This is a genomic window from Bacteroides sp. AM16-24, assembly GCF_003471885.1.
Taxonomy (GTDB): Bacteria; Bacteroidota; Bacteroidia; order Bacteroidales; family Bacteroidaceae; genus Bacteroides.
This window is the reverse complement of sequence record NZ_QRKI01000003.1, coordinates 346,030-403,094: the sequence shown is the minus strand read 5'-3', so window position 1 is coordinate 403,094 and position 57,065 is coordinate 346,030. Positions and strand designations below refer to the sequence as shown.

65 protein-coding genes and 4 tRNA genes (2 of these 69 only partly in view) are annotated in these 57,065 nt (G+C 42.1%); 3 read left to right on the top strand and 66 right to left on the bottom strand.

The genetic code is table 11. The features are described from left to right. The 12 genes from DW182_RS06085 to DW182_RS06030 form a co-directional block, all read right to left on the bottom strand. Positions 1 to 591 carry the start of an SGNH/GDSL hydrolase family protein gene (locus tag DW182_RS06085; protein WP_118294996.1) on the bottom strand. It extends 783 nt beyond the left edge of the window, so only the first 591 of its 1,374 coding nucleotides appear in the window; its start codon is at positions 589 to 591; the stop codon falls past the left edge of the window. 92 nt (positions 592 to 683) lie between these two features. Further along, positions 684 to 977, bottom strand: coding sequence for a PG0541 family transporter-associated protein (locus tag DW182_RS06080; RefSeq protein WP_007662202.1), 294 nt, complete (start codon positions 975 to 977; stop codon positions 684 to 686). A gap of 11 nt (positions 978 to 988) precedes the next feature. Further along, positions 989 to 4,159 (bottom strand): efflux RND transporter permease subunit, encoded by a 3,171-nt coding sequence (locus tag DW182_RS06075; protein WP_118294962.1) that lies wholly within the window; start codon positions 4,157 to 4,159, stop codon positions 989 to 991. A gap of 20 nt (positions 4,160 to 4,179) precedes the next feature. Then, positions 4,180 to 5,199, bottom strand: a complete 1,020-nt coding sequence (locus DW182_RS06070; protein ID WP_007662199.1) for an efflux RND transporter periplasmic adaptor subunit — start codon at positions 5,197 to 5,199, stop codon at positions 4,180 to 4,182. A gap of 22 nt (positions 5,200 to 5,221) precedes the next feature. Further along, positions 5,222 to 6,574, bottom strand: coding sequence for a TolC family protein (locus DW182_RS06065; RefSeq protein ID WP_118294961.1), 1,353 nt, complete (start codon positions 6,572 to 6,574; stop codon positions 5,222 to 5,224). A 34-nt stretch (positions 6,575 to 6,608) separates the two neighbouring features. Then, a complete protein-coding gene (locus DW182_RS06060) occupies positions 6,609 to 7,268 on the bottom strand; it encodes a TetR/AcrR family transcriptional regulator (RefSeq protein WP_118294960.1) in 660 nt (219 codons plus the stop codon). 168 nt (positions 7,269 to 7,436) lie between these two features. Further along, a complete protein-coding gene (gene hutH / locus DW182_RS06055) occupies positions 7,437 to 8,933 on the bottom strand; it encodes a histidine ammonia-lyase (protein ID WP_007662193.1) in 1,497 nt (498 codons plus the stop codon). Continuing rightward, entirely contained in the window at positions 8,930 to 9,559 is a 630-nt protein-coding gene (locus DW182_RS06050; protein WP_117694006.1) for a cyclodeaminase/cyclohydrolase family protein, read from the bottom strand. The genes hutH and DW182_RS06050 overlap by 4 nt, the downstream gene beginning before the upstream one ends. A gap of 20 nt (positions 9,560 to 9,579) precedes the next feature. Continuing rightward, positions 9,580 to 10,833: an imidazolonepropionase gene (gene hutI, locus DW182_RS06045; protein WP_118294959.1), complete on the bottom strand. Its 1,254-nt coding sequence runs from the start codon at positions 10,831 to 10,833 to the stop codon at positions 9,580 to 9,582. Between the two features lie 44 nt (positions 10,834 to 10,877). Beyond that, the gene (ftcD, locus tag DW182_RS06040; protein ID WP_118294958.1) at positions 10,878 to 11,777 is read right to left on the bottom strand and encodes a glutamate formimidoyltransferase; all 900 of its coding nucleotides are present in this window, start codon (positions 11,775 to 11,777) and stop codon (positions 10,878 to 10,880) included. Between the two features lie 94 nt (positions 11,778 to 11,871). Continuing rightward, positions 11,872 to 13,848, bottom strand: coding sequence for a urocanate hydratase (locus DW182_RS06035; RefSeq protein WP_117694012.1), 1,977 nt, complete (start codon positions 13,846 to 13,848; stop codon positions 11,872 to 11,874). 113 nt (positions 13,849 to 13,961) lie between these two features. Next, entirely contained in the window at positions 13,962 to 14,588 is a 627-nt protein-coding gene (locus DW182_RS06030) for a DUF6563 family protein (RefSeq protein ID WP_118294957.1), read from the bottom strand. 650 nt (positions 14,589 to 15,238) lie between these two features. Here DW182_RS06030 and DW182_RS06025 point away from each other — a divergent pair. After that, positions 15,239 to 17,050: a MutS family DNA mismatch repair protein gene (locus DW182_RS06025; RefSeq protein ID WP_118294956.1), complete on the top strand. Its 1,812-nt coding sequence runs from the start codon at positions 15,239 to 15,241 to the stop codon at positions 17,048 to 17,050. A gap of 39 nt (positions 17,051 to 17,089) precedes the next feature. Here the strand turns inward: DW182_RS06025 and DW182_RS06020 are convergent, their stop codons facing one another. The 52 genes from DW182_RS06020 to rpsU form a co-directional block, all read right to left on the bottom strand. Further along, complete coding sequence (locus DW182_RS06020) at positions 17,090 to 17,629, bottom strand: hypothetical protein (protein ID WP_118294955.1); 540 nt, start codon at positions 17,627 to 17,629, stop codon at positions 17,090 to 17,092. Between the two features lie 109 nt (positions 17,630 to 17,738). After that, a complete protein-coding gene (locus DW182_RS06015; protein ID WP_118294954.1) occupies positions 17,739 to 18,173 on the bottom strand; it encodes a hypothetical protein in 435 nt (144 codons plus the stop codon). 172 nt (positions 18,174 to 18,345) lie between these two features. Then, positions 18,346 to 18,840 (bottom strand): 50S ribosomal protein L17, encoded by a 495-nt coding sequence (gene rplQ / locus DW182_RS06010; RefSeq protein ID WP_007662173.1) that lies wholly within the window; start codon positions 18,838 to 18,840, stop codon positions 18,346 to 18,348. Between the two features lie 3 nt (positions 18,841 to 18,843). After that, complete coding sequence (locus tag DW182_RS06005) at positions 18,844 to 19,836, bottom strand: DNA-directed RNA polymerase subunit alpha (protein ID WP_007212090.1); 993 nt, start codon at positions 19,834 to 19,836, stop codon at positions 18,844 to 18,846. A 13-nt stretch (positions 19,837 to 19,849) separates the two neighbouring features. Next, on the bottom strand, positions 19,850 to 20,455 hold the full coding sequence (gene rpsD, locus DW182_RS06000) for a 30S ribosomal protein S4 (RefSeq protein ID WP_007212089.1): 606 nt from the start codon (positions 20,453 to 20,455) through the stop codon (positions 19,850 to 19,852). Positions 20,456 to 20,572: 117 nt separating this feature from the next. After that, positions 20,573 to 20,962, bottom strand: a complete 390-nt coding sequence (rpsK, locus tag DW182_RS05995; protein ID WP_005675443.1) for a 30S ribosomal protein S11 — start codon at positions 20,960 to 20,962, stop codon at positions 20,573 to 20,575. 11 nt (positions 20,963 to 20,973) lie between these two features. Then, positions 20,974 to 21,354, bottom strand: coding sequence for a 30S ribosomal protein S13 (rpsM, locus tag DW182_RS05990; protein ID WP_007212087.1), 381 nt, complete (start codon positions 21,352 to 21,354; stop codon positions 20,974 to 20,976). Positions 21,355 to 21,388: 34 nt separating this feature from the next. Beyond that, positions 21,389 to 21,505, bottom strand: coding sequence for a type B 50S ribosomal protein L36 (ykgO, locus tag DW182_RS05985; protein ID WP_002558051.1), 117 nt, complete (start codon positions 21,503 to 21,505; stop codon positions 21,389 to 21,391). Positions 21,506 to 21,514: 9 nt separating this feature from the next. Then, a complete protein-coding gene (gene infA, locus DW182_RS05980; protein ID WP_002558052.1) occupies positions 21,515 to 21,733 on the bottom strand; it encodes a translation initiation factor IF-1 in 219 nt (72 codons plus the stop codon). 9 nt (positions 21,734 to 21,742) lie between these two features. Further along, a complete protein-coding gene (gene map, locus DW182_RS05975; RefSeq protein WP_118294953.1) occupies positions 21,743 to 22,540 on the bottom strand; it encodes a type I methionyl aminopeptidase in 798 nt (265 codons plus the stop codon). A gap of 12 nt (positions 22,541 to 22,552) precedes the next feature. Continuing rightward, positions 22,553 to 23,893: a preprotein translocase subunit SecY gene (gene secY / locus DW182_RS05970; protein WP_118294952.1), complete on the bottom strand. Its 1,341-nt coding sequence runs from the start codon at positions 23,891 to 23,893 to the stop codon at positions 22,553 to 22,555. Positions 23,894 to 23,897: 4 nt separating this feature from the next. Then, on the bottom strand, positions 23,898 to 24,344 hold the full coding sequence (gene rplO / locus DW182_RS05965) for a 50S ribosomal protein L15 (protein WP_007662167.1): 447 nt from the start codon (positions 24,342 to 24,344) through the stop codon (positions 23,898 to 23,900). A gap of 30 nt (positions 24,345 to 24,374) precedes the next feature. Further along, positions 24,375 to 24,551, bottom strand: a complete 177-nt coding sequence (rpmD, locus tag DW182_RS05960) for a 50S ribosomal protein L30 (RefSeq protein WP_007662165.1) — start codon at positions 24,549 to 24,551, stop codon at positions 24,375 to 24,377. A gap of 9 nt (positions 24,552 to 24,560) precedes the next feature. Continuing rightward, complete coding sequence (rpsE, locus tag DW182_RS05955; RefSeq protein WP_007662163.1) at positions 24,561 to 25,076, bottom strand: 30S ribosomal protein S5; 516 nt, start codon at positions 25,074 to 25,076, stop codon at positions 24,561 to 24,563. A 5-nt stretch (positions 25,077 to 25,081) separates the two neighbouring features. Beyond that, a complete protein-coding gene (gene rplR / locus DW182_RS05950) occupies positions 25,082 to 25,426 on the bottom strand; it encodes a 50S ribosomal protein L18 (protein WP_007662161.1) in 345 nt (114 codons plus the stop codon). Positions 25,427 to 25,447: 21 nt separating this feature from the next. Beyond that, positions 25,448 to 26,017, bottom strand: coding sequence for a 50S ribosomal protein L6 (gene rplF / locus DW182_RS05945; protein WP_118294951.1), 570 nt, complete (start codon positions 26,015 to 26,017; stop codon positions 25,448 to 25,450). Positions 26,018 to 26,032: 15 nt separating this feature from the next. Then, entirely contained in the window at positions 26,033 to 26,428 is a 396-nt protein-coding gene (rpsH, locus tag DW182_RS05940; RefSeq protein WP_004291226.1) for a 30S ribosomal protein S8, read from the bottom strand. Positions 26,429 to 26,481: 53 nt separating this feature from the next. Then, a complete protein-coding gene (rpsN, locus tag DW182_RS05935; protein WP_007212079.1) occupies positions 26,482 to 26,781 on the bottom strand; it encodes a 30S ribosomal protein S14 in 300 nt (99 codons plus the stop codon). Positions 26,782 to 26,785: 4 nt separating this feature from the next. Continuing rightward, complete coding sequence (gene rplE, locus DW182_RS05930; protein ID WP_044263536.1) at positions 26,786 to 27,343, bottom strand: 50S ribosomal protein L5; 558 nt, start codon at positions 27,341 to 27,343, stop codon at positions 26,786 to 26,788. Continuing rightward, a complete protein-coding gene (gene rplX, locus DW182_RS05925) occupies positions 27,343 to 27,675 on the bottom strand; it encodes a 50S ribosomal protein L24 (RefSeq protein WP_118294950.1) in 333 nt (110 codons plus the stop codon). Before rplX ends, rplE begins: the two co-directional genes overlap by 1 nt. Positions 27,676 to 27,695: 20 nt before the next feature. Further along, on the bottom strand, positions 27,696 to 28,061 hold the full coding sequence (gene rplN, locus DW182_RS05920) for a 50S ribosomal protein L14 (protein WP_007212076.1): 366 nt from the start codon (positions 28,059 to 28,061) through the stop codon (positions 27,696 to 27,698). A 2-nt stretch (positions 28,062 to 28,063) separates the two neighbouring features. Then, the gene (gene rpsQ / locus DW182_RS05915; RefSeq protein WP_007662150.1) at positions 28,064 to 28,333 is read right to left on the bottom strand and encodes a 30S ribosomal protein S17; all 270 of its coding nucleotides are present in this window, start codon (positions 28,331 to 28,333) and stop codon (positions 28,064 to 28,066) included. Then, positions 28,330 to 28,527 carry a 50S ribosomal protein L29 gene (rpmC, locus tag DW182_RS05910; RefSeq protein ID WP_007212074.1) on the bottom strand — a complete coding sequence of 66 codons (198 nt, stop codon included), beginning with the start codon at positions 28,525 to 28,527 and terminating at the stop codon, positions 28,330 to 28,332. The genes rpsQ and rpmC overlap by 4 nt, the downstream gene beginning before the upstream one ends. A gap of 5 nt (positions 28,528 to 28,532) precedes the next feature. Continuing rightward, positions 28,533 to 28,967: a 50S ribosomal protein L16 gene (rplP, locus tag DW182_RS05905; protein ID WP_007212073.1), complete on the bottom strand. Its 435-nt coding sequence runs from the start codon at positions 28,965 to 28,967 to the stop codon at positions 28,533 to 28,535. 23 nt (positions 28,968 to 28,990) lie between these two features. Beyond that, positions 28,991 to 29,722, bottom strand: a complete 732-nt coding sequence (gene rpsC / locus DW182_RS05900) for a 30S ribosomal protein S3 (protein WP_007212072.1) — start codon at positions 29,720 to 29,722, stop codon at positions 28,991 to 28,993. A gap of 5 nt (positions 29,723 to 29,727) precedes the next feature. Beyond that, positions 29,728 to 30,138, bottom strand: a complete 411-nt coding sequence (rplV, locus tag DW182_RS05895; RefSeq protein WP_004291236.1) for a 50S ribosomal protein L22 — start codon at positions 30,136 to 30,138, stop codon at positions 29,728 to 29,730. Positions 30,139 to 30,172: 34 nt separating this feature from the next. Next, positions 30,173 to 30,442, bottom strand: a complete 270-nt coding sequence (gene rpsS, locus DW182_RS05890) for a 30S ribosomal protein S19 (RefSeq protein WP_002558070.1) — start codon at positions 30,440 to 30,442, stop codon at positions 30,173 to 30,175. Positions 30,443 to 30,462: 20 nt separating this feature from the next. Further along, positions 30,463 to 31,287 carry a 50S ribosomal protein L2 gene (gene rplB, locus DW182_RS05885; RefSeq protein WP_007662143.1) on the bottom strand — a complete coding sequence of 275 codons (825 nt, stop codon included), beginning with the start codon at positions 31,285 to 31,287 and terminating at the stop codon, positions 30,463 to 30,465. 5 nt (positions 31,288 to 31,292) lie between these two features. Next, positions 31,293 to 31,586 (bottom strand): 50S ribosomal protein L23, encoded by a 294-nt coding sequence (gene rplW / locus DW182_RS05880; RefSeq protein WP_118294949.1) that lies wholly within the window; start codon positions 31,584 to 31,586, stop codon positions 31,293 to 31,295. A 16-nt stretch (positions 31,587 to 31,602) separates the two neighbouring features. Then, positions 31,603 to 32,229, bottom strand: coding sequence for a 50S ribosomal protein L4 (gene rplD, locus DW182_RS05875; RefSeq protein WP_118223679.1), 627 nt, complete (start codon positions 32,227 to 32,229; stop codon positions 31,603 to 31,605). After that, positions 32,229 to 32,846, bottom strand: a complete 618-nt coding sequence (rplC, locus tag DW182_RS05870) for a 50S ribosomal protein L3 (protein ID WP_007662140.1) — start codon at positions 32,844 to 32,846, stop codon at positions 32,229 to 32,231. The genes rplD and rplC overlap by 1 nt, the downstream gene beginning before the upstream one ends. Positions 32,847 to 32,865: 19 nt before the next feature. After that, on the bottom strand, positions 32,866 to 33,171 hold the full coding sequence (gene rpsJ, locus DW182_RS05865) for a 30S ribosomal protein S10 (protein WP_002558075.1): 306 nt from the start codon (positions 33,169 to 33,171) through the stop codon (positions 32,866 to 32,868). Positions 33,172 to 33,255: 84 nt separating this feature from the next. Further along, positions 33,256 to 35,373: an elongation factor G gene (fusA, locus tag DW182_RS05860; RefSeq protein WP_117705902.1), complete on the bottom strand. Its 2,118-nt coding sequence runs from the start codon at positions 35,371 to 35,373 to the stop codon at positions 33,256 to 33,258. A gap of 53 nt (positions 35,374 to 35,426) precedes the next feature. Further along, the gene (gene rpsG, locus DW182_RS05855) at positions 35,427 to 35,903 is read right to left on the bottom strand and encodes a 30S ribosomal protein S7 (RefSeq protein WP_007662138.1); all 477 of its coding nucleotides are present in this window, start codon (positions 35,901 to 35,903) and stop codon (positions 35,427 to 35,429) included. Positions 35,904 to 36,058: 155 nt separating this feature from the next. Beyond that, positions 36,059 to 36,463, bottom strand: a complete 405-nt coding sequence (rpsL, locus tag DW182_RS05850) for a 30S ribosomal protein S12 (protein WP_117705905.1) — start codon at positions 36,461 to 36,463, stop codon at positions 36,059 to 36,061. Between the two features lie 117 nt (positions 36,464 to 36,580). Continuing rightward, positions 36,581 to 36,889, bottom strand: coding sequence for a DUF3467 domain-containing protein (locus tag DW182_RS05845; RefSeq protein ID WP_118294948.1), 309 nt, complete (start codon positions 36,887 to 36,889; stop codon positions 36,581 to 36,583). Positions 36,890 to 37,023: 134 nt separating this feature from the next. Continuing rightward, complete coding sequence (gene rpoC / locus DW182_RS05840; protein ID WP_007662133.1) at positions 37,024 to 41,316, bottom strand: DNA-directed RNA polymerase subunit beta'; 4,293 nt, start codon at positions 41,314 to 41,316, stop codon at positions 37,024 to 37,026. 94 nt (positions 41,317 to 41,410) lie between these two features. Beyond that, on the bottom strand, positions 41,411 to 45,223 hold the full coding sequence (gene rpoB / locus DW182_RS05835) for a DNA-directed RNA polymerase subunit beta (protein WP_117705910.1): 3,813 nt from the start codon (positions 45,221 to 45,223) through the stop codon (positions 41,411 to 41,413). Positions 45,224 to 45,327: 104 nt separating this feature from the next. Beyond that, on the bottom strand, positions 45,328 to 45,705 hold the full coding sequence (gene rplL / locus DW182_RS05830) for a 50S ribosomal protein L7/L12 (protein ID WP_007662129.1): 378 nt from the start codon (positions 45,703 to 45,705) through the stop codon (positions 45,328 to 45,330). 47 nt (positions 45,706 to 45,752) lie between these two features. After that, complete coding sequence (rplJ, locus tag DW182_RS05825) at positions 45,753 to 46,271, bottom strand: 50S ribosomal protein L10 (protein WP_007662127.1); 519 nt, start codon at positions 46,269 to 46,271, stop codon at positions 45,753 to 45,755. 15 nt (positions 46,272 to 46,286) lie between these two features. Continuing rightward, positions 46,287 to 46,985, bottom strand: coding sequence for a 50S ribosomal protein L1 (gene rplA, locus DW182_RS05820; protein ID WP_007662125.1), 699 nt, complete (start codon positions 46,983 to 46,985; stop codon positions 46,287 to 46,289). Positions 46,986 to 47,000: 15 nt separating this feature from the next. Then, positions 47,001 to 47,444: a 50S ribosomal protein L11 gene (gene rplK / locus DW182_RS05815; protein ID WP_117691259.1), complete on the bottom strand. Its 444-nt coding sequence runs from the start codon at positions 47,442 to 47,444 to the stop codon at positions 47,001 to 47,003. Positions 47,445 to 47,503: 59 nt separating this feature from the next. Next, positions 47,504 to 48,046, bottom strand: coding sequence for a transcription termination/antitermination protein NusG (gene nusG / locus DW182_RS05810; protein WP_007662121.1), 543 nt, complete (start codon positions 48,044 to 48,046; stop codon positions 47,504 to 47,506). A gap of 12 nt (positions 48,047 to 48,058) precedes the next feature. Then, positions 48,059 to 48,250 (bottom strand): preprotein translocase subunit SecE, encoded by a 192-nt coding sequence (gene secE / locus DW182_RS05805; protein WP_007662120.1) that lies wholly within the window; start codon positions 48,248 to 48,250, stop codon positions 48,059 to 48,061. Between the two features lie 14 nt (positions 48,251 to 48,264). Next, positions 48,265 to 48,337 (bottom strand) — tRNA-Trp (locus DW182_RS05800). A 54-nt stretch (positions 48,338 to 48,391) separates the two neighbouring features. Then, positions 48,392 to 49,576, bottom strand: a complete 1,185-nt coding sequence (gene tuf, locus DW182_RS05795) for an elongation factor Tu (protein ID WP_073314903.1) — start codon at positions 49,574 to 49,576, stop codon at positions 48,392 to 48,394. A 50-nt stretch (positions 49,577 to 49,626) separates the two neighbouring features. Beyond that, positions 49,627 to 49,698 (bottom strand) — tRNA-Thr (locus DW182_RS05790). Between the two features lie 17 nt (positions 49,699 to 49,715). Further along, positions 49,716 to 49,798 (bottom strand) — tRNA-Tyr (locus DW182_RS05785). Positions 49,799 to 49,842: 44 nt separating this feature from the next. After that, positions 49,843 to 49,916 (bottom strand) — tRNA-Thr (locus DW182_RS05780). Between the two features lie 95 nt (positions 49,917 to 50,011). Continuing rightward, entirely contained in the window at positions 50,012 to 50,311 is a 300-nt protein-coding gene (gene hpf / locus DW182_RS05775; protein ID WP_117691258.1) for a ribosome hibernation-promoting factor, HPF/YfiA family, read from the bottom strand. Between the two features lie 16 nt (positions 50,312 to 50,327). Continuing rightward, positions 50,328 to 51,212: a tyrosine recombinase XerC gene (xerC, locus tag DW182_RS05770; RefSeq protein ID WP_118294947.1), complete on the bottom strand. Its 885-nt coding sequence runs from the start codon at positions 51,210 to 51,212 to the stop codon at positions 50,328 to 50,330. A 72-nt stretch (positions 51,213 to 51,284) separates the two neighbouring features. Then, entirely contained in the window at positions 51,285 to 51,476 is a 192-nt protein-coding gene (gene rpsU / locus DW182_RS05765) for a 30S ribosomal protein S21 (protein ID WP_007662115.1), read from the bottom strand. A gap of 437 nt (positions 51,477 to 51,913) precedes the next feature. Between rpsU and DW182_RS05760 the strand changes: the two genes are divergently transcribed. Together DW182_RS05760 and DW182_RS05755 are read left to right on the top strand one after the other, a co-directional pair. Continuing rightward, entirely contained in the window at positions 51,914 to 53,695 is a 1,782-nt protein-coding gene (locus DW182_RS05760) for an aminopeptidase P family protein (protein ID WP_118294946.1), read from the top strand. A gap of 26 nt (positions 53,696 to 53,721) precedes the next feature. Next, positions 53,722 to 54,237: a gamma carbonic anhydrase family protein gene (locus DW182_RS05755; RefSeq protein ID WP_007662112.1), complete on the top strand. Its 516-nt coding sequence runs from the start codon at positions 53,722 to 53,724 to the stop codon at positions 54,235 to 54,237. 76 nt (positions 54,238 to 54,313) lie between these two features. Here DW182_RS05755 and DW182_RS05750 read toward each other — a convergent pair whose 3' ends face one another. Next, positions 54,314 to 55,534, bottom strand: a complete 1,221-nt coding sequence (locus DW182_RS05750) for a 3-deoxy-D-manno-octulosonic acid transferase (protein ID WP_117691253.1) — start codon at positions 55,532 to 55,534, stop codon at positions 54,314 to 54,316. Positions 55,535 to 55,559: 25 nt separating this feature from the next. Then, positions 55,560 to 57,065 carry the 3' portion of a glutamate--tRNA ligase gene (gltX, locus tag DW182_RS05745; protein WP_117691252.1) on the bottom strand. 12 nt of this gene lie beyond the right edge of the window, so the window shows 1,506 of its 1,518 coding nt (coding positions 13-1,518); its start codon lies off the right edge, out of view; the stop codon is at positions 55,560 to 55,562.

Here is a 57,065-nt window from a genome sequence, read left to right as displayed (position 1 = left end):
CTTCAATTCCACATAAGCACCAGGACGGGGAACAAAGTAATGTCCGGAAATACCTTGCTTCTTGCGGTCAAAGAAAGTAGAGTCCATTACAGAATGGCTTTGCCAACCACCAAACGAATGGCGCACAGTAGGGCGGAATCCACTGGTCATGGAAGTAATGGTTACAAAACCTACTCCGCAACCACCATATTTATCCTGCAACATATTGCGCAAATCCGCAGTAAGAATATCCGCTTCAATGAAGGAATCTCCGAAAACGGCAATACGTACCCGGCGGGGGCGTTGCGCCAATTCATCCAAAGCCCGGTAAAAAGGTGTCATGCCACGCAGAGTAGAGTCGCTGTAGTCTTCAATGCACGTCATACCCGCACGGCAGGTATCCACAAAAGCAGGTTTCACCTTCGGCGGGGGCGGAAGCAAACTGTCCGGTTCTTCCGCAATATCTTTCTGAGTACGCACGTCACCCAGCAAGTCGACACGCCTCATCACGTGTTCACCTACCGTAAAACTGGGCAGGAAGTACATCAGTAACAATCCCGCCAATATAATCAATGCCCAAATGCAAGTATATTTCAGATAATTCTTTTCCATGTTGCCCATAAAGGAGCTGCAAAGATAGGGAAAAGACATAAAAAGAAAGGGAAATCTTCACGTTTTGTAAGATTTCCCTTTCTTCCTCACAACTATATCGTCTTCTCAATGTTCCAGACAAATGCCCGGAGACCGAGTTGCTGGGTCTCCTCGTCTATCCGGTGAAGTGCATCGAGCAACGGGTCTACTTTAGCTTCGTCTACAATAGTAATAATAGCAGAGCACATACTGGGCCATGCATGACTCCCATAGTGCGGCTCGCCCGTCTTACTGCCACGTCCCTGCACTTGCTGCCAATAGCTGAATCCACGGCACCCCTGGCGATCAAGTAACGCCATGATGCGCTCGAAGAACGCCTGGTCAAATGTTATAAATACGGATTTCATATCTTTTTGATTTATTGTTTTTTGGGTTTTGTCATCTTCTCCTTATGAGCCTGATAGTAATCATTCAGTTCACGGTCTTTCTTGATCTTGCGACGATTACGCCTGATACCAACACCGGCAAACGAACAATAAAGCACGGGAACCAGGATCAGCGTCAAAATGGTAGATACCGTCAGACCACCGATTACAGCCACACCCAGCGGACGCCACATCTCGGCACCTTCACCTTGCCCTACAGCCATCGGCACCATACCGAGAATAGTAGTCAGCGTAGTCATTAATACCGGACGCAGACGGCTACGGCCTGCCGTAACCACAGAGTGAAGTACTGCCATACCACGCTCACGACAGAGGGTGATGTAGTCAATCAACACGATACCGTTCTTCACCACAATACCAATCAACATGATGCCACCCAGCAAACTCATTACGTTCAAGTTGGTGCCCGTGAAGAAGAGGGCCATCAACACACCACTGAATGCAAACGGGATGGAGAACATAATAATGAACGGATAACTCAAAGACTCAAACTGAGCAGCCATTACAATAAATACCAGAATGATAATCAGCACAGCCAGTGTACCCAAATCGGAGAACGAATCCTGCTGGTCCTCATATGAACCCGAGATCTGGATAGAAATACCGCTCGGCAAGTCCATCTTATCAATAATGGCATTACCATCAGCTACCACATCACCCAACGGAACTCCGGAAATAACGGCAGATACCGTCACAATACGTTCACGGTCCTTACGCTCGATAGTAGGAGGAGCCGAACGCTCAACCACTTTACCTAGGTCCTTCACACGGATACCTTCACCGGAAGGTGTATAAATAAGGATGTTCTCCAAATCTTCAATCTTTGTACGGAACTCAGGAGCATAACGTACACGGATATCGTATTCATCACCATCCTCACGATAATAGGAAGCCAAGGCTCCGTTCACGCGATTACGCAGATAACCGGAAGCAGTTGACAGATTCAGTCCATGTAATGCCAGTTTCTCACGGTCAAAGTCTACCTGATATTCAGGCTGGTAATCCTGACGGCTGATGTTTACCTCACTCACACCTTTTACATTCAGTAGTTTCTCTTTCAATTCGGCCGAAACTTTATCCGTAGCGGTAAAATCATAACCATATACCTCGAAGTCGGCACTAGCCTGGGCACTCATACCACCGGTACTACCACCAAGGATTACCTGCGCCTTGTCCAATTCGGGATAGGCCTTCAAGTCTTCACGCATCTCATCACAGACCGTTTCCAACTTGACTTTACGTTCTCCCGGACTCACCAAACTGATGTTAAAACTAATAATATGGCTACCATTGTCCTGCATGGAAGCAAAAGTATTATCCGAATCAGCCTGTCCTACAGTATAGTTACAAACTTTCATTACACCTTCGTAGCGTTTCATCCACTTATCTGTCAGTTCCGAAGCCAATGCTTGGGCACGCTCTACACGGGCACCGATAGGAAGTTGCAGCTTCACACCAATACGGCTATTATCAGCCGCCGGGAAGAATTCCGTACCAATATACTTGGCGCAGAACAAACTTGCCACAAAGAAAGCAGCACAACCAACCATGATAGTTATACGATGACGTACAGCCCAGTCCAAACGATTTTGATACCATACATCGAGAGCATCAAGCGCACGCTGAATCGGTGTATAAAGAGCGATGAACATCTTGCTCTGCTTCTTCTGCAAGCGCAAGAGCTGTGCACACATCATCGGTGTAAATGACAAAGCCGAAATGGTAGAAACAGTCATGATCACACACATCATCCAACCCAACTGGCGGAACAGCACACCGGACATACCGCTCACCATAGTCAACGGGAAGAATACCGCAATCATAGTCAGCGTAGAGGCTATAACGGAAATAGCCACCTCGTTCGTGGCATGAACTGCTGCTTGCTTCGGCTCAGACCCTCGTTCAATATGGGTCGTCACATTCTCAAGTACTACAATGGCATCATCCACCACATTACCGATAGCAATGGAGAGACAAGAGAGCGAAATAATATTCAGCGAACCACCGTCTATAATACCCAGATAGATGAATGAAGCTACCAATGACATCGGGATGGTGATACAGATAATAACCGTAGCCCGCCAACGTCCCAAGAATACAAACACTACCAGGATTACGAACAACATGGCGTACATGATAGTCTCCTCCAAACTGTCAATGGTATTCAGAATGTTATCGGAAGTATTGACAATGATACCCAGTTTCACGTCACTCGGCAATGATTTCTGCAACTGCGGCAGCATATCGATAACCTTTTGTGAAATAGCCACAGAGTTGGCACCGGATTGTTTCTGTACCACAATCATAGCACCTTGCACACCATTACTGTACGTCTTCTGCGCACGCTCTTCCACTGAGTCCACTATCTTTGCCACATCGCGCAGATAAACGGAAGCTCCGTTGTGCGTGCCCACCACAATGTTCGCCATCTCCTTGGGGTCCTTGAACTCTCCCTCCACACGGAGTGAATAGGTATTGTTTCCCACATCGAAGGTACCACCCGGAGTATTTCGGTTTTCAGCACTGATGATGGAACTGATGGTTTCCACTGAAAGGTTATAAGCATCCAGTTTGTTAGGGTCGCAATAGACATTCACCTCACGCTTGGGTGCACCGGAAATAGACACCGTACCCACACCCGGCACACGTGCCAGCGGATTCACGATGTTGTCATCCAATATTTTATAAAGTGCCGGCTGACTTTCTTCCGCCTGAACGGAGAGCAGCAGGATAGGAATCATGTCCGTACTGAACTTAAAGATAATAGGCGTCTCCACCTCATCAGGAAGCTGAGAACTTACCATATCCAGTTTATCGCGTACATCATTCGTCAACACATCTATATCATATCCATATTCAAACTCCAGTGTAATCACAGAAATGTTTTCTGAAGATCTGGAAGTAATATGTTTCAGGTTGCTGACAGAGTTCAGCGTATTTTCTAACGGACGGGTCACATTGTTCTCAATATCCGACGCACTGGCTCCCGCATAGGAAGTCATCACCATGATGGTATTGGTCTCGATATCCGGATAAAGGTCTACCGGCAATTTTGACAAAGAGAACAGACCAAATATCGCTACTGCCAAAAAGCAGAGCGAGGTCATAATCGGTTTTTTAACCGCTCCTTCGTATAAACTCATGTTGTCTTTTTAATTAAGAATTATTTCTCTACTTCCACTTCTACCCCGTCAGCCAACTTGGACTGTCCTGCAATGACTACCTGCGAGTTGTTATCCACACCGGAAATCAACTCATATTCCGTATCCATACGACGTCCCAGTTCCACTTTGTTATAAGAAACTTTCCCGTCCTTATATACATAAACATAGCGGTCGCCGGAACCGGCACGTTTTACGATAGCCAAATCGGGCACAACTACGTGATCCTGCGTTCCGAAGTTCAGCGTTACACGGGCAAACATACCCGGACGGACTTTCTGGTCGCGGTTAGTCAAACGCACTTCAACAGGGAAAGTACGGGTATTCGGATCAATGGTCGGATAAACCAGATTTATCGTTCCTTCAAACTCTTCGTCACCATACACATCTACTTTAACAGCTACGGGAGCCCCCTTCTTTACTTTCGCAAAGTAGCCTTCGGAAACGTTGATCATCAGTTTCACCGGAGTGATCTGTTCCACTACCAATACCGGTTCACCGCCACTGTACATATCACCATTATCGTAATTACGCGCCGTTACCACACCATTAATGGGGCTGAGTAATGCGGTATTTTCCAACAGATTCTTATACGTAGTCTTCTGTACGTCCAATGCCATCTTGGCTGCATCCCATTCGGATTTGGAAGTACCGCCTACCTTATATAATTCGTCGGTACGCTTGAACTCTATTTCCTGATTATCCAGACGGAACTTAGCTTGCTTCAGGTTGGCAGCGTCCATCTGTACCAATTTCTGCCCCTTAGATACACGGTCACCCACTTCCACAAATATCTGGTCAATACGCACCGGGGAAGAAGGAGCAATATTGTTTTTCACTTCTGCCTGAACAGTAGCGGTATATTCCTGAATCTGGTCTACGGGACGTGCGGTCACAGAAGCCAGTTTAACTCTCGGTTTTTCATCTACCTTCTCGGCTGTAGCCTTGTCTTTCTCTCCACCACTGCATGAGCCCAGCAGAGCAACTGCCACCAAGGCAATTAATTGAATACTTTTTTTCATATCGTTGTGATTTTTCTTTTTTTTACTTATTAATTAAATAGTCGCGACCCAAAACCTGGTCAAGGTCAGCCTTAGATACCAGATAATCGTAAATAGCTTGGTTATACGTCAGTTCAGCCTGAGTTAATGATACTTGTGAACTGTTCAGTTCCAACACTGTACCATTACCTACTTCATAGCGTTTACCGGCTATTTCCACAGCCTTCTGGGCCTGCATTACATTCTCTTTATTACTTACCACTTGCTCTGAACTTGCTGCCATATTATTCTGGTAGCTGGTAATCTGCATGTTCAGTTTACGCTCCGTATCCGTGCGGTTTTCCTTTAACTGATTGATTTGAATTCGTGCGGTCTTCAGTTTCGTAAAGTTACTGGCTTTATAAAGAGGAATATTCAGGGTAAATACCAAAGCAGAACTCCCACCCCAACTATAGTCGAACACATTCCAGTTATTATTATACAATGACTGGTATTGATAAGAATAGTTCATTCCCAGTGTCGGCATGAAGTTTGTCTTCAGGGACTTCAGATTCTGATTGAGCATCTTCATGTTCAGGTCGAATTGCTTCATTGTGGTATTGTTTACCAAACCTTCATTCAGTTCATTCAACTGGTTAGCAAACAAATCGGTCTCATAATTAGCCAGATTATCGGCAATCTTGAGATCGAAGTCTTCCGTTATTCCCATCAGCACTTTCAGCTGAAGTTTGGATAAGGTAACGGCATTTCCCGCTGAAATGACATTCGGCTTTACACTACGCATCTGTACTTCAGCGCTAATCTTATCAAATTCGCTGACGGCTCCCTGCTGGTATTTTGCATTAACCACATTATAATTGTCTTCCGCCAATTTATAACTCTTCTGCAAAACCTCATAAGAATCTTGTGCCAGCATCAACTGATAATACGCTTTAGTAACCTGGTTCACCAGATCCTGCTTAGAAGCACGTGATTTTTCTACCGCCAATTCTATGTCAGTTTTCGTCATAGACATTGCTTTGTAGACCGAAGGGGCAAATAACGGTAAGCTGATATTCAAAGTTCCACTTACTGTATTCGAATCGTCTTGACCCATTTTGAAAGACTGACCGCCGAGGTTCATCTGGGCTGCCGTAATCGTATGGTTCCATGTTCCGCCAATACTGGCTTCTGGCAACAAACTTTGCCAAGTCTCCTTGTTAGCCACTTTTTTCAGGGCTATTTCCTCTTCGGCAACCTTTATGGTCGGATTATCGCTAAGTGCAATTTCCAGTGCTTTGTCGAGGGTCAAGGTTAGGGTTTCTTTTGTTTCCTGTGCATGCACGGAGCCTACAGCCCACGCCAAAACCACAGTCAACATCATCTTTTTGCCTACTAAAATTAGTTGTCTGTCCATAAAAAATCAATCTATATGTTTAAAGATTATTGGGTCATTCCGAACTGGTCTGTCGCTTCTGCCGGTACTCCTGAATGAATTCCTCCAGTTTTCGGGCTCCTTTCTCTGTCGAAATTCCCCGAAGGTAGGTGAACATGATGGACTCATACACTTCAAGAAAAGAATATTCTTTGCAAAGATCTGTATTCATCAGCAAGTCGAGCTGTTCGCGCACCAACAGGTTTACAATAGAAAAATTAACATCATCGCGGAAGTAGCCTTGCTTTATGCCTAATTTAAAGAAAGCAATTGTCTCTTCAGAGTCACGGTTACGACGTTTTATCAACATATCATATACCTTGGGGTATTTCTTGATATCTTCAAAGAACTTTTTATTCGTATTATGGAACTTCTCAATGCTCCTTTGATAGAGCTTTAACAAAACTTCCAGTACATTAGAGGCTTTTTCGTAGACTTCCTTCACATACGCATCCCCCTCGTCCTGAGCCTTTCGAAGGCACTCCATCAGTAAGGTTTCTTTATCAACAAAGACTTCATATAAAGTACGTTTGGAGATGCCCAGTGCTGCCGCAATGTCATCCATCGTAATACTTTTGATACCGTGGGTAACAAAAGATTGCAGAGCAGTATCAACGATACGCTCCCGTAACTCCAACCTCAAAGGGTGCTCTTTCATGTTGTCGCCCGTTTTCATTCTATTGTTTCTTTAGATTTTTAGATTTCAAGCAGAGGAATGTCCTCTTTCGGAATAAAACTGGGCAAATATAGAAAGAAAACTCAATCTATAGATTGAGTTTTCTCATTAGGTTCACTATATTAATATTTATTAAAGATATAGCATATTTATTGGCAAGAATAACGATTAGTAATCGAACTTTGTGCGGTTCAGGAAGGCAACTGTTTTATGAATCTCTTTGTACATGACAATATCGTCTTTAATAAAAGGGACCTCCTTGCGATATTCATTCAGGAAGCGTTCCAAAGCAGGAGAGGTCTTTAACGGGCGACGGAATTCGATCCCCTGTGCGGCATTCATCAATTCAATGGAGAGAATATGTTCCAGATTGTCCATGATGCGATACAATTTGGTAGCTGCATTAGCTCCCATGCTGACATGGTCTTCCTGTCCGTTGGAGGAAACAATGGAATCACTGCTGGCAGCATAACAATACATTTTATTCTGGCTGACCATGGAGGCAGCAGCATATTGCGGTATCATAAAACCGGAGTTCAGACCGGGATTGGCCACCAGAAATTCGGGCAAACCACGCAGTCCCATAATGAGCTGTGCCACCCGTCGCTCGGAAATGTTACCTAATTCAGCAAGGGCAATACCCAGGAAGTCATAAGAAATGGCAAGCGGCTGACCGTGGAAATTTCCACCGGAGATGATGCGGTCTTCATCAGGGAAGATGGTTGGATTATCCGTTACGGAATTGATTTCAGTCAGTAAGACAGAAGAGACATAACGGATGGCATCTTTCGTTGCACCATGCACTTGGGGGATGCAGCGGAAAGAATACGGATCTTGCACATGGGCTTTGTATTGAGCAATGATTTCACTGCCTTCCAGGAGTTTACGGAAATTATCGCCTGTCTCGATTTGTCCCCGGTGCGGACGGATTTGCTGGATGCAATCCATGAAAGGATCGATACGCCCATCGAAAGCTTCAAGGGAAAGAGCAGCAATAAGGTCGGCTTTCTTGGAAAGACGGAAGGCTTTCAGAATGGCAAACACACCATTGGCGCTCATAAACTGCGTACCATTGAGCAGGGCAAGGCCTTCCTTACTCATAAGCTTCACCGGCTCCCAACCAAACTCATCGAGGACACTGATGGCCTCACGCTTCTTACCTTTATAATAAACATCGCCCACACCAATAAGCGGCAGGAAGAGATTGGCAAGGGGAGCCAGATCACCGGATGCACCGAGCGAACCACGGTCGTAGACAATGGGCATCACATCGTTATTGAAGAAATCGAGGATACGCTGCACGGTAATGACTTGTACGCCACTATGTCCCAGAGAAAGGGCATGGGCCTTGAGCAGCATCATTAATTTGATGATGACGGGACGTATCTCTTCACCGACACTGCAAGCATGACTCTTAATCAGGTTTTCCTGCAAAGTACCCAATTCGTCAGGAGATATATTTTTGCTGCACAAGGAGCCGAAGCCTGTGGTGATGCCGTACAAAGGTTCTTCGGACTCGGCTATCTTATGATCGAGGTAGTCGCGGCATTTTTGTATCCGTTCTTTAGCTTCGGAAGCCAGTTCCAGTTTCAGATTCTCGTTGATAATTCGTTCGATGATGTCGAATGTGAGTTCACCGGACCCTACATGATAGACATTTTTCATACTCGCAATTCTTGGTTAACAACATCCAATACTTCTTTTTCACGGTCACAAGCCAAGCGTTCCAATACATCGGCTTCTCTTTGAAGTTCATCCGCAAAGGTTTTATCTTTGATGGAACCCAGGTTGATGCGGACATTCAGCAGTGCGCCCAGCACAGCATTGCGGGCGGACATCATGGCTACACAAGCATCAGTCACTGCATTACGATTTCCTAAACGGGCAACGTCTGCAATCACCGACATCAGTTCGTAAGCATTACGAGCTACTTGCATGGGTACGAGGGCGGCATGCTTAGTGGCTTCCTGGATGGCTGCGCTGCGGGCAGCTTTTTCTTCATCGGTAGCCTTAGGCATCTTGAAGCAGGCAAATACGGCATCATAGGCTTCCGAGTCACGATCTATATCAGCTACGAATACGTCTTTCTCTCTCAGTGCGAGAGAAGCAATATGGCTCATAAGTTCCTCGTGTTCTTCATAATTCTTCTTGCCGATGGTGAGGTTAGCAACCATAGCGGCAAGCGCCGAGGCTACGGCACCGTTCAAGGCAGCAATGCTTCCGCCACCGGGGACGGGATCACTGCCCGCCACTTTACTCAAGAATTCTTTCACTGTCAAATCAACTAACATGGTATTTTTCTTTAAAGGTTTTACAATACAGGATAAATCACTCCTTCTTTAATGGTGGTATTTACACAATTCATACCGACATAATAAGGCAGGAAATGGCAATTATCGGAATTCAGCACTACAAAATCTCCTTTCTTGCCTACTTCGATGCTACCAATACTGTCCGCCCGGTTCAAGGCAGCAGCCCCGTTCAGGGTAAGGGCAGTGATAGCTTCTTCAATAGTAAGACGCATATAGATGCATGCCAAGGCAAAAGTCAACGGAATGGATCCGGAGAAACAACTGCCCGGATTGAGATCCGTGGCAAGGGCTACGGCACAACCGGAATCAATCATTTCACGGCCGCGTGCATAAGATTCTTTCAGGGCAAAAGCTGTAAGAGGAAGCAAAGTTGCAACAGTTCCGGCATCCCGCATTGCACGAATACCTGCATCAGATGCATGCAACAGATGATCCGCGGAAACAGCAGAAAGCTCGGCAGCCAGTTCGGCACCACCCAGCGGAACGATTTCATCGGCATGGAGTTTCAAGCCCAGACCATATTCCTTGGCAGCCTGCAACAGACGGCGGGATTGCTCGACAGAAAAAACGCCTTGTTCGCAGAAAACATCGCAAAACTCCGCCAGTTCGTCCTTGGCAACGCAAGGCAAGACGTCACCAATAATGAAATCGAGGTATTCGTCCGTGCGTCCCTTATATTCCTCGGGTACAGCGTGCGCCCCCAGAAAAGTGGATACAATATCCACCCGCTTATGCTCGTCGTTATTCAAGCTACGCATGACTTTAAGTTGCAGAAGCTCCGTTTCCTTATCCAGTCCGTAGCCGCTCTTGCCTTCTACGGTAGTAACACCCATACTGCTCATTTGCTTCAAAAAACCTTCGGCTTTAGAGCGAAGTTGAATAAAACTACATTCGCGGGTGGCTTTCACAGTGCTTACAATGCCACCACCACGCTCCATAATAGACATATAGCTTTCTCCTTTCAGCCGCCAGGAAAATTCTTCGGCACGTTCGCCACCAAATACAAAGTGGGTATGCGAATCTACGAAACCGGGCAACAGGCATTTGCCACGGGCATTGTAGTGCCAATAGCGTTGATAATATCCGTCACGCATCTCGCCCCGGGAAGGGCCGACATAGGAAATGATACCGTCGGTTACTTCTATTGTAGCATTATCAATGATGCACAGTTCCCCCATCTCTTTGCCGCAACGGGCGGAAAAGCCGATGGGGGTTACAACGCGGGCATTGAAAATTATCAGGTTCTCGGTCATACTAAAACTTTATTTGTGTAATCTGCATAAATTGGTGTCTTGCCTTATTCTTCCATAATCCTCGCCTCAAGCACTTGTTGCATAGAGAAATTCTCTAAACCAAGATAATAAGAAGCTGCATCAATGAGCGCCTCCATCGGAACAAGGCCGATAATCTCACTCCCCACAATGCTGACTCCATAACGGCGTGCCTCCACACGGGTCAGTTCAAAAGCACGGTAAAGGGCAGTACGGGTATAGTCTGTCATATTGATAGAGACCTGAGTAATACCCCGGTCTTTCAACTCTACTCCCATTGCTTTGCAATAACGCAGGCCACCGCCAATGAAACGAATCTTCTTGGCAATATCATGTGCGATATCCAGGTTAGGTGTATTCAGGTTGATATTGTAGGCTACCAACGGCATACGGGCACCGATAGCAACGGTTCCGGCAGTGGCATGGCGTTCGGCAGGACCAAAGTCGGGCTGCCATTCGGGTAGCTTTATCTTTTCTGCCATACCTTCGAACTCACCTTTGCGCACGGCAGCAAGATTTTCGCGATGCGGAGCGGATGCGGATTTCTCATAGAGAAAGACAGGAAGATTATAGCGTCTGCCTACCTCTGCACCTACTTCTTTGGAAAGGGCAATAGCTTCTTCCATTGTCACATTCTTAATGGGGATGAAGGGAACTACATCTACGGCACCCATACGGGGATGTTGCCCGGTGTGATGGTTAAGGTCAATAAGCTTTACAGCAATACCGATGGCTTCGAGCACGGCATCACGAAGGGGTTCCGGTTCGCCTACTACAGTTACCACCAGCCGGTTGTGGTCTTCGTCATTACTGTAGTCCAGGAGTTTTACACCTTGTTTACCACGGAAAGGGGATATAATTTGATCTATTTTCTGTAAATCACGTCCCTCACTGAAATTGGGGACACATTCGATGATTTTATTCATGATCTTTTTTTAATTAAGAATGAAGAATTACCTTGCAGTGCAACTCGCATAGCGCAGCTTAATTCTTCATTCTTCATTCATAATTCTTCATTTATTACACATATTTATTTACTAATTCGTCATCGGCCACATAGGGCATCGTGATATGATAACCATCGGCATGTGTCCGGTTAAACTCTTCACTCGTCTCCATAGCATGCCTATTGCGTGCCCATGAACGTCGGGCCACACCGCCCATCACGTCCCACAACATAGCCGAACGAAGTATCTCATCCACCCGCTCGCTACCATCGCATACCATACCGAAACCGCCATTTATAGCTTTTCCGATCCCCACACCACCACCATTGTGCAGTGCTACGAGACTCATTCCACGAGCACAGTTTCCGGCAAAACATTGTACGGCCATATCCGCCATGACATTGCTTCCATCTTTTATATTAGAAGTTTCTCGGAAAGGAGAGTCCGTACCGCTCACATCGTGATGATCGCGTCCCAACATAATAGGTCCCACCTCACCATTGCGCACCATTTCGTTGAACTTCAACGCTATCTTCATACGCCCCACCGCATCTTGATAAAGAATACGCGCCTGAGTACCTACCACAAGATTATTCTTCTCCGCATCGCGTATCCAATTATAGTTATCCAGATCTTGACCGCGACGGTTCGGATCAATGCATTCCATCGCCGCATGATCGGTCTTTATCAAATCTTCATGTTTACCACTGAGACATACCCAACGGAAGGGGCCGTAGCCGTAATCAAAAAGTTCCGGTCCCATAATATCTTCTACATAACTGGGGAATATAAACCCATTCTTATCGTCTTCTTCTTTGGCAATCTCACGAACTCCGGCATCATAAACAGCTTTCATAAAGGAGTTTCCATAATCGAAGAAATAGGTGCCCCGCCCTACAAGAGCCTTTATAGCCCGGAAGTGGCGTGCCAACGATTCATTCACCAGTCCACAGAATTTCTGCGGGTTTTCGTGCAACAGACTTGTACGTTCGGAGAAAGTAATTCCCACCGGACAATATCCGCCTTCGTAAACGGCATGGCAGGAAGTCTGGTCAGAAAGCAGGTCTATATGTATATTCCGGTCTACAGCATATTCCAGTAGGTCAACGATATTCCCATGATAAGCAATGGATATCGGTTTCTTGCCGTCCATCGCCTCATGCGCCAGCGAGAATGCTTCGGGAATAGAGTCCGTGACGTGCCCCACCCAACCTTGGCGATGCCGGGTTTCAATGCGTGACATATCCACCTCAGCTATGATAGAAGCTGCACCCGACATTTCTGCGGCCTTAGGCTGAGCACCGCTCATACCGCCCAAACCGGAAGATATAAACAGATGTCCGCGCAAATCACCGTTCTGAGGAATACCAAGTTTCATACGTCCGGCATTCAGCAGAGTATTGAAGGTGCCATGCACAATTCCCTGAGGACCAATGTACATCCAGCCTCCGGCAGTCATCTGTCCATAGTTGGCCACTCCCATTTGCATAGCCACGTGCCAATCCTTCTGGTTGTCGTAAAGACCTACCATCATGGCATTCGTAATAATCACGCGTGGTGCATCGGGCTTAGAACGGAACAATCCCAGTGGATGTCCACTTTCAATGACAAGTGTCTGATCTTGAGTCAGTACTTCAAGATATTGCTTAATGAGACGATACTGCATCCAGTTTTGACAGACCTGCCCCGTTTCGCCATAAGTGACGAGTTCATAAGGATAGAGAGCAATGTCGAAGCAGAGATTATTGTCAATCATCACCTGGAAAGCTTTACCTTCAATACAATTTCCTTTGTAGGCATCGATAGGCTTCGCCTTGAGGTCTCCTTGCGGACGATATCGGTAACCGTAAATGCGTCCACGGGTGCGAAGTTCCTCCATAAACTCCGGTGCAAGCGTTTCGTGCAGTTCTTTGGGAACGTAGCGCAATGCATTCTTTAACGCCGTGGCAGTCTGCGCAGGAGTAAGAGTATAGCCACGGTCGGGTGCCCTCCGGATACCCTCTACGAAAGTTGGATAAGGGGGCAATGTGTTACTTAAGGTTATTTCCATAACATGCAGGATGAAAGGTTACAAAATGTCATCAGTTTACTTCCGTAAGCTGCCGCAATATAGAAATAAATCCCGATATCAACAAGTGATATCGGGATTTATTTATCATTTAGTCATTTTAAGCGTAGTAAGTATTTACCTGTAACTTCCGCGCTTTCACTGCTTTCCTGTAAGAAGGCATTCAGAAGTTCCGGCTCATTTTTTAGTAACTGCAACATTTTGTCTTTTCCTACAAACTCTACTTTACCCGTTTCCGGATTCAGTTCATAATAAACCCGCGCATTGACCAGCCCCGAAGCGGCAATGGCTGTACCTACATCTCCACCCAGTTTCGTAGCGTCGGCAGGCTGCGTGGTACTTGCCGCCACAGAACCTACAGGCTGTGCATAGAAATAAATTTTCCCCCGTATCCAAGTGGCAGGTGCATACCAGCCACCAAATCGGAAACGTTTATAACGCACTTTCTTACAGTTGACGTATAACGCCGAGTCAGCCCTCACCGCATAACAACGGGATTTCAAATATCGGCAAAGACCGGGATTGTCATCTACCGAGACGCGATAGTCAGCACCTCCCATCAGTAAAATCTGATTCTTGGAGCGCTTCTCTATCTTCAATGTGGAGAGTGTGTCGCCACGATCTTCCACCAGTTCCTTCAAATTGGCATATATCACTTGCTGGGCGCTCCCATGCAAAGCAACCAATAATCCGAATATGCCTAATAACCACCACCTTCTCATACCCCAAGCTTTTCTTTCTAAAACAGTTTTATCTGAGCGAAAGTTACATTATTTATCCAAGAAGAGCAAATTATTGAAAAGAAAAATGCAATTACGGCAGATTTATGTTCATGCATATTTATACTTTGAGCTTATCTCTGTGTCATGCTGCCAAGTAGTAACTCTGTTTACCCCTCACAGTAACTCCATTTACATGCCGGAGTAAAAGCCGTTACATACCGTGGTAAAGAGCGTTACAATAAGGGGTAAAGGTCGTTACATACGGCGGTAAATGCTTTTACATCTTGCAGTAAATGCTTGGTAAATGCTATCTATTGATAATCAACAGACTAATCGGATTTCTTTTCTGATTTAGTTAAACGCTTTTTCTGTTTATAAACGATATCAGTAGAGGCTTCTTTAGATTGCATCCCTCTCTTTATTGCTACTTGTAGAAATATGTTTTCTTCTGCTGCATTTTCTTTTGTATTCCTTCCCCATATACGCCATGGCAGGTTAATAAGTTACTTAAATACCAATAAATTTGCCCTTACTGCCTTAAACCGAATGCAAAATATGGTACCAAGTTCTCAATTAAGACAAGAGAAAGCACATGAAGCATTTGGTTATAAAGCAGGCTTATTTTACCTTTGCGGCAAAGAGACAATAGAATGGACACAATCAATGAAATAACCGCCACTTACCAGCACATTGCTGAAGAAGGACGTTCGGAGCTAAATAAAGTACAAAACAAGATTTACCGCATAGGCTCACTGCGATTATTGCTATTTGTTGCAGGAATTGCGGGAGTTATATATTTCTGGTTTTCAGGCTGGATAGTATTAACGGGGATCATTGCTGTTACACTTCTGCCTTTTATCCTGTTGATAAAGTATCATAACCGGCTGTTTCACCAAAAAGATTATCTGGAAAAAAAGATTGCAATCAATGAGCAAGAACTTTCAGCGCTGAATTATGACACATCCTCTTTTGAAGATGGAGCAGAATTTATCGATCCGGCACACCTGTACAGTTATGACCTGGATGTATTTGGTCCACATTCCCTTTTTCAGTATATAAACCGCACCTGCACACAACTTGGAAAGAGTTTGTTAGCCAATTGGCTGGGCACGCATCTGGAAAATAAGAAAGAAATAGAATCCCGACAGGAAGCCATCCGCGAACTGGCACCGGAATTGAACTTCCGACAAGAATTCCGTATTCTGGGACTGCTCTATAAAGGAAAAGCTGCTGATGAAGATGAATTAAAGGCATGGGCTAAGAGTCCCAGTGTCTTCCGAAAAAATATTTTCTTCCGCATGCTACCGCTATTGGCAGGCGGAATAAATATCTTATGTATAGCATTGGCTATCGCAGGCATTATTCCGCTCACTGTTTTCGGTATTCTATGGTTATGCTTTGTTTTTGCCAGTTTCTGCTTCACCGGTAAAATTACCAAAATGCAGGCTGTCTATGGTAAGAAGCTACAAATATTGGCAACGTATGCCAACCTGCTCCGGCTTATGGAAAACCAACCCATGAAAAGTCCGATATTGAAGGAAGTGAGAGAGTGGATCGGTGATGGGAAGCAAACAGCCTCTCACTCTATCCAGCGTCTAAGCAAGCTTATGAACGAACTCGATCAGCGAAACAACGCCTACATATATGCCACCCTCAACGGATTATTTTTCTGGGAAATCCGCCAAATCATACGTATCGAAGGCTGGAAAGAGCAATATGCTTCTGAACTACCACGTTGGCTGACAGCTATTGCCCACATGGATGCTCTGTGTTCACTGGCCACATTCGCTTATAATCATCCGGATTATTCCTACCCTACTATCACCACCCGCTCTTTCAGTCTCCGTGCCACATCTATGGGACATCCACTGATGAACCGCGACAAATGTGTACACAATGACATTGATATAGAAAAGCGTCCTTTCTTCATTATTATCACCGGAGCAAATATGGCAGGCAAAAGTACGTATCTTCGTACGGTAGGCATCAACTATTTGCTGGCTTGCATCGGTACCCCCGTTTGCGCCCGGAGTATGGAACTGTATCCTGTTCAGCTCATCACCAGTCTGCGCACCAGCGACTCCCTGAATGATAATGAATCCTACTTCTTTGCAGAACTGAAACGCTTGAAACTTATCATCGACAAACTGCAAGCCGGTGAAGAGCTTTTCATCATCCTCGATGAGATTCTAAAAGGAACCAACTCCATGGATAAACAGAAAGGTTCGCTTGCCCTTATCAAACAATTCATGACTTTACAGGCAAATGGTATCATCGCTACTCACGACCTGATGCTCGGCACGCTTGCCGACATTTATCCTGATGACATCCGTAATTACCGATTCGAAGCCGACATCACGGGTAATGAACTGACCTTTTCTTATCGTCTGCGCGAAGGAGTAGCTCAGAATATGAATGCCTGTTTCCTGATGAAAAAAATGGGGATAGCCGTTACCGACTGATCCCCATAACTTTAAAGTTTAGTCCAGAAACCCTGAGGGTTAGTTCACTTTACACTTCGCCAAGAAAGCCGATATGGTTGCTGCGTCGTTCCCTGTATAATAATGTACAGAGGTTACCGGAGTGTATGTATAAGGCACAAACTGGAACAACTGAACGGCTGCAAATTTATTATCTTGAGAAAGTATAACATCCAAACGTACATTACCGCTTCCTTCACTCTTTACACCATCTTCAGTAGAAAGCTGGCCTTTTTCAATCATCTCTTTCAACTTACCCATGTGCTTCAAATCGAAGAACAGACTTCGCTCCTTAGTGATACTTCCTGTCGGAACATATACCACTTCCTTAGATTTCCAGAACAAACGGAAGATTCCTAAAAGGAAAAATGCAGTGCCCAACACCATCAACAACATGCTTAATGTAGATGAGCGGTCAGTAATTTCAAAAGTAGATGCGAATACAAGAACACCTAACAGTAGCATTGCCACTGAAAAAATAAGTCCTGAAACACTTGTGCGTTTTGCGATATCGGGGTGTGTAGACGCAAAAATAGTTGCGTCAATTGCTTGAGTTGCCATAATTTAAATCGTTTAAAATGAATAAAAGTTTAACTGATAAAACATACCAATAATCACCTCGTACAGTCTATGACCACATAAGGCAAAAAATCTGAATTCATTCAAACGTCTAAATGATAATTCGCCTGAGCGTAAATACATAATATTCACACGCAGGATGGCAACGATAAGAGGTGCTGGTATCAAACAACTTCGAGCGATGCAACGATAATGCACCGTCACGATGAGCCAGCCGCTCTATCATATCTTTTAATGAAAGGATATACTCTGTTGTATACGAGCGCTGTGCACGTGAAAACGTAAGCAACTGAATAGTTCCAGCAGAACTTGCAAGTTCTGCATCTGACAAGTATGGCAATTGCGGAGCTGGAATATAGCTTCCCTGCCGAACATCATTTCGCTGTGCATTTCCTTCTTCTCCTAAACCAGTCTGAGCAGCAATAGTTATTTCATCTACCGTCTGTACGGTAAATGCATCACTCACACTTCCACAAAAGGCAGCTGCAAGGATCAGGAATAATATCACTTTTAGAAACTTTGCCATATCTATTTGCAAAGATAACAGTTTGTTTCATTTAATTGTTTAATAGTAGAACCTTTTAATGAATGTTTAGGAAAGATATATCTTCTTTCCTCCCCAAATATCCGAATGCTGAGTAACAAAAAAGCCGCCCCTTTCACAAGAGACGGCTTTTATATTGAAAAGAATAGTTGATTTATTCAGCTTTAGCTTCTTCTGCTTTTGCTTCCTCAACTGCTGGTGCTTCTGCCGGAGCAGCAGCCTCAGTAGCAGTTTTCTTAGAACGGCGGGTACGAGTAGCTTTCTTAGCAACCTTTTCCTTAGCCATGTTCTCATTATAGTCAACGAGTTCAATAAAGCACATTTCAGCGTTATCACCCAAACGGTGTCCTGTCTTGATGATACGAGTATAACCACCCGGACGGTCGGCAATCTTCACAGAGATTTCCTTGAACAGTTCCGTTACAACTTGCTTGTCTTGCAGGTTGCTGAATACAACACGACGAGAGTTGGTCGTGTCATCCTTCGACTTCGTGATCAAAGGCTCAACAAACTTCTTCAGAGCTTTAGCCTTTGCAACGGTCGTAGTGATTCTTTTGTGCTTAATCAAAGAACATGCCATGTTAGACAACATAGCGTTTCTGTGAGAAGCAGTACGACCTAAATGGTTGAATTTCTTATTATGTCTCATTTTTTATTCTTTATCTAATTTATATTTAGAAATATCGGTTCCAAACGAAAGATTCAGACTTTCCAGCAAATCATCAAGCTCGGTAAGCGATTTCTTTCCGAAGTTTCTGAATTTCAGCAAATCCGTCTTGTTGAATTGTACCAAATCGCCTAATGTTTCTACATCGGCAGCCTTCAAGCAGTTGAGGGCACGAACCGATAAGTCCATATCAACAAGCTTGGTTTTCAACAATTGGCGCATGTGCAATACTTCTTCATCAAATTCTTCATTGCCATCCACATCATTGCTTTCCAATGTAATCTTCTCATCAGAGAAGAGCATGAAGTGATAAATCAGGATCTTTGCAGCTTCTTTCAGCGCTTCCTTCGGATGAATAGAACCGTCGGTAGTAATCTCAAGTACCAATTTGTCGTAGTCCGTCTTTTGTTCAACACGGAACGGTTCAATCTGATACTTCACATTACGTATCGGTGTATAAATGGAATCGATAGGAATTACGTTAACATCCGTGCAATATTCGCGGTTTTCATCAGCCGGAACATATCCACGACCTTTGTTAATCGTAATATCGATTTGCATAGTTGCTTTAGAATCTAAATGACAAATAACTAATTCAGGATTTAACACTTCAAATCCAGTCAAATACTTACCTATGTCACCTGCTTTAAATTCACTAGAATTTTCGATTGTAATACTTACTTTCTCACTTTCGAATTCTTCAACAACTTGCTTGAATCTCACCTGTTTCAGATTCAAGATAATGTTAGTAACATCCTCTTTAACTCCCGGTACGCTAGAGAACTCATGCTCAACACCATCTATTTTGATAGTAGTGATAGCAAAACCCTCTAATGACGAAAGCAGGATGCGGCGCAATGCATTACCTACGGTAATACCGAAACCGGGCTCCAACGGACGAAATTCGAATTTACCGAATCTAGAGTCCGCTTCCAACATTAATACTTTATCAGGTTTTTGAAATGCTAATATCGCCATGAAATTAATTATTTTATTTAGAATACAATTCTACTATCAAATGCTCTTTAATGTTTTCAGGAATGTCTGCTCTTTCAGGTACATGCAATAATTTACCAACCTTAGAGTTATCATCCCATTCCAACCAAGGATATTTGCTGTGGTTAAAGCCAGCCAGTGAATTAGCAATTACTTCCAAAGATTTAGATCTTTCACGAACGCCAATTACCTGACCCGGTTTTACTGCAAATGAAGGGATATTTACCACTTCACCATCCACAGTGATATGCTTGTGACCCACCAACTGACGAGCAGCTGCACGAGTAGGAGCAATACCTAAACGGAATACAATATTATCAAGACGACCTTCTAGCAACTGAAGCAGAATTTCACCGGTAATGCCTTTAGCTGTTTCTGCTTTTTCAAACAGGTTGCGGAATTGTTTTTCTAAAACTCCATAGGTGTATTTGGCTTTCTGTTTCTCGCGAAGTTGAACACCATATTCAGAAGTTTTTCTCTTTCTAGAATTGCCATGCTGTCCGGGAGGATAATTTTTCTTAGACAAAACTTTATCTGCTCCGAAGATACCTTCACCGAATTTACGGGCTATTCTTGATTTTGGTCCAGTATATCTAGCCATTTCTTTTAAATTTTAATTGTTTTATTCATGAACTCAATTTGTTGCAGCCGCGATTACAGAGAGAAATTAATGTAATCCAAATAACAAAATCAAGATCATTTTTATTAAAGGTAAATCTTAAACTCTACGTCTTTTCGGAGGACGACAACCATTATGTGGAAGTGGAGTTACGTCAATGATTTCAGTAACTTCAATACCTGCACCATGGATAGTTCTAATAGCAGACTCACGTCCGTTACCCGGACCCTTCACATATGCTTTTACCTTTCTCAGGCCAAGATCAAATGCAACTTTTGCACAATCTTGGGCAGCCATTTGCGCTGCATAAGGAGTGTTCTTCTTAGAACCTCTAAATCCCATTTTACCGGCAGATGACCAAGAAATGATCTGCCCTTCACTGTTTGCGAGAGAAACAATAATATTGTTGAAAGATGAATGAACATGCAACTGTCCATTAGCGTCAACTTTCACATTTCTCTTCTTTGCTGCAACTGTTTTTTTTGCCATATCAACAATTATTATTTAGTAGCTTTTTTCTTATTTGCAACGGTTTTCTTTCTACCTTTACGAGTACGAGCGTTATTCTTAGTGCTCTGACCTCTCACTGGTAAACCGATACGATGACGTACACCACGGTAGCAACCAATATCCATCAAACGTTTGATATTCAATTGAACTTCCGAACGAAGGTCACCTTCTACTTTAAATTCTGCACCAATGATCTCACGAATCTTGGCAGCTTGATCGTCCGTCCAGTCTTTCACCTTCAGGTCTTTATCTACACCAGCTTTATCCAAAATCTTTGCTGAACTACTACGACCTATTCCATAGATATAGGTCAACGCAACTTCACCTCTCTTATTCTGAGGCAAATCGACACCAACTATTCTTATAGCCATATACTAAATTATTTTTTTTGCAAAAATAATAATATTATCCTTGACGTTGTTTATACTTAGGATTTTTCTTGTTAATAACATACAAACGGCCATTGCGTCTAACGATCTTACATTCTGGCGTACGTTTCTTTAAAGATGCTCTTACTTTCATATCTTAATTTTATTTATATCTAAATACAATTCTTCCTTTCGATAAATCGTAAGGAGACATTTCGACTCTTACTTTATCACCCGGCAGGATTTTAATGTAATGCATTCGCATCTTACCGGAAATATGTGCAGTAATCTCATGTCCGTTTTCTAATTCAACACGAAACATTGCATTAGACAATGCTTCAACAATAACTCCATCTTGTTCTATTGCAGATTGCTTAGCCATATTAATTTTTTAAATTGCTTTATCTCCTAATACTTCTTCTATGAACTCAAACGATGATAGGATATCAGCTTTACCAGCTCCAACAGCCACTGTATGCTCAAAATGAGCTGCATACTTCCGATCCTTTGTTCTCACCGTCCAACCATCACGCTCCATTACTATCTGACGACTACCTTGCGTAATCATCGGTTCTATAGCAATACAAAGACCTCTCTTCAGCATAGTTCCATAACCACGTTTTCCATAATTAGGAACCTGAGGGTCTTCGTGCATTTCCTTGCCAATGCCATGACCAACAAACTCACGCACTACACCGAATGAATTGGACTCACAATGTTCTTGTATTGCATATCCGATATCACCCAACCGTTTCCCTTGAACGGCATTTTCTATTCCGATGTATAATGCCTCTTTAGTAACTTTCAGTAATTTGCGAACTTCCTCATCTACTTCTCCCACACAAAATGTATAGGCAGAATCACCACAAAATCCATTCATATAAGTACCACAATCAACCGACACAATATCACCTTCTTTCAGTACTATATCCCCAGGAATACCATGCACTACCTGTTCATTTACCGATGTACATAGCGAAGCTGGAAATGGATCACCATATTGATTTGGAAAACCTTTAAAAGTAGGAACAGCACCATGATCTCTGATAAACTCTTCTGCCACTTTATCCAGTTCCCGTGTAGTAACTCCAGGCTTTACTAGCTTTGCAACTTCAGCTAATGTCCTCCCGACAAGCAAATTACTTTCACGGAGCAGCTCTATTTCATCTTCCGTTTTAAGAAATATCATCTTTATAAAAGATTAATATGCAGCTACGTTACTACGTCCTTTAATACGTCCAGACTTCAACAAACCATCATAGTGTCTCATCAATAAGTGACTTTCAATCTGCTGAAGTGTATCAAGAACTACACCTACAAGAATTAACAGAGATGTACCGCCAAAGAATTGAGCAAATTCAGCTTTCACACCAAAAATACCAGCAAATGCAGGCATAATAGCTACTAAAGCCAAGAAGAAAGAACCGGGCAATGTAATACGAGACATTATGTCATCAATATATTCTGCAGTCTTCTTTCCTGGTTTAATACCTGGAATGAAACCATTATTTCTCTTCATATCCTCAGCCATCTGAGTTGGGTTAATCGTAATTGCAGTATAGAAATACGTAAATAGTATAATCATTATTGCAAATACGAAATTATACCAGAAGCTTGTATGATCAGTAAATGCACGCACAAAACCGCTCACATGATCTACATTTGAAAAACCAATAAAGGTAATAGGAATAAACATGATTGCTTGAGCAAAAATGATAGGCATTACACCTGCAGCATTTACTTTCAACGGAATATACTGTCTGGCACCACCATATTGCTTGTTACCAACAATTCTTTTAGCATATTGTACAGGAATTTTTCTTGTACCTTGTACTAACAAAATTGCAGCAGCAATCACCAGTAATAAGAATACGATTTCAATTAAGAACATAATCAAACCACCTGTCTTATCAGTCATACGGGAAATCAATTCCTGAAATAAAGACTGAGGTAAACGAGCGATAATACCGATTAAGATGATAAATGAAATACCATTACCAATACCCTTATCAGTGATTCTCTCACCAAGCCACAAAATAAACATACTACCAGCTGCCAAGATAATGGTAGAGGTAACCATGAACAGAGTCCAATCTAATGAAGCATTTAAGGAAGGACCGGCCTGCATTTTAAGATTGAGCAAATAAGAAGGAGCCTGAACTAATAAAATAATAATCGTCAAATAACGAGTATACTGGTTCATTTTTCTTCTACCACTCTCACCTTCACGTTGAAGTTTCTGGAAATACGGAACCGCAATCCCCAACAACTGAATAACGATTGAAGCAGAGATATAAGGCATAATTCCTAATGCAAAAATAGATGCATTAGAGAATGCTCCTCCCGAAAACATATTTAATAAGGCTAAGAGGCCCTCGCTTGTTTGTTGATGCAATTGTGTCAGCATAGCCGGGTTAATACCGGGCAGCACAACGTACGAACCGAAACGGTAGATTGCCACAAACAATATGGTAATGAGGATCCGTTGTCTCAGATCCTCAATTTTCCATATATTCTTTAATGTTTCAATAGCTTTTCTCATTGAATTAGAGTTTTACTACACTTCCACCAGCAGCTTCAATGGCAGCAACAGCAGTCTTAGAGAATGCATGAGCTTGCACATCCAACTTTGTAGTCAAAGTTCCATTACCTAATACTTTTACCAACTGATTTGAAGAAATAAAGCCAGCAGCGATAAAATCATTAATACCAACTGTCTCCAACTTTTTAGCTTCAGCAAGTTTCTGAATTGTATCCAAGTTGATAGCTTTATACTCTACACGATTAATGTTCTTAAAACCGAATTTAGGAACACGACGTTGGAGAGGCATCTGACCACCTTCAAAACCTATTTTCTTAGAATAACCAGATCTTGATTTAGCTCCCTTATGACCTCTTGTAGAAGTACCTCCCAAGCCAGAACCCGGACCACGTCCAATTCTCTTTCTTGTTTTAGTAGATCCTTCAGCAGGTTTTAAATTACTTAAGTTCATATTGTAATTCGTTTTATATTCAACAAATAATTACTTAACAATGGTAACCAAGTGTTTAACCTTATCCACCATTCCAAGAATTGAAGGAGTACACTCGTGTTCAACCACACGATTCAACTTACGAAGTCCCAGTGCATCGAGAGTTCTTTTTTGATCAGCCGGAGCACCAATTCTACTTTTAATTTGTTTAACCTTTATAGTCGACATATTTCCTCCTTATCCTCTAAATACTTTTTCAATACTAATACCTCTGTTTTGAGCAACCATACGTGCGTCACGCATTTCACCCAACGCTAGGATAGTAGCTTTCACTAAGTTGTGCGGGTTAGAAGATCCTTTTGACTTAGCCAAAACGTCCGTAATACCAACACTTTCAAGTACTGCACGCATTGCACCACCTGCAACTACACCTGTACCATGAGAAGCAGGTTTGATGAACACTTCTGCACCACCAAACTTAGCAGTCTGTTCATGAGGAACAGTCCCCTTCAGAACAGGCACCTTTGTCAGATTCTTCTTAGCAGATTCAACACCTTTAGCAATAGCTGCGGTTACTTCACCTGCTTTACCAAGACCCCAACCGATGATACCTTCTTCATTACCTACAACCACAATTGCAGAGAAACTAAAAGTTCTACCACCTTTGGTTACTTTGGTTACACGATTAATAGCAACCAAACGGTCTTTCAGTTCTATATCGTTTGTAATCTTAACTCTATTATTAATTGCCATAATGATTAAAATTTAAGTCCACCGTTACGAGCAGCATCAGCTACTTCTTTTACTCTCCCATGATACAAGTAACCATTACGGTCGAAAACAACAGTAGTAATACCTGCTTCCTGAGCTTTCTTAGCGATCAACTCTCCAACCTTTGCAGCTTGTTCTTTCTTGGGTAACTTTTCAGTCATACCTAAAGAAGATGCAGCAGCTAAAGTCTTACCTCCCAAATCGTCGATAAGTTGAACGTAGATCTGCTTATTACTTCTAAATACACTCATACGCGGACGTTCAGCAGTACCTGAAATTTTGTTGCGTACTCTATATTTGATCTTAATTCGTCTTTCTATTTTTGTTGTCATAACATTCTAATTTTATGTAAATTACTTAGCGCCGGCAGATTTACCAGACTTTCTACGAATTTCTTCACCAACAAACTTAATACCTTTACCTTTATACGGCTCGGGCTTACGGAAAGAACGTATCTTAGAGCAAACTTGACCCAGCAATTGTTTATCGCAAGACTCTAAAATAATAAGCGGATTCTTATTTCTTTCAGATTTTGTCTCTACTTTAACTTCAGGAGGCAACTGTATAAAGATATTGTGCGTATACCCCAAAGACAATTCAATAATATTACCTTGGTTAGAAGCACGGTAACCTACACCTACAAGCTCCAATTCTTTTTTATATCCTTCAGATACACCAACTACCATATTGTGTACCAAAGAACGGTACAAGCCATGGAATGCATGCTTTTGTTTGGGATTATCCAACATTGCTTTTTCATTCTCGCTCAAAGTCAGATGACCATCTTCGATGGCGACATTGATAGCAGGATCTACATATTGGCTAAGTTCGCCTTTGGGTCCCTTCACGGTAACCACATTTTCTTTCAGAGTAACTGTTACTCCAGCGGGAATACTAATGGGTAATTTTCCTATTCTTGACATTGCTAATTCCTCCTATTAATATACATAACACAAAACTTCACCACCGATTTTCAGTTCAGCGGCTTCTTTGTTGGTCATTACACCTTTGGAAGTAGATATTATAGCAATACCCAAACCATTAATAACTCGCGGCATGTCCTTATAACCGGTATACTGACGCAAACCCGGAGAAGAAATTCTTTCCAGTTTCTTAATTGCGTTTACTTTGTTAACCGGATCATACTTCAAGGCTACCTTAATTGTACCTTGAGGACCGTCTTCTACAAACTTATAATTAAGAATGTAGCCTTTCTCAAAAAGAATCTTAGTGATTTCTTTTTTCAAATTTGAAGCGGGAACTTCTACAACTCTGTGCTTTGCTTGAATAGCGTTCCGCAACCTCGTCAAATAATCTGCTATTGGATCAGTCATATAATAAAAAATTAAATTAATCAGGCCTACCCTGACAATATTTAAAACAAAAATTACCAGCTTGCTTTCTTAATACCGGGAATAAGACCGTTAGAAGCCATCTCACGGAATTGAATTCTAGAGATACCGAATTGGCGGATATATCCTTTAGGACGACCAGTCAATTTACAACGGTTATGCATACGAATCGGATTAGAATTCTTAGGCAGTTCCTGTAATTTCTGTGCAGCTTCAAAAGCTTCTGCAGGATCACCTGTTCTAACAATTTGTTTCAATGCAGCTCTCTTCTCGGCATATTTGGCTACTAATTTAGCACGTCTTACTTCACGTGCCTTCATTGATTCCTTTGCCATATTATCAATCTTTTTTAGCGTTTTTAAACGGTAAACCGAATTCTTTCAACAAGGCATAACCTTCTTCATCTGTTTGTGCAGAGGTTACAAAGGTAATATTCATTCCGAGAATTCTGGTAATACTATCGATATTAATTTCAGGAAAAATGATTTGTTCCTGAATACCAAGAGTATAGTTACCCTTTCCATCAAACTTACTTTCAATACCCTTGAAGTCACGGATACGAGGAAGAGCTACACGAACCAATTTTTCAAGGAATTCGTACATTCTCTCACGACGCAAAGTCACCATAACGCCAATTGGCATTTTCTTACGCAACTTAAAGTTAGCGATATCTTTACGAGAAATGGTTGCAACAGCTTTCTGACCTGTGATAGCAGTCATTTCATTAATTGCCACTTCGATAATCTTCTTATCAGCAACAGCCATACCCAAACCTTGATTGATAACAATCTTCTTAAGTACGGGTACCTGCATCGAAGAAGAATACTGGAACTGTGATTTCAATGCAGGCGCAATACGCTCTACATATTCTTTCTTAAGGCTTGCAGTATTACTCATTACTTAATCTCCTCTCCTGATTTTTTAGAAACACGTGCAATAGTCTTCTTACCATTTTCACCAATAGTTACTTTACGACTGATACGCGTGGCTTTACCCGTTTTTGGATCTACGGGATTCAAGTTAGACAAATGGATAGAAGCTTCCTGCTTCACAATACCACCCTGAGGGTTCTTTGCATTAGGCTTAGTGCTCTTGGACACCATGTTGATACCTTCAACAATTGCACGATTTTTATCAACAAGAACCTTCAACACACGACCAGTTTTGCCTTTGTCTTCACCAGCATTTACGTAAACTGTATCGCCTTTTTTAATATGTAATTTACTCATTACTTAAATCTTTTACAAAATTAAAGTACTTCAGGAGCGAGTGACACAACTTTCATGTTAGTAGCACGAAGTTCACGAGCTACCGGACCGAAAATACGACTACCTCTAATCTCGCCTGCGTTGTTCAACAACACACAAGCATTATCATCAAAACGTATATAAGAACCATCGGGACGACGGATTTCTTTCTTAGTACGTACGATCAAAGCTTTAGACACTGCACCTTTTTTAATATCACTTGAAGGGATGACACTCTTTACTGAAACAACAATCACGTCCCCCACTGAAGCATAACGACGACCCGTACCGCCCAAAACGCGAATACAGAGAGCTTCTTTTGCTCCACTGTTATCACATACTGTAATTCTGGATTCTACTTGTATCATAATTACTTAGCTCTTTCAATTATTTCTACCAATCTCCATCTTTTAGTCTTGCTCAAAGGACGAGTCTCCATAATAAGTACAGTATCACCGATATTGCACTCATTCTTTTCATCATGAGCATGGTACTTCTTAGTCTTGCTAACGAACTTACCATATATGGGGTGTTTTTCTTTAAACTTAGCTGCTACTGTAATGGTTTTATCCATCTTATTGCTCAGCACAACCCCAGTTCTTTCTTTTCTTAAATTTCTTGCTTCCATCAAGCTCATCATTTATTGTTAAGTTCTCTTTGGCGTAATTCTGTTTTCATACGCGCAATAGTCCTGCGTAATTGTTTGATCTGAGCAGGATTATCCAAAGGAGAAATAGAATGATTTAAAACCATTTGATTATAGTTTGTCACTTCTGCCTCTACTCTTTCTACCAGATCATTGGTAGGTATTTCTTTAATTTCTGCTATTTTCATATCCATTACGCATTTTGATTTTGAATATCATAATCACGTCTTACAACAAATTTCGTTGTAATAGGAAGCTTTTGTGCAGCTAAGCGCAAAGCTTCTTTTGCGATTTCATAAGATACCCCTTCAGCTTCGATAATAATTCTTCCCGGAGTAACAGGGGCTACAAAGCCCTCTGGAGCACCCTTACCTTTACCCATACGTACATCTGCAGGTTTTCTGGTAATAGGTTTATCCGGAAAAATACGAATCCAAATTTGTCCTTGACGTTGCATATATCTTGTCACTGCAATACGAGCAGCTTCAATCTGACGGCCTGTAATCCATTTTGTTTCCAAAGCCTTAATTCCAAAAGAACCGAAAGCCAACTGATTACCTCTTTGGGCAATACCTTTTTGACGGCCTTTTTGTTGTCTTCTGAATTTTGTCTTTTTCGGTTGTAACATAATTCCTAAAAATTCAAATTCGTTTAGCGATTATTTTTCTTTCTTTTGAAGTTCTTTCCGCCATTGTTTCCGCTATTGCTTCCACGACCACTTTCTTTGCTTTGCGTAAAGTTCGGAGCTAATTCTCTCTTACCAAAAACTTCACCTCTACAGATCCAAACTTTAATACCGAGAAGACCAACTTTCGTCAATGCTTCTGCATGACAGTAGTCGATATCTGCTCTGAAAGTGTGCAACGGAGTTCTTCCTTCCTTATACATTTCAGAACGGGCCATTTCAGCTCCATTCAAACGTCCTGAAATCTGAATTTTGATACCTTCAGCACCCATACGCATAGTATTGGCGATAGCCATTTTAATGGCACGGCGATAGGCAATCTTTCCCTCTACCTGACGGGCGATGTTATTAGCAACAATAACAGCATCCAACTCAGGTCTTTTCACTTCGAAGATATTGATCTGAATATCCTTATCGGTAACCTTCTTCAACTCTTCTTTCAACTTATCAACTTCTTGGCCACCTTTACCGATAATAATACCCGGACGTGCAGTACAAACGGTAATAGTCACGAGTTTCAGTGTACGTTCAATTACGATTCTTGATACACTAGCTTTTGCAAGTCTAGCGTTCAAATATTTACGAATCTTGCTATCTTCCAGCAGAGAATCGCCGTAATTATTTCCACCATACCAATTGGAATCCCATCCTCTGATAATTCCTAAACGGTTGCTTATTGGATTAACTTTTTGTCCCATTTACCTTAATTTTGATCTTCGTTATTACTTTTAGAACCAACGAACAACGTTACGTGATTTGAACGCTTACGAATTCTGTAACCTCTACCCTGCGGAGCCGGTCTCATTCTCTTGAGTGTAGCACCACCATCAACAAAAATCTTTGTTACGAATAACTCGCCACTTTCAGCTTTACGTTCGTTTTTCTGCTCCCAGTTAGCAATTGCAGAGCGCAGTAATTTCTCAACTCTGGCAGCTGCTTCTTTTGAAGAAAACTTCAAAACGCCAAGTGCTCTGTTCACTTCCATCCCGCGAATCATGTCAGCCACGAGACGCATTTTGCGAGGGGAAGTAGGAACATTCTGCAACTTTGCAAAATACATGGTCTTAAGGGCTTCTTTTCTTTTTTCAGCCGATATTTTTTTTCTTGCTCCCATTATATTTATACTTTATTATTTCAGATAAATCCTGTTATTTTTTCTTGTTACCAGCGTGTCCTCTGAAAGTACGAGTTGGAGCAAATTCGCCCAACTTATGACCTACCATATTTTCGGTAACGTATACAGGAATAAATTTATTTCCGTTATGAACTGCAACTGTATGGCCTACGAAATCAGGCGAAATCATTGAAGCTCTGGCCCAAGTCTTAACAACAACTTTCTTGCCTGATTCATTCATAGCAAGAACTTTCTTCTCAAGCTTAACGTTAATATACGGACCTTTTTTTAATGAACGACTCATAGTTTACTCAATTAATCAGATTACTTCTTTCTTCTCTCAATAATATACTTAGACGATTGTTTCTTCGGAGCTCTTGTCTTAAGTCCCTTAGCGTACAATCCCTTACGAGATCTTGGGTGTCCTCCTGAAGCACGTCCTTCACCACCACCCATCGGGTGATCAACCGGGTTCATAACAACACCACGGTTACGCGGGCGACGACCCATCCAACGAGAGCGTCCAGCTTTACCTGAACTTTCCAATCCATGATCTGAGTTACCAACACTACCGATAGTAGCTTTACAAGTGCTAAGTATTTGTCTAACTTCGCCTGAAGGTAATTTGATAACACAATATTTACCTTCTCTTGAAGTCAACTGAGCAAAATTACCAGCTGAACGAACCAAAGCTGCACCTTGACCCGGACGTAATTCAATGTTATGAATTACAGTACCAACCGGAATATTCTGAAGAGGAAGTGCATTACCGATTTCCGGAGCAGCACTCTCACCTGACATTAAAGTCGCACCTACTTGCAATCCATTGGGAGCAATTATATATCTTTTTTCTCCATCTGCATAAAACAACAAAGCGATACGAGCCGAGCGATTCGGATCATATTCAATTGTTTTAACCACTGCAGGTACACCGTCCTTATTTCTCTTGAAATCTACAATTCTAATAATCTTCTTATGACCACCACCAATATAGCGCATAGTCATCTTACCTTCGCTATTACGACCACCTGAAGATTTCTTGCCAAAAACAAGAGATTTTTCTGGTACCCGCGCAGTAATTTCCTCAAAGGTACCAATAATTTTATGTCTTTGCCCCGGTGTTGTGGGCTTAAATTTACGTACTGCCATTTCTTTTAAATATTGCTATAAAAATCAATAGTATCTCCTTCTTTCAACGTAACGATTGCTTTTTTATACGCATTCGTACGACCATTGATGATACCTGCTTTTGTATAACGGCTTTTGTTTTTACCGGCATACTTAACTGTATTTACATCAACTACCGTAACGTTATATAAGGCTTCAACTTCACTCTTAATTTCCAATTTGTTAGCATCAGGACGTACAATAAAGCCGAAACGGTTATTCGTCTTATCTGTAATTGCTGTCATTTTCTCTGTTACTAACGGTTTAATAATAATTCCCATTATTTAAGCCTCCTTTTTACATTAAGATATTGCCAATAGCCGAAAGAGCGCTTTCAGTAAACACAACAACCCCAGCATTCAACACTCTGTAAGTATTTAATCCTGAGATAGTCTGTACATTTGCACTTTCCACGTTACGAGCCGACAAATATACATTTTTATTTGCTTCTGGTAAAATCACAAGCAGCTTTTTATCAGAAACTTTAAGATTTTTTGTCATTGCAACAAAATCTTTCGTTTTCGGAGCTTCGAAATTGAAGTCTTCTACAACAACAACCGCATTATTCTGTGCTTTATATGCTAAAGCTGACTTACGAGCTAATGTCTTTACTTTTTTATTTAACTTGAAGTAGTAATCTCTCGGTTTAGGACCGAAAACACGAGCACCACCAACAAGTACTGGTGAGTTCATGTCACCACGACGTGCACCACCGCCGCCTTTTTGACGACCAATCTTGCGAGTAGAGCCACTAATCTCGCTTCTTTCTTTTGATTTATGTGTACCCTGACGCTGATTAGCCATAAATTGCTTTACGTCCAAATAGATAGCATGGTCGTTGGGCTCAATTCCGAAGATAGATTCGTTTAACGTAATCTTTCTCCCAGTGTCTTCACCTTTAATGTTATATACGTTAACTTCCATTATTTCTCAATTATTACGATTGAACCTTTGCAACCGGGAACAGACCCCTTAATCAAAAGAAGGTTGTGATCCGGAAGAACCTTTAATACCTGTAAGTTTTGAACAGTCACTCTATCACCGCCAAGTTGACCACCCATGCGCATTCCTTTAAATACTTTTGCAGGGTATGAACAAGCACCGATAGAACCCGGCTTACGAGCACGGTTGTGCTGACCGTGAGTAGTCTGACCTACGCCACCAAAACCATGTCTTTTAACTACACCTTGAAAACCCTTACCTTTAGAAGTTCCGATAACATCAACGAAAGTTGCATCATTAAACAATTCTACGGTAACAGTATCACCCAGATTTAACTCTGTTTCAAATTCTTTGAACTCAGCCAAGTGTTTCTTGGGAGTTACTCCAGCCTTCTTAAAATGCCCCATCAACGGCTTAGTTGTATGCTTTTCCTTTTTATCCTGGAAGCCCAACTGAACAGCTGCATAGCCATCTTTTTCAACACTCTTAACTTGAGTAACAACACAAGGACCTGCTTCGATAACAGTGCATGGTACATTCTTACCCTCGGCACTGAAAACGGATGTCATTCCGATTTTTTTTCCTAATAATCCTGGCATTTCACTTAAAATTTAAATACTAAACTTTGATTTCTACTTCCACACCACTCGGTAACTCCAACTTCATCAGAGCGTCTACAGTCTTAGCTGTTGAGCTATAAATGTCGATCAGTCTCTTATAAGAAGAGAGTTCAAACTGTTCACGTGACTTCTTGTTTACGAAAGTCGAACGGTTCACAGTAAAGATACGCTTATGCGTAGGGAGAGGAATCGGACCGCTAACGATGGCGCCCGTTGCCTTCACCGTTCTTACAATCTTCTCAGCTGACTTGTCAACCAAGTTGTGGTCGTAAGATTTCAATTTAATTCTAATTTTTTGACTCATTAGTTTTATTAATTATTAAAGTTATAATAAGATAAAATTCCGCAGGCTAAGAGTCATTCGCTAGCCTACGGACTTTTAAGTTTTTTAGATCAAATCAGCACGTCCTTTTACCTCTTCCAATACTGCCTTAGCAATAGAGTTGGAAAGCTGGGCGTGATGAGAATATACCATTGATGAAGTAGCACGACCGGAAGTAATAGTACGTAATGCAGTTACATAGCCAAACATTTCAGCCAACGGAACCATAGCCTTCACAATACGAGCACCCGAACGACTAGATTCCATGCCTTCTACCTGACCACGACGTTTGTTCAAGTCACCGATAACATCACCCATATTCTCTTCCGGAGTTACAACCTCCAGCTTCATAATAGGTTCCATCAGCACGGGACCCGCCTTAGCGCAAGCATTCTTATACGCCTGAATAGCACAAATCTCAAAAGACAACTGGTCAGAGTCAACCGGGTGGAATGAACCATCAAGCAGAGTCACCTTCAGTGAATCCAACGGATAGCCGGCCAAAACGCCGTTTTTCATTGCAGTAGTGAAACCTTTCTGTACAGATGGAATAAATTCCTTAGGAATATTACCACCTTTCACTTCGTCAATAAACTGCAAACCGCCTTGAGTAAAGTCTTCATCAACCGGGCCAATATTCACGATAATATCCGCAAACTTACCACGACCACCAGACTGTTTCTTATAAACTTCACGTAAGTTAACTGTCTTCGTAATAGCTTCCTTGTAATTAACCTGAGGTTTACCTTGATTACATTCTACCTTAAACTCACGTTTCAGACGGTCAATAATAATATCCAAGTGAAGCTCACCCATACCAGAAATAACCGTCTGGCCAGTCTGCTCATCAGTCTTCACAGTAAACGTCGGATCTTCTTCAGCCAATTTAGCCAAACCGTTAGACAGCTTGTCCATATCTTTCTGAGTCTTTGGTTCTACTGCAATACCAATAACCGGTTCCGGGAAATCCATAGATTCCAATACAATCGGTGCATCTTCATCACACAAGGTATCACCAGTATGAATATCTTTAAAACCAACACCTGCACCAATATCACCAGCACCAATAACCTCAACCGGGTTCTGCTTATTTGAGTGCATCTGGAACAAACGAGATACACGTTCTTTCTTACCAGAACGAGAGTTGTAAATATAAGAACCAGCTTCTATTTTACCCGAATAAACACGGAAGAAAGTCAAACGACCTACATAGGGGTCAGTTGCAATCTTAAATGCTAAAGCAGAAGTCTTTTCGTCATCACTAGGCTTACGATCTTCTTCAGCTCCTGTTTCAGGATTTGTACCAATTACATTTTCAGTATCCAATGGAGACGGCAAGAATGCACAAACATAGTCAAGCAAAGTCTGTACGCCCTTATTCTTGAATGATGAACCACACAACATCGGAACAACCGCCATCTGCACTGTAGCATTGCGAAGAGCTCTCAATACTTCTTCTTCTGTAATAGTAGAAGGATCATCGAAATATTTTTCCATCAAAGCATCGTCAAACTCCGCCACTTTTTCAAGCATTTTGTCTCTCCACTCGTTAGCCTCGTCTACCAGATTAGCAGGGATTTCTTCTACTGTATAGTCAGCACCCATTGTTTCATCATGCCAATAGATAGCTTTCATCTTAATAAGATCCACCAGACCTTTAAAAGATTCCTCAGCACCAATAGGAATAACTATCGGACACGGATTAGCTCCCAAAACAGCCTTCATCTGGCGCACAACCTCAAAGAAGTCAGCACCTGAACGGTCCATCTTATTCACATAAGCAATACGTGGCACATTATATTTATCAGCCTGGCGCCATACAGTCTCAGACTGCGGTTCAACTCCACCTACTGCACAATATGCAGCAACAGCACCATCCAAGATACGCAAAGAACGCTCTACTTCAGCAGTGAAGTCAACGTGTCCCGGAGTATCAATCAAGTTGATTTTATAAGTATCACCTGCATATTTCCAACGAGTTGTAGTAGCAGCAGAGGTGATAGTAATACCACGTTCTTGCTCCTGTGCCATCCAGTCCATTGTAGCAGCACCATCATGCACTTCTCCAATTTTGTGAGTCAAACCCGTATAGAACAGGATACGTTCAGAGGTAGTTGTTTTTCCGGCATCGATGTGAGCCATGATACCAATATTACGCGTCAAATGTAAATCTTGCTTAGCCATTTTTTTAATTCCTTTTACTTTAAGTTTTTAATCTATCGGTTATTCTTATAGTATTAGAATCTAAAATGAGCAAATGCACGGTTAGCTTCAGCCATTCTATGCATATCTTCTTTACGTTTGTAAGCACCACCTTGTTCATTATACGCATCCATGATCTCAGCAGCTAACTTATCAGCCATTGATTTACCACCACGCTTGCGAGCAAAAATAATCAAGTTCTTCATTGATACTGACTCCTTACGATCCGGACGTATTTCAGTCGGAACCTGAAATGTAGCACCACCTACACGACGAGATTTAACCTCAACTTGCGGAGTCACATTATCCAAAGCCTTTTTCCAAATTTCAAGGGCAGACTTTTCTTCGTTAGGAAGTTTTGCTTTTACTGTTTCCAAAGCGGCGTAGAAGATTTCATAAGAGGTGTTCTTCTTTCCGTCATACATCAGATGGTTTACGAATTTTGAAACCTTTTGATCATTAAACACGGGATCCGGCAGGATAACGCGTTTTTTTGGTTTTGCTTTTCTCATTTGTTTGAAAGAATAATGTTTTTCGTTTTTGGTTGTTTACTTCTTGACTTCTTCAACTCCCCCTCCGGAGAATTTACTCAACCTTTAGCATTTCCAATAAACTAAAACGTAAGTTATTACTTTTAATTTAACTGTTTACAGTGTAGGGCTATCTATTATTTTTTCTTACCCGGTGCAGCTTGCTGTCCTGGTTTCGGACGCTTAGTTCCGTATTTAGAACGTCTTTGAGTACGACCTGCAACACCTGCAGTATCCAATGTACCACGGACAATGTGATAACGTACACCCGGAAGGTCTTTAACACGACCACCACGTACTAATACAATAGAGTGCTCCTGCAAGTTGTGTCCTTCTCCCGGAATGTAAGAGTTCACCTCTTTACCATTGGTCAAACGTACACGTGCAACTTTACGCATTGCAGAATTCGGTTTTTTCGGAGTGGTTGTATACACTCTCACGCAAACGCCACGTCTTTGAGGACATGAATCAAGAGCCGGTGATTTACTTTTCTCCACCAACACCTCGCGTCCTTTTCTTACTAATTGCTGAATTGTAGGCATTTTAATTGTTTTTAATTATATATTATTATTATATTAATTTCGTAGCTATACACTTTTGGGCTGCAAAAATACGAATAATATTTGAATAATCAATGCACTACAAGTTTTTTTTTAATTTTAAGCTTCCCCTTTGACATTCGTCATAGGCGGAATTGGCTGTTCATCCAACAACCTGATAGGACCAAATGTGCGTTCATATTTACCGATATTTTCTTCCAAAGCACGCAATAGTCTCTTAGTATGTTCCGGTGCCAACACAATACGGGATTTTACACCAGCTTTAGGTATTCCCGGCATCACCCGTACAAAATCAACAATAAACTCAGAGCTGGAGTGTGTAATCACAGCTAAATTGGCATATATCCCCTGCGCAATATCTTCTTTCAGTTCAATTTGTAATTGATTATTCATTTCCTGATTTTCCATTTTCGCTTTATGTTTAGAATTTAAATATTCAAAGGTAAGAATAATATTTTATTCCAAAAACAAAAGAGGAGACATCCTTTTAAAGACATCTCCTCTTTCCTATTTAATAATCAATTGACTGTATTTATTACATCTTATTCTTCAACATCCATTGAGTTATAATCAAGAACCGTTTTCTTATTTGCAAGGATACGGTCATATTCCTCTTTGGAGCCAACAATTATCTTTTCATATTCACGCTGACCAGTACCGGCAGGTATCAAGTGACCGCAGATAACGTTCTCTTTCATACCTTCCAACTTATCAATCTTACCATTGATGGCAGCTTCGTTCAAAACCTTTGTAGTTTCCTGGAATGAAGCAGCTGACATGAAGCTTGAAGTTTGCAGAGCAGCACGAGTTATACCCTGAAGAATCTGAGTAGAAGTTGCAGGAACAGCATCACGTACTTCAACTGGTTTCAAGTCACGGCGTTTCAGCATACTGTTTTCATCACGTAATTTGCGAGCAGTAACAATCTGTCCCGGCTGCAAATTCTGAGAATCACCAGCATCAACAACGACCTTCTTACCCCAGATACGATCATTTTCTTCCATGAACTCCAACTTATCCACTACCTGTTGTTCCAGGAAGCGGGTATCGCCCGGTTCATCAATTTCAACTTTACGCATCATCTGGCGAACTATAATTTCAAAGTGCTTATCATTAATCTTCACACCCTGCAGACGATATACATCCTGTACTTCATTCACAATATATTCCTGTACAGCCGTAGGACCTTTAATAGCCAAAATATCAGCAGGAGTTGTAGCACCGTCAGACAATGGAGTTCCAGCGCGTACATAGTCGTTCTCTTGTACCAGAATCTGTTTTGACAACGGTACCAGATACTTCTTAACTTCACCAGTCTTAGAAGTTACGACTATTTCACGATTACCACGTTTAACCTTACCCATTGTAACCTCACCATCAATTTCAGAAACAACAGCAGGATTAGACGGATTACGAGCCTCAAACAACTCTGTTACACGTGGAAGACCACCCGTGATATCACCAGCCTTACCAACTGCACGAGGTATTTTCACGATAACTTCACCGGCTTTTACCTTTTGCTTGTTTTCGACAACAACGTGACCACCCACAGGGAGGTTATATGTACGAATCAAGTCACCGTCTTCTGTCATAATGTGAGCTGTCGGAACTTTCGTCTTATCCTTAGACTCAATGATGATAATTTCGCGCAGACCGGTAGACTCATCAGATTCCACCTTATAGGTGACATTCTCGATAACACCTTCAAACTCAATCCTACCTGTAGCTTCCGTTATAATAACAGCGTTGAACGGATCCCAGCGGGCAATCATCTTACCTTTTTCTACGACCTCACCATCAGCTGCATAAAGAGTAGAACCATAAGGTACATTATGAGTAGAAAGAACAATACCAGTATTCACATCCACAAAGCGTACTTCAGCCAAACGACCTACTACCACCTTTGCCGGTTCACCAGCTTCATCTACAACATCTACAGTACGAAGTTCTTCAAATTCCAAACGTGCCGGATTCTTAGCTGTGATACTTGCATTGGCTGCAATATTGGCAGCCGTACCACCGGCATGGAAAGTACGCAACGTCAACTGTGTACCCGGCTCACCGATAGACTGTGCAGCAATTACACCAACAGCCTCACCTCTCTGAACCATCTGGCTCGTTGCAAGATTACGTCCATAACATTTTGCACAAACACCCTTCTTCGATTCGCAGGTCAATACAGAACGTATTTCAACACTTTCAATCGGAGAATCCTGAATCTTCTTAGCAACTTCTTCGGTTATTTCTTCACCACCTGCAACAAGTAATTCACCCGTTGTAGGATGAACAATATCATGTACAGATACACGACCAAGGATACGCTCATACAGTGTAGCAATGATTTCATCATTGTTCTTCAAGTCTGTACAAACCAATCCACGGAGCGTACCGCAGTCTTCTTCATTAATAATCACATCATGAGATACGTCAACCAGACGACGAGTCAGATATCCGGCATCAGCCGTTTTCAACGCCGTATCCGCCAAACCTTTACGAGCACCGTGGGTAGAGATAAAATACTCCAACACCGAAAGACCTTCCTTAAAGTTTGAAAGAATCGGGTTTTCAATAATCTGACCACCCTCTGCACCTGCCTTCTGCGGTTTTGCCATCAAACCACGCATACCGGACAACTGACGAATCTGTTCTTTAGAACCACGAGCACCGGAATCCAGCATCATATATACAGCATTGAATCCTTGGTCATCACTCGAAATGGTCTTCATCAATATATTAGACAACTCTGAATTAACATGTGTCCAAATATCGATCACCTGGTTGTAACGTTCATTATTGGTAATGAAGCCCATGTTATAGTTGTTGATAACCTGCTCAACTTCATCATATCCTTTCTGCACCAATGCCTCTTTTTGTTCCGGAATGATAATATCACCCAAGTTGAATGACAAACCACCCTTAAAGGCCATTTGATAACCTAAATTCTTTATACCATCAAGGAAGTCGGCAGCTTTAGCCACACCACATACCTTAATTACATCACTAATAATATCACGAAGTGATTTCTTAGAAATAATGGTATTGATATAACCAGCTTCAGGGGGAACAATTTCGTTAACAATTACACGACCTACAGAAGTGTCATGCATCATTACGTCAACAACGTTTCCATTCTCGTCCACATCCTTCACAACAACGCTGATCGGAGCATGAATATCAACTTTACCCTCATTGTAAGCAATCAAAGCTTCTTCCGGACCATAGAATATCAAGCCTTCGCCTTTTGCACCCTTACGTAATTTAGTAATGTAGTACAAACCAAGCACCATATCCTGAGAAGGTACAGTAATAGGAGCACCATTCGCCGGGTTCAAGATATTATGAGATTGAAGCATCAACATCTGAGCCTCCAGAACAGCTTCATTACTCAACGGCAAGTGAACAGCCATCTGGTCACCGTCAAAGTCAGCATTGAAAGCCGTACATGCCAATGGGTGCAGCTGAATAGCTTTTCCTTCAATCATCTTAGGCTGAAACGCCTGAATACCCAAACGGTGCAATGTCGGTGCACGGTTCAACAGTACCGGATGACCTTTCATTACATGTTCCAGAATATCCCAGATAACAGCTTCTTTACGATCTACAATCTTCTTGGCACTCTTCACGGTCTTCACAATACCACGTTCAATCAACTTACGTATAATGAACGGTTTGTACAGTTCAGCTGCCATCAATTTAGGAATACCACATTCACCCATTCTTAATTCCGGACCAACAACGATTACCGAACGTGCAGAGTAGTCAACACGTTTACCCAACAGGTTCTGACGGAAACGACCTTGCTTACCTTTCAAACTATCAGAAAGAGATTTCAAAGGGCGGTTAGCATCCGTTTTTACTGCACTGGATTTACGTGAGTTATCGAACAAAGAATCAACAGCTTCCTGTAACATACGTTTTTCATTACGCAAAATTACTTCAGGAGCTTTGATCTCAATGAGTCTCTTCAGACGATTATTACGAATAATTACACGACGATAAAGGTCATTCAAGTCAGAAGTAGCAAAACGACCACCATCCAACGGAACCAACGGACGAAGTTCGGGTGGAATAACCGGTACAATACGTACGATCATCCATTCCGGCTTGTTACGTCCACGAGATGCACGGAATGATTCAACAACCTGAAGACGCTTCAAAGCCTCATTCTTACGTTGTTGAGAAGCGTCGTTACCAGCACGGTGACGCAATTCATAAGACAATGCATCCAAATCCAAACGGGCCAGCAAGTCATAAATGGCTTCGGCACCCATCTTAGCTATGAATTTATTAGGGTCTGAATCTTCCAGGAATTGATTGTCTTTCGGCAACTTCTCCATCAAATCCAGATATTCTTCTTCCGAGAGCAAATCATATTCAGCAATCTCACCTGACATCACACCAGCCTGGATTACCACATAACGCTCATAATAGATAATAGAATCAAGTTTCTTTGTAGGCAAACCCAACAAATAACCAATCTTATTAGGAAGCGAACGGAAATACCAGATATGAGCTACCGGCACAACCAACTGAATGTGTCCCATACGCTCACGACGTACTTTTTTCTCTGTCACTTCCACACCACAACGGTCGCAGACAATACCTTTGTAACGGATACGTTTGTACTTACCGCAATGACATTCATAATCCTTGATAGGACCAAAAATGCGCTCACAGAACAAACCGTCACGTTCAGGCTTATACGTACGATAGTTGATAGTTTCAGGCTTTAAAACTTCACCACTCGAATTCTCAAGGATTTCTTCCGGAGAAGCCAAACCAATAGAGATCTTCGAGAAATTACTCTTTATCTTGTTATCTTTTCTAAAAGCCATACTTTATTATATATAATTGAAAATTGACAATTGAATATTGAGAATTAATAGTTGAGAGCAAATAGATTATCACTCCCAACTACTAATTATAGATTTATTCCAGATTGATGCTAAGACCCAGACCTCTCAACTCATGCAACAATACATTGAGTGATTCTGGAATACCAGGTTGCGGCATCGGTTCACCCTTCACAATTGCTTCATAAGCTTTAGAACGGCCTACAACGTCATCGGATTTGATAGTCAAAATTTCCTGCAGAATGTGCGCAGCACCGAATGCTTCAAGCGCCCAAACTTCCATTTCTCCGAAACGCTGACCACCGAACTGTGCCTTACCACCCAACGGCTGTTGAGTAATCAGAGAGTACGGACCGATAGAACGCGCGTGCATCTTATCTTCAACCATGTGGCCCAACTTCAACATATAGGTAACACCAACCGTAGCATGCTGATCAAACGGCTCACCCGTACCACCATCATACAATTTTGTCTTACCATAACGTGGCAAACCAGCCTTGTCAGTCCACTCATTCAAGTCATCCAATGTAGCACCGTCAAAAATAGGAGTTGCAAACTTAACACCCAAATTCTTACCGGCACGACCTAATACAGCCTCGAATATCTGACCGATGTTCATACGAGAAGGCACACCCAACGGATTCAATACAATATCTACCGGAGTACCATCAGCGAGGAACGGCATATCTTCCTGACGGACAACACGAGAAACAATACCCTTGTTACCGTGACGACCAGCCATCTTATCACCTACACCAATCTTGCGTTTCTTAGCGATATACACTTTCGCCATCTGAATGATACCAGCAGGAAGTTCATCACCAATGGTAATAGCAAACTTCTTACGTTTCAGTTCTGCATCCAGTTCCTTATATTTCTTGATGAAGTTCATCACCAAATCACGAATCATACCGTTGATACGGTCGTCATTCGTCCAGTTACTCAACTGAATTGAAGTAAAGTCCAGATCACCGAAATCAGAAGGAGAGAATTTGGCACCTTTTGAAATAATATCAGCGCCCATATAATCTTTCACACCCTCCGATACATAATTTTCTGTCAACTTCAACAGCTTTCTGATCAAGACACCTCTTAAATCAGCAACTTTTGCATCGAATTCATCATCAATCTTCGGCAATAAAGCCTTATCTGCCAATTTGGAACTACGGCTCTTGATTACACGGGAGAACAAACGCTTGTCGATAACAACACCTTTCAAAGAAGGAGAAGCTTTCAACGAAGCATCTTTCACATCACCTGCTTTATCACCGAAAATTGCACGAAGCAATTTTTCTTCCGGTGACGGATCAGACTCACCTTTCGGTGTAATCTTACCAATCAAAATATCACCCGGTTGGATGCGAGCACCCACACGTACGATACCATTCTCGTCCAAATCTTTAGTAGCTTCTTCACTCACATTCGGAATATCGGAAGTCAATTCTTCCATACCGCGTTTCGTTTCACGAACCTCCAGTGAATATTCTTCTACATGAATTGAAGTCAATATATCTTCACGAACTACGCGTTCATTCAATACGATAGCATCCTCATAGTTATAACCCTTCCACGGCATGTAAGCTACTAACAAATTCTTACCCAAAGCCAACTCACCTTTTTCCGTAGAATAACCCTCTGTCAAAATCTGCCCCTTCGTTACACGCTGGCCAATTTCACAAATAGGACGAAGGTCAATCGTCATATTCTGGTTTGTACGACGCCATTTCGGAATACGGTATTCTTTCAAAGCCGGTTCGAAACTTACAAATTCTTCGTCTTCCGTACGATCGTACAAAATACGAATAGTAGTAGCATCCACAAAGTCTATTACACCATCACCTTCAGCAGTAATCTGCGTCCGAGAATCGCGTACCAACTGACGTTCGATACCTGTACCAACAATAGGAGCTTCACTCTTCAACAAAGGAACTGCCTGACGCATCATGTTTGACCCCATCAACGCACGGTTAGCATCATCATGTTCCAAGAAAGGAATCAAAGATGCAGCAATAGAAGCAATCTGCTGAGGAGAAACGTCCATCAATTCCACTTCATCCGGAGTTACAACCGGATAGTCAGCATCTTGGCGGGCCTTTACTTTATCACGAATGAAAGTACCATCATCATTCAAAGGAGCATTACCCTGAGCAATAATCTTGCCTTCTTCTTCTTCCGCAGTCAAATATGCCAAACCTGCATCAGAAAGGTCTACCTTACCATTTTCAACCTTACGATACGGAGTTTCAATGAAACCAAGCACATTAATCTTAGCGAACACACACAAAGAAGAGATCAAACCAATGTTCGGTCCTTCCGGTGTTTCAATCGGACAAAGACGACCATAGTGAGTATAGTGAACGTCGCGTACCTCAAATCCGGCACGCTCACGCGACAAACCACCAGGACCAAGGGCAGACATACGACGTTTATGCGTAATTTCAGCCAACGGATTCGTCTGGTCCATAAACTGGGACAAAGCATTCGTTCCGAAGAATGAGTTGATCACGGAAGAAATAGTCTTGGCATTAATTAAGTCAATCGGAGTAAACACTTCATTATCGCGCACATTCATACGCTCACGGATCGTACGTGACATACGAGCCAAACCTATTGCAAACTGGTTAGACAATTGCTCACCTACAGTACGCACACGACGGTTACTCAAGTGGTCAATATCATCCACATCAGCTTTTGAGTTAATCAACTCAATCAGATACTTGATAATCTCAATGATATCTTCCTTGGTCAGAACGCGCACGTCCATATCAGTCGTCAGGTTCAACTTCTTGTTGATTCTGTAACGGCCTACATCACCCAAGTCATATCTCTTTTCAGAGAAGAACAGATTGTTGATAACTTCACGTGCACTGGCATCATCGGCTGGGTCTGCATTACGCAACTGACGATAGATATACAGTACTGCTTCTTTTTCTGAGTTACTCGGGTCTTTCTGAAGCGTATTATATATGATAGAGTAGTCAGATTGATTCGGTTCTTCCTTGTGCACAAGAATGTTTTGAACGCCTGACTCTAAAATAATATCAACATGTTCCGGTTCGATAACTGTTTCACGGTCTATAACAACCTCATTACGCTCAATAGAAACAACTTCACCGGTATCTTCGTCTACAAAATCCTCAATCCATGTTTTCAATACACGAGCCGCTAACTTACGTCCCAGCACTCTTTTGAGATTCGTCTTATTGACTTTAATGTCTTCGGCCAAATTGAAAATTTCAAGAATATCCTTATCATTCTCAAAACCGATAGCTCTCAGCAAAGTAGTAACGGGTAACTTCTTCTTACGGTCAATGTACGCATACATGACATTGTTAATATCAGTAGCAAACTCAATCCATGAACCTTTAAACGGAATGATACGGGCAGAATAAAGTTTGGTACCATTAGCATGTACGCTCTGACCGAAGAATACGCCTGGAGAACGGTGAAGCTGAGATACAACCACACGTTCCGCACCGTTTATGACGAAAGTCGCCTTATCCGTCATATAAGGAATAGGACCAAGGAATACGTCCTGAATAACGGTATCAAAATCCTCATGATCGGGATCTGTACAGTATAATTTCAATTTTGCTTTCAAAGGCACACTATAAGTAAGCCCTCGCTCTATACAATCATCGATTGTATAACGCGGCGGATCAATATAGTAGTCCAAAAACTCAAGAACAAAATTGTTTCTTGTATCAGCAATGGGGAAGTTTTCAGCAAATACTTTATACAGTCCCTCGTTCTTACGCTTTTCGGGTGGGGTATCCAGTTGTAAAAAGTCTTTGAATGACTTCAATTGTACTTCCAAAAAATCCGGATATTCAAGTGGATTTTTAGTCGAAGCAAAATTAATTCTTTGGTTTACAGTATTTGAAGACATCTGTTAATGGATTTGTAGAACTTAATTTTAAATATATACACAAAAAGGTTAAGAACCCTCTTCAGAAGGGTTCTTAACCGAATTACCTGATTTACAGGCTAATGTTATTTAAGTTCAACTTCAGCTCCAGCTTCTTCCAATGTTTTCTTCAATGATTCTGCTTCGTCTTTAGCCAAACCTTCTTTAACTACGCTAGGAGCACCGTCTACCATGTCCTTAGCTTCTTTCAAGCCAAGACCACAAGCTTCCTTCACGGCCTTAACAACCTGAAGTTTAGCTGCACCAGCGCTCTTCAATACTACATCAAAAGAAGTCTTTTCTTCAGCGGCAGCAGCACCACCAGCTGCAGGACCAGCAGCAACAGCTACAGCTGCAGCAGCAGGTTCAATACCATATTCTTCTTTAAGGATAGTTGCAAGTTCATTAACTTCTTTTACTGTCAAGTTAACTAATTGTTCTGCAAAAGCTTTCAAATCTGCCATTTTTGTATGATTTTAATTGTTTAATTACTAATTTGTTTATGAAAAATTTATTCGGGACGTTCACCAAGAGTTTTGAGAACTCCGTGAATGGTGTTTCCACCTGATTGGAGAGCAGAAATAACATTCTTGGCCGGTGACTGCAGCAAAGCAACGATATCGGCAATAACTTCATTCTTACTCTTAATACTAACGAGAGCATCCAACTGGTCAGCACCAACATAGAAGCTTTCTTCTGCATATGCAGCTTTCAGTCCGGGAATACCGTCTTTAGCTTTTGCTTTGATCAACTTAGCAGGTAAGTTGGCAGTATTACAGAACATAATAGCTGTAGTACCTTTCAAGCAACCATAAAGCGGAGAATAATCTTCTTCCAGACTTTCCAATGCTTTGTGAAGCAATGTATTCTTAATCAGCATCAATTTGATGTCCGATTTGAAACATTCTCTTCTCAACGCGCTTGTAGCAGCAGCGTTCATCGCAGTGATGTCTATCAAATAGAAGTGACTATATTCCTTTACTGTAGCAGCAATCTGCTCAATAATCGTACTTTTATCTTCCTTTCTCATTATTACTCCGTTTTATTAGATTTCTTCTACTGATTTCGGGTCAATCTTGATACCTGCACTCATTGTGCTAGAAAGATAAATACTCTTAATATATGTACCCTTGGCTGCAGTCGGTTTCAATTTATTCAAAGTAGAGATGAATTCCTTCGCATTATCACGAATTTGATCAACGCCAAATGAAACTTTACCGATAGAAGTATGAACAATACCACTCTTATCAACTTTGAAGTCGATCTTACCTTGTTTTACTTCTCTTACAGCTTTAGCAACATCCATAGTTACAGTACCACTCTTCGGGTTAGGCATCAATCCACGAGGACCGAGCACACGACCGAGTGCACCAATTTTACCCATGATAGACGGCATAGTGATGATTACATCCACATCTGTCCATCCACCTTTGATCTTTTCAATATATTCGTCAAGACCAACGTAGTCAGCTCCGGCTTCTTTTGCAGCAGCTTCAGCATCCGGTGTACAAAGCACCAAAACGCGTACAACTTTACCAGTACCGTGAGGAAGTGATACAACACCTCTCACCATCTGGTTCGCCTTACGCGGGTCAACGCCCAAACGCACGTCGATATCCAGTGAAGCATCAAACTTAGTATAGGTGATTTCCTTTACCAAAGATGCAGCTTCTTTCAGTGAGTATGCTTTCCCTGCTTCAATTTTTTCTGCAGCCAACTTTTGTTTTTTTGTCAGTTTACCCATTCTAATTGAAGTTTATTAGTTATTAACCGGGAACTCCCCTTTTACAGTGATACCCATACTTCTAGCTGTACCAGCAACCATTGTCATGGCAGCTTCTACAGTGAAACAGTTCAAGTCCACCAATTTGTCCTGAGCAATCGTACGAACCTGTTCCCAAGTAATCTCGGCAACTTTCTTACGGTTAGGCTCAGCAGAACCACTCTTTACCTTAGCTACTTCAAGCAATTGAATAGCAACGGGAGGAGTCTTGATTACAAAATCGAAAGACTTATCTGCGTAGTAAGTGATAATCACAGGAAGAATTTTTCCTGCTTTGTCTTGGGTTCTGGCGTTGAATTGCTTGCAAAACTCCATGATGTTAATACCCTTTGAACCCAAAGCAGGTCCTACGGGAGGTGATGGATTTGCCGCGCCTCCTTTAATCTGTAATTTGATTAGTCCAGCAACTTCTTTAGCCATTTTTTTTATTGATTTATATATAAACATTAATCAAAGAACACTACAGCGTAACACCTGTATTATTCTTTTTCAACTTGCATAAAGCCTAATTCAAGCGGAGTTTTCCGTCCGAATATCTTTACCATAACCTTGAGTTTCTTCTTCTCGGTGTTCACTTCTTCAATGATTCCACTGAATCCACTGAACGGGCCGTAATTTACTTTCACAGTTTCACCGACTACATACGGGATGCTAAGCTCTTCAGTAGCATCCTGCAGCTCGTCCACCGTACCAAGTATACGATTCACTTCCGATTGTCTCAGGGGAACAGGTTTATCCGATCCACCTAAGAATCCAATCACATTAGGAGTATTTCTCAAGTGGTGAGCTACCTCACCAACCAGAGCTGCCTCCACCAAAACGTAACCAGGGAGATAACTTCTCTCTTTCACAATTTTCTTTCCATTGCGAACCTGATAAACCTTTTCGGTAGGAATCAATACCTGAGATACATAATCACCAAGGTCGCTGTTTTTAATATCAGCTTCAAGGTATTCCTTCACCTTAGCTTCTTTTCCGCTAATAGCACGCAGAACGTACCATTTCTTTTCAATCTCAGACATTTCCCTCGTTTTTTAGTGTGGATAAATAATTTTCTCCATTACGTTCTGGAAACAGAAGTCCATCGCAAATACTACCAATGCAATAAGCAGGGAAGCATATAAAACAACTACTGCACTGTTAGTAAGTTCAGAATACGTAGGCCACGATACTTTATGTACAAGTTCGTCGTAAGTTTCTTTAATATAAGCTACAATCTTCTTCATTTCAAAAATATTAGCACGGGAGGAGAGGCTCGAACTCCCGACACCCGGTTTTGGAGACCGGTGCTCTACCAACTGAGCTACTCCCGTGTGAACATAATCAGTTCCCGATATACACCGGGAACTGATTAAAATATTTGGTAATTAGTCAAGAATTTCAGTAATCTGACCTGAACCTACCGTACGACCACCTTCGCGGATAGCAAAACGCAAACCTACGTTCAGGGCTACCGGATAGATCAATTCTACGTTGATTTCTACGTTATCACCAGGCATTACCATTTCAGTTCCTTCCGGAAGAGTGATTTCACCTGTACAGTCCATAGTACGCAGATAGAATTGAGGACGATATTTGTTGTGGAACGGAGTATGACGACCACCTTCTTCTTTCTTCAAAACATAGATAGAAGCTTTGAACTTAGAGTGAGGCTTAATCTGACCCGGTTTACAAAGAACCATACCACGTTTGATTTCGTTCTTATCAATACCACGAAGCAACAAACCAACATTGTCACCAGCTTCACCCTGATCCAACAATTTGCGGAACATTTCAACGCCAGTTACAACTGATTTCTTATCTTCACCCAAGCCGAGGATCTCAACTTCATCACCTACGTGAATAACACCAGTTTCGATACGACCAGTAGCAACAGTACCACGACCAGTAATAGAGAATACGTCTTCAACCGGCATCAAGAACGGTTTATCAACATCACGCGGAGGCAGCGGAATCCAAGTATCAACAGCATCCATCAGCTCCATAACTTTATCTTCCCATTTTTCTACGCCATTCAATGCACCAAGAGCAGAACCACGGATGATAGGAGTATTGTCACCGTCAAATTCGTATGCAGCCAACAGTTCGCGCATTTCCATTTCAACGAGTTCCAACATTTCTTCGTCATCAACCATATCGCACTTGTTCATAAATACAACAAGCTTCGGTACGTTTACCTGACGAGCCAGCAGGATGTGCTCACGAGTCTGAGGCATCGGACCATCAGTAGCAGCAACTACGATGATAGCACCGTCCATCTGAGCAGCACCAGTTACCATGTTCTTTACGTAGTCGGCGTGACCCGGACAGTCTACGTGAGCATAGTGACGGTTAGCAGTTTCATACTCTACGTGTGAAGTATTGATAGTAATACCTCTTTCTTTTTCTTCAGGAGCATTATCGATCTGATCGAAAGATTTAACTTCTGAAAGACCTTTCTTTGCCAACACTGTAGTGATAGCAGCTGTTAACGTGGTTTTACCGTGGTCAACGTGACCGATTGTACCGATGTTTACGTGCGGTTTTTTACGTTCGAATTTCTCTTTAGCCATAGCTTTACTTGTTATTTATTTGATTAATAATCAGCATTTACATATTTATGAGCTGTTACCGGGACTTGAACCCGGGACCTCTTCCTTACCAAGGAAGTGCTCTACCGCTGAGCTATAACAGCAAGGAGAAAAAGAGGTGTGGGCAAAGATGGATTCGAACCACCGAAGGCGTAAGCCAGCAGATTTACAGTCTGCCCCATTTGGCCACTCTGGTATTTGCCCTTACAGTTAAATAAAGAACTCTTTTTTCCTTATTGTTTTTTTTGAGCCTCTTGTCGGATTCGAACCAACGACCCCGAGATTACAAATCACGTGCTCTGGCCAGCTGAGCTAAAGAGGCAATTACTCAAAAAATGCAACCGTTACGTTCTAGTGCGAGCGAAACGGCTGCAAATTTAGGCATTTATTTCTTTTCCGCAAAATTTTAGCGAAATTTTATTTGCTCCGTTGTTTTTCCTTGTACTTAACCAGCTGTTTCTCTATGGCTTCAACACTTAAATCGATTGCCTCTTCAAACGTATCACAGATCTTGCTTGCGTAAAAATCGCCGCTAGGCACAATCACTTTTACGCCGGCTTCTTTATTTTCTGCGGTTTCTGGTTTAACTACCTTTAATGACACCTCTACTTTCTTTATATCATCGTAATACTTCTCCAACTTTGCAACTTTCTTCTGAATAAAGACTTGCAATTGCTCTGACGCGTCAAAGTGAATTGATTGAATTCTTACTTCCATACTTACCTCCTTACTTTTAGGCCCGAGGATGAGCCAGGTTATACACTTTTTTAAGTTCTTCAAAAGTAGTATGCGTATAAACCTCCGTAGTCGCCAAACTCTCGTGACCGAGAAGTTCTTTTATAGCTCCGAGCTCTGCATCATGATTCAGCATAGTCGTAGCAAAAGTATGCCTCAACACATGAGGACTACGTTTCTTCAACGTTACTACCTTTGACAGGTTTCGTTTCACTATATTTTCAACAATACTGCGAGAAAGACGCGCCCCATTCTCCCGGACAAAAAACGCATCCGTCCGAACCGGGACTGCTTCATTTCTAACATCGACATACTCCGTCATTGCATTTTTCAGCTCCTCGCCAAAAGGTATCAAACGCTGTTTATTTCGTTTCCCCGTCACTTTGATAAGTGAAGAAGAGAAATCTACATCTTTATTGTCCAATCCTATCAATTCAGAAAGCCTCACGCCCGTGGCATAAAACATCTCAATAATCATATGATCACGACATCCCTTAAAGCCTTCACCGAAATCCACCTCATCCAACAACCTATCCATATCACTCTCCCGAAGAAAAGCAGGTAACGGTTTCTTATTTTTAGGTCCCGTTATCTTTTGCAATGGATTCACAGCCACCTCACCCTTCCTTAAAAGGAATTTATAAAATGACCTAAGCGAACTTAGCTTCCGGTTTATTGAAGTAGAAGTATATCCCCTGTCCATTAAGGAAACAATCCATTCGCGAACAAGTTCAGCCTTTACTTCCGATGGAGCCGAATCTCCAATTTCTCCTCTCGCAAACTCTTCAAACTGACGCAAATCTTCCCGATAAGACTTTATAGTCTCTTCGGAGTAATTCCGTTCGTACTGAAGATAGTCAAGAAAAGAGTCTGTCAACCACATATATCGCTACATCAAAAATCATGCAACGAATGTATGAAAAGAATTCAATAATTCAAAGGAAATTACGAATTATTAATCTTCTACTTGCTGAAGTTTTTGTACGTAAACTGCACGTTCTTTCTTAAGTCTGTTTACCACAGACGGTTTGTCAAACTGCTGTCTGCTTCTTAATTCCTTAACGATACCAGTTTTTTCGAATTTTCTTTTAAATTTCTTCAGCGCTTTCTCAATGTTTTCGCCTTCTTTTACAGGTACTACAATCATTTTCTTTTTATTAAAATGTTAATGGTTTAAAAATCTCACGATTAAATTGAGCGGCAAAATTACACATAGTTTCTTTATCCACAAAACTTTCCGCCAAAAAATCTGCAAAAAGAAGAAAGAATGCCACAACAAAAAATTCTCAGCCCCAATAGAATAAGCAGGCAAATAGGACATTTGCCGAAAAAAGAAGCCAACTAACATAATACCTGCTCCGTACCAACTCCGCATTCTCTCCATTCAGAGGTACCTCTGACCGCAGAATGTACGGAGCAAGTCGGGGACAGGTCGGGTTCAGCCAGGGAGTTGGTATTGTTCATACATTGATAAAAGCATTGATTACCTGCTGCCAACGGACAAAGTACAGTAATCGGCAAAAGATATTCAAAGAAAGTGAGTATCTTTGAGGGATGAATGTTATACCTATATATAAATAGTATATGAGCCAGACAATAAACAATCGGATACAAGCCTTACGGGCTTTGTTCAGTCAAGATGGCATACAGGCCTTTATTATTCCGAGTACAGACCCGCATCTGAGTGAATATGTTGCTCCTCACTGGAAATCCCGGGAATGGATTTCCGGTTTTACAGGTTCCGCAGGAACCGTTGTCGTAACTACCACTAAGGCAGGATTATGGACTGATTCCCGCTATTTCCTCCAAGCTGCCCAACAGTTGGAAGGTACTGAAATAGAGTTATACAAAGAAATGCTTCCTGAAACACCCAGTATCTCCACGTTTTTAAGTATGCAATTAGCTCCCGGTGACACCGTAGGTATTGATGGGAAAATGTTTTCTGCAGAAGCTGTGGAAAACATGAGAGTTAAATTACAGAAACAGCGGATACGGCTGAAAAGTATTTCAGATCCGTTAGATCAATTATGGACTGATCGACCACCAATGCCGGAAGGTCCAGCATTTATCCATGAAACGAAATATGCAGGAAAAAGCAGCACAGAAAAAATTTCCATTATCCGGGAAGAGTTGAAAAAGTGCAATGCCAAAGCATTATTCCTGTCGGCTCTGGACGAAATTGCATGGACACTCAACCTGCGCGGCAGTGATGTACATTGCAATCCTGTAGTTGTCAGCTACCTATTGATTGAAGAACAACATACACACTTTTTCATCCAACCACAAAAGATTACCCCTGTGGTTGCCAACTATCTAAAAGGAATAGGAGTAAGCCTGCACCCTTATGAGGAAGTGGAAACATACCTCAACCGGATAAATGTGGATAGCCTGCTCATTAACCCGGCTAAAACAAATTACGCCATGTATTCGGCCGTCAACCCCAATTGCAGAATCATTCATGGAGCTTCCCCGGTTACTCTGCTGAAAGCAATTCGTAACGAACAGGAAATAGCCGGAATACACGCAGCAATGCAACGGGACGGAGTAGCTCTGGTCAAATTCCTGAAGTGGCTGGAAGAGGCAGTCCCCACCGGCAGAGAGACCGAGATAAGTGTAGACAAAAAACTGCACAACTTCCGCGCCGAACAGGATTTATACAAGGGAGAAAGCTTTGACACCATTGCAGGGTACAAAGAACATGGGGCAATCGTACATTACGAAGCAACTCCCGAAACAGATGTCCCTCTAAAGCCTGAAGGTTTTCTGCTATTAGATTCCGGCGCACAATATCTGGACGGAACTACAGATATTACACGTACGATTGCCTTAGGTAAACTAACCAAAGAAGAGAAAACAGACTATACATTAATATTAAAAGGGCACATCGCACTGGCAATGGCCAAATTTCCTGTTGGTACACGCGGAGCACAACTGGATGTACTGGCGCGTATGCCGATATGGCAACGGGGAATGAACTTCCTGCATGGTACAGGACATGGCGTAGGCCATTTCCTGAATGTACACGAAGGACCTCAGAGTATCCGGATGAACGAAAACCCGATACCCCTGCAACTGGGTATGCTGACATCCAACGAACCGGGCGTATACAAAGCAGGAAGTCATGGAATCCGGACGGAAAATCTGGTTCTGGTAGTTCCTGCCGGAGAAGGAATGTTCGGCAACTATCTGCAATTCGAGACTGTAACCCTCTGCCCTATCTGCAAAAAAGGAATTATTAAAGAACTGCTCACTACAGAAGAAATCGAATGGCTCAACAGCTATCATCAAACTGTATATGAGAAATTATCGCCAAGCCTGAACAAAGAGGAACAGGCATGGTTGAAGGAAGCAACAAGTAAGTTATAACCACTAAATAGTAATCAGTATACAAAATGGCATTAATCAAATCAGTCAGAGGTTTCACTCCTGAATTTGGAGAGAACTGTTTTTTAGCAGACAATGCAGCCATCATCGGAGATGTAAAAATGGGACGTGATTGCAGCATTTGGTTCAGCACCGTACTGCGCGGAGACGTAAACTCCATCCGCATCGGAAACGGGGTCAATATACAAGACGGAAGCGTGCTGCACACCTTATATGAAAAATCAACCATTGAAATAGGCGATCACGTTTCTGTAGGGCACAACGTCACCATTCATGGAGCTACCATTAAAGATTATGCATTGGTAGGCATGGGCTCTACCATTCTCGACCACGCTATTGTGGGTGAAGGCGCTATTGTTGCTGCCGGCTCACTGGTTTTGAGCAACACGGTCATTGAACCGGGAAGCATCTGGGGTGGTGTCCCTGCAAAATTCATCAAAAAAGTAGATCCGGCACAGGCTAAAGAATTGAATCAGAAGATTGCACACAACTATCTGATGTATTCCAATTGGTATAAGGAATGATAAGCTGACGGATATGTATAAATAGAAAGGGGGCAGATAAACTACGATCTGCCCCCTTTCTATTTATACATATCTCTTAGAAATTAATCATACTCAATATTTTATCCGTAGCTCCAGCGTTACTAGTGACATAATATCCGGCATTTGTTCCTGTCTCACGCAAGAATATATCATCTGTCAGCATCCGGTCGAGCAATTCTTTCAATTCCTCATAATTCTTAATGGAGAAAGCACCCTTAGCTTCTATCAACTGTATGGCTTCCATAAATTTCTGGTATTTAGGTCCGAATATAACCGGAATTCCATAGACAGCCGCTTCTAATGTGTTATGAATACCCACTCCGAAACCGCCACCTACATATGCTATCTCACCATATCGATAAATAGAGGATAATAAACCGAAGCAATCGATAATCAGGCAATCAGCTTTCAGCACATTCTTTTCGTCCGCACGGGTATAGCGCACATACGGGCGTTTCAATTTCCGGATTATCTCTACCAGGTGATTTTCATCTATCACATGCGGAGCTATTATAAGTTTTACTTCCGGGTGATTATTGAAATATTCGATAAACAGATCTTCATCCGGTTGCCAGGAACTACCGGCAACAAAAGTCATCGTATCATTCTTAAAGAGCTTTACCAAAGGCAATTCTTTGGCTTCTTCACGTATCTGCAAAACCCTGTCGAAGCGTGTATCACCAACTACCGTCACGCGATTGATGCCGATCTTACCCAAATAGCGTTTAGAACGTTCATTCTGCACAAACAAATGATCAAAATTACGTAATACGTGGCGATAAGTTCCTCCATACCACTTAAAGAAAACCTGTCCGCGACGGAATATAGACGAAACACTATACACCGGGATACGACGTTTATGCAATTCATCCAGATAATTCTTCCAGAACTCATATTTGATGAAGAAAGCCATGCAAGGATTCGCTATATCCAGGAATTTCTTCACATTCCGGGGTTTATCAAACGGCAGGTAACATACCACATCCGCCCCACGATAATTCTTACGTACTTCATATCCGGAAGGAGAGAAGAATGTCAGCAATATACCATAATCAGGATATTTGGCACGAATTTTCTCTATCAGAGGACGCCCTTGTTCAAACTCGCCCAAGGAAGCCGCATGAAACCAGATGTAACGCACATCCTTTTCCAATTGCTGTCTGAGAAGTTCATACACCACCCAATGCCCTTTCATCATTTTACGGGGTTTACGGCTAAAAGGAGCCGCCAGATGCACCAGAAGGTCATAGATACCTATCGCAAGGTCATAAAACATACTTTCTTCAGCTTGGATTTCAATTTTATTTCAGTACTTCAATTGCTCGTTTCATACGCGCCAGTGTCTCTTCTTTGCCCAGCACCCAGGAGATGTCGAACATATGCGGGCCTTTCCCCTCGCCTACCAGCGTCAGGCGAAAAGCATTCATTATATTTCCGGTATGGTATCCTTTTTCTGCAATCCAGTCCATTACAATCTTTTCCTGATTTTCGATGCCGAAGTCCTCGATACCTGCCAGTACTTCCATTAATTCAGTCATGCACTGGGCAGAATCTTCTTTCCAGCGTTTCTTCACAGTCTTTTCGTCATATTCGGTGGGAGCTACAAAGAAGAAACTGGATGCTTCCCAAAGTTCGCGCACAAAGCTTACGCGATTCTTCATCATACCTACTACAGTTACCACTTTCTCAAACGGAGCTTCCACGCCCTGTTCTTTCAGAACCGGAACAAAAAGTTCTGCTATTTCCGTATCCGGCTTCAACAATATATATTCATGGTTGAACCAGATTCCTTTCTTGTAATCGAACTTAGCACCAGATTTACTGCAATGACTCAGGTCGAACAATTTTATCAATTCATCCATAGACATGAGTTCCTGATCGTTACCCGGATTCCAGCCCAGCAAAGCCAGGAAATTAATCACTGCCTCAGGCAGATAACCCGATTCACGATATCCGGAAGACACTTCACCGGTTTTGGGATCATGCCATTCCAATGGGAATACGGGAAAACCAAGACGGTCACCGTCACGCTTGCTCAACTTACCGTTACCTTCCGGCTTCAGCAGCAAAGGCAGGTGGGCAAAAGACGGCATCGTATCTTCCCAACCAAAAGCACGGTACAACAACACGTGCAACGGTGCAGAAGGCAACCATTCTTCACCACGAATCACATGGGAAACCTCCATCAAATGGTCGTCTACAATATTTGCCAAATGATAGGTCGGAAGCTCATCTGCTGATTTATAAAGTACCTTATCATCCAGAATAGAAGAATTAATTATCACCTCACCCCGGATCAGGTCGTTTACATGCACGTCTTCATTGGGTTCTATCTTAAAACGAACCACGTACTGCTTACCCTCGGCAATCAATGCATCTACTTCTTCTTTAGAAAGTGTCAGTGAATTACGCATTTGCATACGGGTAGAAGCATCATATTGGAAATTGGCTATTTCAGTGCGCTTTGCTTCCAACTCCTCGGGAGTATCAAAAGCAATATAAGCCTTACCTGCATCCAATAATACTTTCACATACTTCTTGTATATTTCACGGCGTTCGGACTGGCGGTACGGTCCATGCTCTCCACCAAAGCTGACTCCCTCATCGAACGGGATACCCAACCATTTGAAAGATTCCAATATATATTCTTCTGCACCCGGCACAAAACGGTTACTATCAGTATCTTCGATACGGAAAATCATATCACCTCCATGTTGGCGTGCAAAAAGATAATTGTATAATGCTGTACGCACACCACCAATGTGCAACGCCCCTGTAGGACTTGGGGCAAATCGAACTCTGACTCT

Excerpts from the sequence above, each read along its gene's own strand:
- DW182_RS06080 (WP_007662202.1), bottom strand. The coding sequence starts at position 977 with ATGAAATCCGTATTTATAACATTTGACCAGGCGTTCTTCGAGCGCATC.
- DW182_RS06075 (WP_118294962.1), bottom strand. The coding sequence starts at position 4,159 with ATGAGTTTATACGAAGGAGCGGTTAAAAAACCGATTATGACCTCGCTC.
- DW182_RS06070 (WP_007662199.1), bottom strand. The coding sequence starts at position 5,199 with ATGAAAAAAAGTATTCAATTAATTGCCTTGGTGGCAGTTGCTCTGCTG.
- DW182_RS06065 (WP_118294961.1), bottom strand. The coding sequence starts at position 6,574 with ATGGACAGACAACTAATTTTAGTAGGCAAAAAGATGATGTTGACTGTG.
- DW182_RS06060 (WP_118294960.1), bottom strand. The coding sequence starts at position 7,268 with ATGAAAACGGGCGACAACATGAAAGAGCACCCTTTGAGGTTGGAGTTA.
- hutH (WP_007662193.1), bottom strand. The coding sequence starts at position 8,933 with ATGAAAAATGTCTATCATGTAGGGTCCGGTGAACTCACATTCGACATC.
- DW182_RS06050 (WP_117694006.1), bottom strand. The coding sequence starts at position 9,559 with ATGTTAGTTGATTTGACAGTGAAAGAATTCTTGAGTAAAGTGGCGGGC.
- hutI (WP_118294959.1), bottom strand. The coding sequence starts at position 10,833 with ATGACCGAGAACCTGATAATTTTCAATGCCCGCGTTGTAACCCCCATC.
- ftcD (WP_118294958.1), bottom strand. The coding sequence starts at position 11,777 with ATGAATAAAATCATCGAATGTGTCCCCAATTTCAGTGAGGGACGTGAT.
- DW182_RS06035 (WP_117694012.1), bottom strand. The coding sequence starts at position 13,848 with ATGGAAATAACCTTAAGTAACACATTGCCCCCTTATCCAACTTTCGTA.
- DW182_RS06030 (WP_118294957.1), bottom strand. The coding sequence starts at position 14,588 with ATGAGAAGGTGGTGGTTATTAGGCATATTCGGATTATTGGTTGCTTTG.
- DW182_RS06025 (WP_118294956.1), top strand. The coding sequence starts at position 15,239 with ATGGACACAATCAATGAAATAACCGCCACTTACCAGCACATTGCTGAA.
- DW182_RS06020 (WP_118294955.1), bottom strand. The coding sequence starts at position 17,629 with ATGGCAACTCAAGCAATTGACGCAACTATTTTTGCGTCTACACACCCC.
- DW182_RS06015 (WP_118294954.1), bottom strand. The coding sequence starts at position 18,173 with ATGGCAAAGTTTCTAAAAGTGATATTATTCCTGATCCTTGCAGCTGCC.
- rplQ (WP_007662173.1), bottom strand. The coding sequence starts at position 18,840 with ATGAGACATAATAAGAAATTCAACCATTTAGGTCGTACTGCTTCTCAC.
- DW182_RS06005 (WP_007212090.1), bottom strand. The coding sequence starts at position 19,836 with ATGGCGATATTAGCATTTCAAAAACCTGATAAAGTATTAATGTTGGAA.
- rpsD (WP_007212089.1), bottom strand. The coding sequence starts at position 20,455 with ATGGCTAGATATACTGGACCAAAATCAAGAATAGCCCGTAAATTCGGT.
- rpsK (WP_005675443.1), bottom strand. The coding sequence starts at position 20,962 with ATGGCAAAAAAAACAGTTGCAGCAAAGAAGAGAAATGTGAAAGTTGAC.
- rpsM (WP_007212087.1), bottom strand. The coding sequence starts at position 21,354 with ATGGCTATAAGAATAGTTGGTGTCGATTTGCCTCAGAATAAGAGAGGT.
- ykgO (WP_002558051.1), bottom strand. The coding sequence starts at position 21,505 with ATGAAAGTAAGAGCATCTTTAAAGAAACGTACGCCAGAATGTAAGATC.
- infA (WP_002558052.1), bottom strand. The coding sequence starts at position 21,733 with ATGGCTAAGCAATCTGCAATAGAACAAGATGGAGTTATTGTTGAAGCA.
- map (WP_118294953.1), bottom strand. The coding sequence starts at position 22,540 with ATGATATTTCTTAAAACGGAAGATGAAATAGAGCTGCTCCGTGAAAGT.
- secY (WP_118294952.1), bottom strand. The coding sequence starts at position 23,893 with ATGAGAAAAGCTATTGAAACATTAAAGAATATATGGAAAATTGAGGAT.
- rplO (WP_007662167.1), bottom strand. The coding sequence starts at position 24,344 with ATGAACTTAAGTAATTTAAAACCTGCTGAAGGATCTACTAAAACAAGA.
- rpmD (WP_007662165.1), bottom strand. The coding sequence starts at position 24,551 with ATGTCGACTATAAAGGTTAAACAAATTAAAAGTAGAATTGGTGCTCCG.
- rpsE (WP_007662163.1), bottom strand. The coding sequence starts at position 25,076 with ATGGCAATTAATAATAGAGTTAAGATTACAAACGATATAGAACTGAAA.
- rplR (WP_007662161.1), bottom strand. The coding sequence starts at position 25,426 with ATGACAACAAAAATAGAAAGACGAATTAAGATCAAATATAGAGTACGC.
- rplF (WP_118294951.1), bottom strand. The coding sequence starts at position 26,017 with ATGTCAAGAATAGGAAAATTACCCATTAGTATTCCCGCTGGAGTAACA.
- rpsH (WP_004291226.1), bottom strand. The coding sequence starts at position 26,428 with ATGACTGATCCAATAGCAGATTATTTGACGAGGTTGCGGAACGCTATT.
- rpsN (WP_007212079.1), bottom strand. The coding sequence starts at position 26,781 with ATGGCAAAGGAATCAATGAAGGCACGTGAAGTAAGACGTGCTAAATTA.
- rplE (WP_044263536.1), bottom strand. The coding sequence starts at position 27,343 with ATGAGTAATACTGCAAGCCTTAAGAAAGAATATGTAGAGCGTATTGCG.
- rplX (WP_118294950.1), bottom strand. The coding sequence starts at position 27,675 with ATGAGTAAATTACATATTAAAAAAGGCGATACAGTTTACGTAAATGCT.
- rplN (WP_007212076.1), bottom strand. The coding sequence starts at position 28,061 with ATGATACAAGTAGAATCCAGAATTACAGTATGTGATAACAGTGGAGCA.
- rpsQ (WP_007662150.1), bottom strand. The coding sequence starts at position 28,333 with ATGATGAGCTTGATGGAAGCAAGAAATTTAAGAAAAGAAAGAACTGGG.
- rpmC (WP_007212074.1), bottom strand. The coding sequence starts at position 28,527 with ATGAAAATAGCAGAAATTAAAGAAATACCTACCAATGATCTGGTAGAA.
- rplP (WP_007212073.1), bottom strand. The coding sequence starts at position 28,967 with ATGTTACAACCGAAAAAGACAAAATTCAGAAGACAACAAAAAGGCCGT.
- rpsC (WP_007212072.1), bottom strand. The coding sequence starts at position 29,722 with ATGGGACAAAAAGTTAATCCAATAAGCAACCGTTTAGGAATTATCAGA.
- rplV (WP_004291236.1), bottom strand. The coding sequence starts at position 30,138 with ATGGGAGCAAGAAAAAAAATATCGGCTGAAAAAAGAAAAGAAGCCCTT.
- rpsS (WP_002558070.1), bottom strand. The coding sequence starts at position 30,442 with ATGAGTCGTTCATTAAAAAAAGGTCCGTATATTAACGTTAAGCTTGAG.
- rplB (WP_007662143.1), bottom strand. The coding sequence starts at position 31,287 with ATGGCAGTACGTAAATTTAAGCCCACAACACCGGGGCAAAGACATAAA.
- rplW (WP_118294949.1), bottom strand. The coding sequence starts at position 31,586 with ATGGGAATTATTATTAAACCGTTAGTAACAGAGAAAATGACAGCAATT.
- rplD (WP_118223679.1), bottom strand. The coding sequence starts at position 32,229 with ATGGAAGTTAACGTATATAACATTAAAGGTGAAGACACTGGGAGAAAG.
- rplC (WP_007662140.1), bottom strand. The coding sequence starts at position 32,846 with ATGCCAGGATTATTAGGAAAAAAAATCGGAATGACATCCGTTTTCAGT.
- rpsJ (WP_002558075.1), bottom strand. The coding sequence starts at position 33,171 with ATGAGTCAAAAAATTAGAATTAAATTGAAATCTTACGACCACAACTTG.
- fusA (WP_117705902.1), bottom strand. The coding sequence starts at position 35,373 with ATGGCTAAGCAAGATTTACATTTGACGCGTAATATTGGTATCATGGCT.
- rpsG (WP_007662138.1), bottom strand. The coding sequence starts at position 35,903 with ATGAGAAAAGCAAAACCAAAAAAACGCGTTATCCTGCCGGATCCCGTG.
- rpsL (WP_117705905.1), bottom strand. The coding sequence starts at position 36,463 with ATGCCTACAATTCAGCAATTAGTAAGAAAAGGACGCGAGGTGTTGGTG.
- DW182_RS05845 (WP_118294948.1), bottom strand. The coding sequence starts at position 36,889 with ATGGAAAATCAGGAAATGAATAATCAATTACAAATTGAACTGAAAGAA.
- rpoC (WP_007662133.1), bottom strand. The coding sequence starts at position 41,316 with ATGGCTTTTAGAAAAGATAACAAGATAAAGAGTAATTTCTCGAAGATC.
- rpoB (WP_117705910.1), bottom strand. The coding sequence starts at position 45,223 with ATGTCTTCAAATACTGTAAACCAAAGAATTAATTTTGCTTCGACTAAA.
- rplL (WP_007662129.1), bottom strand. The coding sequence starts at position 45,705 with ATGGCAGATTTGAAAGCTTTTGCAGAACAATTAGTTAACTTGACAGTA.
- rplJ (WP_007662127.1), bottom strand. The coding sequence starts at position 46,271 with ATGAGAAAGGAAGATAAAAGTACGATTATTGAGCAGATTGCTGCTACA.
- rplA (WP_007662125.1), bottom strand. The coding sequence starts at position 46,985 with ATGGGTAAACTGACAAAAAAACAAAAGTTGGCTGCAGAAAAAATTGAA.
- rplK (WP_117691259.1), bottom strand. The coding sequence starts at position 47,444 with ATGGCTAAAGAAGTTGCTGGACTAATCAAATTACAGATTAAAGGAGGC.
- nusG (WP_007662121.1), bottom strand. The coding sequence starts at position 48,046 with ATGTCTGAGATTGAAAAGAAATGGTACGTTCTGCGTGCTATTAGCGGA.
- secE (WP_007662120.1), bottom strand. The coding sequence starts at position 48,250 with ATGAAGAAGATTGTAGCTTATATTAAAGAAACTTACGACGAACTTGTA.
- tuf (WP_073314903.1), bottom strand. The coding sequence starts at position 49,576 with ATGGCTAAAGAGAAATTCGAACGTAAAAAACCGCACGTAAACATCGGT.
- hpf (WP_117691258.1), bottom strand. The coding sequence starts at position 50,311 with ATGGAAGTAAGAATTCAATCAATTCACTTTGACGCGTCAGAGCAATTG.
- xerC (WP_118294947.1), bottom strand. The coding sequence starts at position 51,212 with ATGTGGTTGACAGACTCTTTTCTTGACTATCTTCAGTACGAACGGAAT.
- rpsU (WP_007662115.1), bottom strand. The coding sequence starts at position 51,476 with ATGATTGTAGTACCTGTAAAAGAAGGCGAAAACATTGAGAAAGCGCTG.
- DW182_RS05760 (WP_118294946.1), top strand. The coding sequence starts at position 51,914 with ATGAGCCAGACAATAAACAATCGGATACAAGCCTTACGGGCTTTGTTC.
- DW182_RS05755 (WP_007662112.1), top strand. The coding sequence starts at position 53,722 with ATGGCATTAATCAAATCAGTCAGAGGTTTCACTCCTGAATTTGGAGAG.
- DW182_RS05750 (WP_117691253.1), bottom strand. The coding sequence starts at position 55,534 with ATGTTTTATGACCTTGCGATAGGTATCTATGACCTTCTGGTGCATCTG.